At 48.9% G+C, this 57,671-nt stretch carries 43 protein-coding genes, 3 tRNA genes and 1 CRISPR repeat array (2 of these 47 only partly in view); of the genes, 30 read left to right on the top strand and 16 right to left on the bottom strand.

The window, feature by feature from the left end; translation table 11 throughout:
- On the top strand, nt 1-1,550 hold the 3' portion of the coding sequence (gene ilvD, locus EIH22_RS07345; RefSeq protein ID WP_407640835.1) for a dihydroxy-acid dehydratase. The gene continues 241 nt to the left of window position 1, outside the view; the window shows 1,550 of its 1,791 coding nt (coding positions 242-1,791); the start codon falls outside the window, past its left edge; the stop codon is at nt 1,548-1,550.
- A 110-nt stretch (nt 1,551-1,660) separates the two neighbouring features.
- Complete coding sequence (locus tag EIH22_RS07340; protein ID WP_124055132.1) at nt 1,661-3,289, top strand: aspartate:alanine exchanger family transporter; 1,629 nt, start codon at nt 1,661-1,663, stop codon at nt 3,287-3,289.
- 77 nt (nt 3,290-3,366) lie between these two features.
- On the opposite strand, the gene EIH22_RS07335 is transcribed toward EIH22_RS07340, so the two are convergent.
- The gene (locus EIH22_RS07335) at nt 3,367-4,713 is read right to left on the bottom strand and encodes a threonine/serine exporter family protein (RefSeq protein WP_268808223.1); all 1,347 of its coding nucleotides are present in this window, start codon (nt 4,711-4,713) and stop codon (nt 3,367-3,369) included.
- 426 nt (nt 4,714-5,139) lie between these two features.
- Here EIH22_RS07335 and EIH22_RS07330 point away from each other — a divergent pair, with 426 nt between their 5' ends.
- The 8 genes from EIH22_RS07330 to EIH22_RS07300 all read left to right on the top strand — a co-directional run bounded on the left by EIH22_RS07330 (nt 5,140) and on the right by EIH22_RS07300 (nt 13,417).
- Nucleotides 5,140-6,921 (top strand): acetolactate synthase large subunit, encoded by a 1,782-nt coding sequence (locus tag EIH22_RS07330; protein WP_268808224.1) that lies wholly within the window; start codon nt 5,140-5,142, stop codon nt 6,919-6,921.
- Nucleotides 6,922-6,929: 8 nt separating this feature from the next.
- Nucleotides 6,930-7,463, top strand: a complete 534-nt coding sequence (ilvN, locus tag EIH22_RS07325) for an acetolactate synthase small subunit (RefSeq protein WP_124055130.1) — start codon at nt 6,930-6,932, stop codon at nt 7,461-7,463.
- A 31-nt stretch (nt 7,464-7,494) separates the two neighbouring features.
- A complete protein-coding gene (gene ilvC, locus EIH22_RS07320; RefSeq protein WP_124055129.1) occupies nt 7,495-8,523 on the top strand; it encodes a ketol-acid reductoisomerase in 1,029 nt (342 codons plus the stop codon).
- A gap of 130 nt (nt 8,524-8,653) precedes the next feature.
- Complete coding sequence (locus tag EIH22_RS09060; RefSeq protein WP_268808222.1) at nt 8,654-8,782, top strand: hypothetical protein; 129 nt, start codon at nt 8,654-8,656, stop codon at nt 8,780-8,782.
- A gap of 190 nt (nt 8,783-8,972) precedes the next feature.
- On the top strand, nt 8,973-11,102 hold the full coding sequence (locus tag EIH22_RS07315; protein ID WP_124055128.1) for a beta-glucosidase family protein: 2,130 nt from the start codon (nt 8,973-8,975) through the stop codon (nt 11,100-11,102).
- A 170-nt stretch (nt 11,103-11,272) separates the two neighbouring features.
- A complete protein-coding gene (locus tag EIH22_RS07310; RefSeq protein ID WP_124055127.1) occupies nt 11,273-12,295 on the top strand; it encodes a lipase family alpha/beta hydrolase in 1,023 nt (340 codons plus the stop codon).
- A gap of 220 nt (nt 12,296-12,515) precedes the next feature.
- Entirely contained in the window at nt 12,516-13,100 is a 585-nt protein-coding gene (locus EIH22_RS07305; protein ID WP_124055126.1) for a type 1 glutamine amidotransferase domain-containing protein, read from the top strand.
- Between the two features lie 2 nt (nt 13,101-13,102).
- On the top strand, nt 13,103-13,417 hold the full coding sequence (locus tag EIH22_RS07300) for a hypothetical protein (protein WP_124055125.1): 315 nt from the start codon (nt 13,103-13,105) through the stop codon (nt 13,415-13,417).
- Between the two features lie 118 nt (nt 13,418-13,535).
- Nucleotides 13,536-15,492: a CRISPR direct-repeat array (repeat unit 36 nt; unit sequence GCTGGGAATCAGTTACCTAACTCCCTGATAGACTTC).
- A 50-nt stretch (nt 15,493-15,542) separates the two neighbouring features.
- Here the strand turns inward: EIH22_RS07300 and cas2 are convergent.
- From cas2 to cas9, 3 genes are read right to left on the bottom strand one after another with little or no spacing between them, the layout of a single operon-like run.
- Entirely contained in the window at nt 15,543-15,848 is a 306-nt protein-coding gene (gene cas2 / locus EIH22_RS07295; protein WP_327537497.1) for a CRISPR-associated endonuclease Cas2, read from the bottom strand.
- Between the two features lie 4 nt (nt 15,849-15,852).
- The gene (gene cas1 / locus EIH22_RS07290; protein WP_124055123.1) at nt 15,853-16,794 is read right to left on the bottom strand and encodes a type II CRISPR-associated endonuclease Cas1; all 942 of its coding nucleotides are present in this window, start codon (nt 16,792-16,794) and stop codon (nt 15,853-15,855) included.
- Nucleotides 16,782-20,057 (bottom strand): type II CRISPR RNA-guided endonuclease Cas9, encoded by a 3,276-nt coding sequence (gene cas9, locus EIH22_RS07285; protein WP_124055122.1) that lies wholly within the window; start codon nt 20,055-20,057, stop codon nt 16,782-16,784. Before cas9 ends, cas1 begins: the two co-directional genes overlap by 13 nt.
- Before the next feature lie 373 nt (nt 20,058-20,430).
- Between cas9 and EIH22_RS07280 the strand changes: the two genes are divergently transcribed.
- The 6 genes from EIH22_RS07280 to pflA all read left to right on the top strand — a co-directional run bounded on the left by EIH22_RS07280 (nt 20,431) and on the right by pflA (nt 28,141).
- On the top strand, nt 20,431-21,486 hold the full coding sequence (locus EIH22_RS07280; RefSeq protein ID WP_124055121.1) for a 3-isopropylmalate dehydrogenase: 1,056 nt from the start codon (nt 20,431-20,433) through the stop codon (nt 21,484-21,486).
- Nucleotides 21,487-21,591: 105 nt separating this feature from the next.
- Nucleotides 21,592-22,734: a branched-chain amino acid aminotransferase gene (locus EIH22_RS07275; protein ID WP_124055120.1), complete on the top strand. Its 1,143-nt coding sequence runs from the start codon at nt 21,592-21,594 to the stop codon at nt 22,732-22,734.
- A 3-nt stretch (nt 22,735-22,737) separates the two neighbouring features.
- Nucleotides 22,738-24,348 carry a citramalate synthase gene (cimA, locus tag EIH22_RS07270; RefSeq protein WP_124055119.1) on the top strand — a complete coding sequence of 537 codons (1,611 nt, stop codon included), beginning with the start codon at nt 22,738-22,740 and terminating at the stop codon, nt 24,346-24,348.
- A 389-nt stretch (nt 24,349-24,737) separates the two neighbouring features.
- Nucleotides 24,738-26,834, top strand: coding sequence for a formate C-acetyltransferase (pflB, locus tag EIH22_RS07265; RefSeq protein WP_124055178.1), 2,097 nt, complete (start codon nt 24,738-24,740; stop codon nt 26,832-26,834).
- A gap of 99 nt (nt 26,835-26,933) precedes the next feature.
- On the top strand, nt 26,934-27,185 hold the full coding sequence (gene grcA2, locus EIH22_RS07260) for an autonomous glycyl radical cofactor GrcA2 (RefSeq protein ID WP_124055118.1): 252 nt from the start codon (nt 26,934-26,936) through the stop codon (nt 27,183-27,185).
- 68 nt (nt 27,186-27,253) lie between these two features.
- On the top strand, nt 27,254-28,141 hold the full coding sequence (pflA, locus tag EIH22_RS07255) for a pyruvate formate-lyase-activating protein (RefSeq protein ID WP_124055117.1): 888 nt from the start codon (nt 27,254-27,256) through the stop codon (nt 28,139-28,141).
- A gap of 295 nt (nt 28,142-28,436) precedes the next feature.
- On the opposite strand, the gene EIH22_RS07250 is transcribed toward pflA, so the two are convergent.
- From EIH22_RS07250 to EIH22_RS07235, 4 genes are all read right to left on the bottom strand, one after another.
- Nucleotides 28,437-29,186, bottom strand: a complete 750-nt coding sequence (locus tag EIH22_RS07250; protein WP_124055116.1) for a YggS family pyridoxal phosphate-dependent enzyme — start codon at nt 29,184-29,186, stop codon at nt 28,437-28,439.
- Nucleotides 29,187-29,227: 41 nt separating this feature from the next.
- A complete protein-coding gene (locus tag EIH22_RS07245) occupies nt 29,228-31,942 on the bottom strand; it encodes a DEAD/DEAH box helicase (protein ID WP_124055115.1) in 2,715 nt (904 codons plus the stop codon).
- Nucleotides 31,943-32,100: 158 nt separating this feature from the next.
- Nucleotides 32,101-32,172 (bottom strand) — tRNA-His (locus tag EIH22_RS07240).
- A gap of 152 nt (nt 32,173-32,324) precedes the next feature.
- Nucleotides 32,325-33,254 (bottom strand): ATP-grasp domain-containing protein, encoded by a 930-nt coding sequence (locus tag EIH22_RS07235; protein ID WP_124055114.1) that lies wholly within the window; start codon nt 33,252-33,254, stop codon nt 32,325-32,327.
- Between the two features lie 204 nt (nt 33,255-33,458).
- On the opposite strand from EIH22_RS07235, the gene EIH22_RS07230 reads away from it, so the two are divergent.
- Nucleotides 33,459-33,531, top strand: a tRNA-Lys gene (locus tag EIH22_RS07230).
- 247 nt (nt 33,532-33,778) lie between these two features.
- Here the strand turns inward: EIH22_RS07230 and orn are convergent.
- A complete protein-coding gene (gene orn, locus EIH22_RS07225) occupies nt 33,779-34,447 on the bottom strand; it encodes an oligoribonuclease (protein WP_268808220.1) in 669 nt (222 codons plus the stop codon).
- Between the two features lie 75 nt (nt 34,448-34,522).
- Nucleotides 34,523-34,595, bottom strand: a tRNA-Arg gene (locus tag EIH22_RS07220).
- Between the two features lie 155 nt (nt 34,596-34,750).
- Here EIH22_RS07220 and EIH22_RS07215 point away from each other — a divergent pair.
- The 5 genes from EIH22_RS07215 to EIH22_RS08940 all read left to right on the top strand — a co-directional run bounded on the left by EIH22_RS07215 (nt 34,751) and on the right by EIH22_RS08940 (nt 40,521).
- Nucleotides 34,751-36,307: a GTPase gene (locus EIH22_RS07215; RefSeq protein WP_160149046.1), complete on the top strand. Its 1,557-nt coding sequence runs from the start codon at nt 34,751-34,753 to the stop codon at nt 36,305-36,307.
- Between the two features lie 7 nt (nt 36,308-36,314).
- Entirely contained in the window at nt 36,315-37,799 is a 1,485-nt protein-coding gene (locus EIH22_RS07210; RefSeq protein ID WP_235001812.1) for a GTPase, read from the top strand.
- 129 nt (nt 37,800-37,928) lie between these two features.
- Nucleotides 37,929-38,474 (top strand): single-stranded DNA-binding protein, encoded by a 546-nt coding sequence (locus EIH22_RS07205; RefSeq protein WP_124055111.1) that lies wholly within the window; start codon nt 37,929-37,931, stop codon nt 38,472-38,474.
- Nucleotides 38,475-38,663: 189 nt separating this feature from the next.
- Complete coding sequence (gene ettA, locus EIH22_RS07200) at nt 38,664-40,346, top strand: energy-dependent translational throttle protein EttA (RefSeq protein ID WP_124055110.1); 1,683 nt, start codon at nt 38,664-38,666, stop codon at nt 40,344-40,346.
- Between the two features lie 13 nt (nt 40,347-40,359).
- A complete protein-coding gene (locus tag EIH22_RS08940) occupies nt 40,360-40,521 on the top strand; it encodes a hypothetical protein (protein ID WP_160149045.1) in 162 nt (53 codons plus the stop codon).
- Between the two features lie 124 nt (nt 40,522-40,645).
- Here the strand turns inward: EIH22_RS08940 and EIH22_RS07195 are convergent, their stop codons facing one another.
- On the bottom strand, nt 40,646-41,542 hold the full coding sequence (locus tag EIH22_RS07195) for an acyl-CoA thioesterase (protein ID WP_235001811.1): 897 nt from the start codon (nt 41,540-41,542) through the stop codon (nt 40,646-40,648).
- Between the two features lie 261 nt (nt 41,543-41,803).
- Here EIH22_RS07195 and malQ point away from each other — a divergent pair, with 261 nt between their 5' ends.
- Nucleotides 41,804-43,945 carry a 4-alpha-glucanotransferase gene (gene malQ, locus EIH22_RS07190; RefSeq protein ID WP_124055108.1) on the top strand — a complete coding sequence of 714 codons (2,142 nt, stop codon included), beginning with the start codon at nt 41,804-41,806 and terminating at the stop codon, nt 43,943-43,945.
- 11 nt (nt 43,946-43,956) lie between these two features.
- The gene (locus EIH22_RS09160; protein WP_407640831.1) at nt 43,957-44,238 is read left to right on the top strand and encodes a PTS transporter subunit EIIB; all 282 of its coding nucleotides are present in this window, start codon (nt 43,957-43,959) and stop codon (nt 44,236-44,238) included.
- A gap of 185 nt (nt 44,239-44,423) precedes the next feature.
- Here the strand turns inward: EIH22_RS09160 and pepN are convergent, their stop codons facing one another.
- Complete coding sequence (gene pepN, locus EIH22_RS07180) at nt 44,424-46,982, bottom strand: aminopeptidase N (RefSeq protein WP_124055107.1); 2,559 nt, start codon at nt 46,980-46,982, stop codon at nt 44,424-44,426.
- A gap of 142 nt (nt 46,983-47,124) precedes the next feature.
- On the opposite strand from pepN, the gene EIH22_RS07175 reads away from it, so the two are divergent.
- Nucleotides 47,125-47,724 carry a mycothiol-dependent nitroreductase Rv2466c family protein gene (locus EIH22_RS07175; protein ID WP_124055106.1) on the top strand — a complete coding sequence of 200 codons (600 nt, stop codon included), beginning with the start codon at nt 47,125-47,127 and terminating at the stop codon, nt 47,722-47,724.
- A gap of 115 nt (nt 47,725-47,839) precedes the next feature.
- Here the strand turns inward: EIH22_RS07175 and EIH22_RS07170 are convergent, their stop codons facing one another.
- Nucleotides 47,840-49,843 (bottom strand): M13 family metallopeptidase, encoded by a 2,004-nt coding sequence (locus EIH22_RS07170; protein ID WP_124055105.1) that lies wholly within the window; start codon nt 49,841-49,843, stop codon nt 47,840-47,842.
- Nucleotides 49,844-49,906: 63 nt separating this feature from the next.
- Here EIH22_RS07170 and EIH22_RS07165 point away from each other — a divergent pair, with 63 nt between their 5' ends.
- Entirely contained in the window at nt 49,907-50,356 is a 450-nt protein-coding gene (locus EIH22_RS07165; RefSeq protein WP_124055104.1) for a ribose-5-phosphate isomerase, read from the top strand.
- 110 nt (nt 50,357-50,466) lie between these two features.
- Here the strand turns inward: EIH22_RS07165 and epsC are convergent, their stop codons facing one another.
- The 3 genes from epsC to EIH22_RS07150 all read right to left on the bottom strand — a co-directional run bounded on the left by epsC (nt 50,467) and on the right by EIH22_RS07150 (nt 53,018).
- Nucleotides 50,467-51,042, bottom strand: a complete 576-nt coding sequence (gene epsC / locus EIH22_RS07160; RefSeq protein ID WP_124055103.1) for a serine O-acetyltransferase EpsC — start codon at nt 51,040-51,042, stop codon at nt 50,467-50,469.
- 9 nt (nt 51,043-51,051) lie between these two features.
- Nucleotides 51,052-51,984 (bottom strand): cysteine synthase A, encoded by a 933-nt coding sequence (gene cysK / locus EIH22_RS07155; RefSeq protein ID WP_124055102.1) that lies wholly within the window; start codon nt 51,982-51,984, stop codon nt 51,052-51,054.
- A 377-nt stretch (nt 51,985-52,361) separates the two neighbouring features.
- The gene (locus tag EIH22_RS07150) at nt 52,362-53,018 is read right to left on the bottom strand and encodes a YigZ family protein (RefSeq protein WP_124055101.1); all 657 of its coding nucleotides are present in this window, start codon (nt 53,016-53,018) and stop codon (nt 52,362-52,364) included.
- Between the two features lie 216 nt (nt 53,019-53,234).
- Between EIH22_RS07150 and rpmF the strand changes: the two genes are divergently transcribed.
- The 4 genes from rpmF to EIH22_RS07130 all read left to right on the top strand — a co-directional run.
- A complete protein-coding gene (gene rpmF, locus EIH22_RS07145; RefSeq protein WP_124055100.1) occupies nt 53,235-53,396 on the top strand; it encodes a 50S ribosomal protein L32 in 162 nt (53 codons plus the stop codon).
- Between the two features lie 123 nt (nt 53,397-53,519).
- Complete coding sequence (locus EIH22_RS07140; protein WP_124055099.1) at nt 53,520-54,755, top strand: carboxylate--amine ligase; 1,236 nt, start codon at nt 53,520-53,522, stop codon at nt 54,753-54,755.
- A 127-nt stretch (nt 54,756-54,882) separates the two neighbouring features.
- Nucleotides 54,883-56,442: a sodium/proline symporter PutP gene (gene putP / locus EIH22_RS07135; RefSeq protein ID WP_124055098.1), complete on the top strand. Its 1,560-nt coding sequence runs from the start codon at nt 54,883-54,885 to the stop codon at nt 56,440-56,442.
- A gap of 132 nt (nt 56,443-56,574) precedes the next feature.
- Nucleotides 56,575-57,671: the 5' end (the start) of a proline dehydrogenase family protein gene (locus EIH22_RS07130; RefSeq protein ID WP_124055097.1), read on the top strand. It continues 2,368 nt past the right edge of the window; 1,097 of the gene's 3,465 nt are visible here — the first part of the coding sequence; its start codon is at nt 56,575-56,577; its stop codon lies off the right edge, out of view.

The following is a 57,671-nucleotide window of genomic DNA, read 5'->3' as shown; positions in this document are numbered from 1 at the left end:
CTTCGCGCGAGTTGATCGCCGATTCGGTGGAATACATGGTTAACGCCCACTGTGCAGACGCGCTCGTGTGTATCTCCAACTGTGACAAAATCACTCCGGGAATGTTGATGGCATCAATGCGCCTAAATATCCCAGTTATTTTTGTTTCGGGTGGCCCTATGGAAGCTGGAAAACCGGTGGCTGGGGTAGTGGATCATAAGATCGATTTGGTTGATGCTATTTCGCAGTCTGCAGATGAATATATTACGGATGCGGAGCTGGCACAGATCGAAGAAAGTGCCTGCCCAACCTGTGGATCATGCTCGGGGATGTTTACTGCGAATTCGATGAACTGTTTGACAGAGGCTTTGGGCCTTTCTCTGCCTGGAAATGGTTCCACACTTGCTACCTCGTTCCGACGCCGTGAGCTGTTTGTGGAAGCAGGTAAACGTATTGTGGATCTGTGCAAGCGCTACTACGATAACGACGACGATTCCGTTCTGCCTCGAAATATCGCAACTCGAGATGCATTTATGAATGCGATGGCTATGGATATCGCGATGGGTGGATCTACGAACACCATCTTGCATACTTTGGCTGCGGCGCAGGAAGGAGACGTTGATTTTTCACTCGGCGATATCGATGCGCTGTCCCGCAAGGTTCCATGCCTAGCTAAAGTCGCCCCGAACTCAACAAAGTTTCATATGGAAGATTTCCACCGAGCAGGTGGCATCCCTGCACTACTTGGGGAATTGTGGCGCGCTGGGCTGCTTAATGAAGGCGTTCATTCGGTTCATTCGGCAGATTTGGCTCATTGGCTGGAGAAATGGGATATTCGGGCTGAATCTGCCGGTGAAGAAGCACGTGCCTTGTATTCTGCGGCTCCGGGTGGGGTACGCACCACGGAGGCGTTTTCACAGCGCAGCGAGTGGGAGAGTCTTGACACCGACGACGAAGCAGGATGTATCCGAAGTATTGAACATGCATATACCGAAGACGGAGGTCTGTGTGTTCTATTCGGAAACATCGCACGTGATGGTGCAGTTATTAAAACTGCTGGTATTGACGAAGAATTATTCATTTTTGAAGGGCCCGTGCGAGTGGTTGACTCCCAAGAACAAGCCATTGAGTTGATACTTGGGAAAAACGTAAAACCGGGCGACGTCGTCGTCATTCGATACGAAGGTCCTCGAGGCGGACCGGGCATGCAAGAAATGCTTTACCCGACGTCGTTCCTTAAGGGACTAGGACTCGGAAAGAGCTGTGCGCTGATCACTGATGGGCGTTTTTCGGGTGGCACTTCGGGCTTGAGCATCGGTCATATTTCTCCAGAAGCCGCCGCGGGTGGTGAGATCGGTTTAATTGAAGACGGTGATTTGGTTTCGATTAATATCCCTGAGCGTCGCATTGAGCTCAAGATTGATGATGAGCAAATGGAACATAGACGCCGTGCAAAGGGTGAATTACCCTGGGAGGGTAATCGCGATCGAAAGGTTTCAAAGGCACTTCGTGCCTATGCATCAATGGCCACAAGTGCAGATAAAGGAGCGGTTCGCCGAGTTCTTAGTTAATTTCCTAGATCAAAAAAATTTCAGGGACTGTTGCCCTACTCACATTCGAACGTGATCGTGGATAATTGAAACGTCCACAAAAGTGGGTTTGACGTTGCAAAGGGGCATTCGTGACAACTGTTTTGCAGTATTTCGCCGATCACCACATTCTATTCACCTTTCTCTTGGTGGGTGTGGGAATGTATCTTGGTGAGATCAAAATTAAGGGCGTCAGCTTAGGAGCTGCCGCGGTCTTGTTCCTCGCCATTGGAATTTCCGCATGGGGAGTTTCCTTAGGGATTCCTACTAAATCAACAGCAGACCGAGGCGGAATGATCATCGCCGCTGATGTAGGGGTGTTAGGTCTTGCACTCTTCGCATTTGCGATTGGTAATAACTCTGGGAAGAACTTTTTCGCGGCGTTGAAGCGAGCAACTGGACCGATTATCGGTATGGTCGTGGTGCTTTCGCTTTCAGCAACGACGGCATATCTGGTTGGCCGTTACGTTTTCGACATGGACATCGCACTTATCGCGGGAACCTTTGCTGGTGGTATTACCAATACGCCTGCGCTCGCGGCAGCAGGAGAGGCATCAGGAAACGAAGGTCTTGCGACGGTTGGATATGCGGTTGCCTACCTATTTGGTGTGCTTGGAATGATTCTTGCCGCCGGACTCGCATTGCGTCACGGTAAGTATGATACCGATGCTCCAGAAAAGGTTACCCACCTAAATGTCCGTGTGGATCGCGATGATCTACCAACTATTAAGTCGGTCATTAGGCGCTTTGACGATGCCATCGAAGTATCTCGAATGCGGTTGGGAGAAACCGGAAAGATCTGGATTCCAGCTGACGACGATGTTCTTCACAAGGATGATCTTTTAACCATCGTTGGTACCTTGGATCGAGTTACGGCAGCTGCTGAGTATTTGGGGCACGAATCCAGTCATTCCTTGCGCTCAGATCGCCGCATGCTCGACTTCCGCCGGATCATTGTTTCGAATCATTCTTTGGCTGGTCGCACTGTTGCAGAACTTGACTCCATGCTTGGAGAAAAGTGGGGAGCGAAGATTTCTCGCGTTCGCCGTGGTGATACCGACTTCTTGGCCATTCCAAATCTTCAGGTAGAACTGGGTGATCGTATTCGCGTAGTTGGTCCGACCTATAAGCTCAAGGAAATTTCGAAGTGGTTTGGTGATTCTGCACGTGGCCTTTCCGATATTAACCCAGTGGCACTTGGCCTTGGACTGGCACTCGGCTATTTCATTGGAGAAATAGAAATTCCAATTTTCGGTGGTGGTCACTTTGCACTTGGCTATGCTGCGGGAATCCTTATTATCGGTCTTCTTATGGGCTATTTTGGCCGCATTGGAAAGCTCGTCACTGCACTTCCATTCTCAACGAACCAAGTAATTGCCGAGATTGGTCTCTTGATGTTCTTAGCTCGCGCTGGAACTAATGCTGGACCTCAGATCGAGCAGGCATTTACCGGCGGTGATTGGTGGAAGATCCTGATTCTTGGAGCAATTATTACCACCGTGGTAGGCATTGGACTTCACATAGTTGAGCGTGGATTGTTCAAGATGGGTGGGACTCAACTTTCTGGCTTCCTCGGTGGAGCCCAGACGCAGCCAGCTGTTCTTGGATTCGCCAATACTCGCACTGCTGCAGATCCACGTGTTGCAGTTGGATATGCTTTAGCGTATCCGGTGGCAATGATCGTCAAGATCTTGCTGGCACATATTCTGGGTGGGTTGTAAAGATCGTGATCCAGTAAAATCCTGATTTGAATGAGATGAGGGGTGATGAGAATTCATCACCCCTCAAATGCGCTTATTTAATTCAGCGGTTGGTGTCGAGTCGGATCAATGTAACTGAGAGATGGAACGGTTGGGATCTTTTCAACTCGCCAGTTGTGATCGGTAAGGATTCGAGCAGTAGCAAGTCCGAATCCAATACTCGTGATAATGAACAAAAGCGTGAGCATTGAGTCGAGTGCATTTGAGATGTCTTGACCATTGGTCATAACTGACATTGCACGGTAGAGCGGTACACCTGGGATCATGACAACCACAGCCGGAACAGAGAGCGTTACGCGCGAGTAGTGGGACTTACGTGATAGTACGTGAGCAATCAATCCCGCTACGAGCGCAGCTAAGCCAACCGCAGCGATTGGGTTCAATCCCATGTCTTTAACGGTAAGGCGGGCTACGTTAATGAATGCACCGTTGAACGCTGCTAAGAGGCAGGCAGTTGGAGCTGCGTTAAAGAGCATTGCGAATCCGTATGCCGCGATGAAGGTGGCAATCGTTCGACCAATCATGAGACCGGCGAAGGTTAGCGAATAGCCTGGGTGAACATCGAGGATTCCCCAGTCGGCGATTTCGGAAAACGCCCAGACTGCCGTTGAGGTAGAGATCAAAAGCATGACGACGTAGGCACCACGTGAGATACCTGCGCTGAAGTCTTGCCGAATGAGGTCAAGGATGGAGGTTACGAGTGGGAAGCCTGGAACCAAGAACAGAACGGCACAGACCATTCCGGCTTGGTGTGAAGAATCTACGAGGTTAAAAGCATGGAGAATGACAACGATTAAGGTGTAAACACCTGAAGCAACAAAACCACAGACCATCCAGACGAAAAAGTGGTTGTAGTGCTTGGCGAGTAACTTTTTCCGGCAGTATTGACCGATGAGAGCTGCGATAAAGACGCTGAAGCATTCAACGAGTCCGCCGAGGTTAAGGAAAGTGAATCCAGCACAGGCGAAGCCTGAGGCAAGAGCTGAAATCAGGTTTGAGTACAGCGGCTTACGACCGTGGATCTTTTCGATGTCCTTTTCAGCTTCTTCAACCATGAGTCCCGAAGTGGGCAGTGCCTGGATATAAGCGTTAAAACGGTCAATCTTGTCCGCATTTACGCCGTGGTTACGCTGTTCAACAACCTCGCTGCGGAAAGTTCCGTTTGCCCAAGCAGTCGCGGTAATCGAGGTGTAGTTTACCTGAACATGGAGTTTTTCAATTCCCACGGCGCGTGCGAGCTTCTGCATACCGTCTTGAACACGGTAGGCGGATGCGCCGGCGGTGAGCATATACTGCCCCAAACGCAAGACAACGTGAGTCTGATGAGCTAGGCGGTTATGCGCGGCGATTGATTCGGTGTAATCGTTTTGATCGTCAATATTCACGTTTGAACTCTAATTTCTCTTTACGCTGATTTCTGAGGCTAAACGACCCAAATCGGGCTGATGGTCACTGTGTTTTTAGAAACACCAATTGTCGGGGTGAAACTGTATCACGGAGGCTTTAACGATCCTCACTCATGGGTTGATGCTGAGATTGTCAACCACATTGTGAGATAAACCTGAATTAATTTGATGGCTTAAAACAAGCGAGCTTAAGATGAACGCATGCATAAACAACAGTCACTCATTAGTCAGCGCGCCGGTTGGTGAGCTGATATTGACTGGCGCGCTTCCCCTCGAGAGTCTTCGAGGGGTTTTTCTTACCCAAGCAACAATCATACGGAATGAATACCCTTTAACGAAGGTCAGTGATGCGAGATGACTCAGCCACCCAATCAGTCACAGATGCTGATGGATTATCCTGAATCAATGCGCGAAGCGATGGTGCGAGCCACGATTCGTGAACCGTCTACGGGAGCTCGCTCTATTGTCCGTTCGCTAGAAGAACTAGGCGTTACAGATATTTTTGGTCTACCAGGCGGAGCAATTCTCCCAACCTATGATCCGCTCTTTGATTCGGAAAAACTTCGCCACGTCCTAGTACGCCACGAACAAGGTGCAGGCCACGCCGCCGAAGGATACGCGGTATCCACCGGCAAAGTTGGTGTCTGCTTCGCAACCTCTGGTCCTGGTGCAACAAATGTGGTGACGGCGCTCCTTGATGCAAACCTAGATTCGGTACCGATCGTTGTCATCACTGGTCAAGTTGGCGCAAGTGCAATCGGAACTGATGCATTCCAAGAGGCAGATATCGTGGGTGCGTCGCTACCATTGACGAAGCATTCCTACCTGATTACGGATGCGAACGAGATCCCGCAGCGCATCGCTGAAGCTTTTTATTTAGCGCAGACGGGTCGCCCTGGTCCGGTTATTGTTGACGTTACTAAGTCTGCCCAAGTGCAAGAATGTGATTTTGTTTGGCCACCTAACATACAATTGCCCGGGTATCACCCATCACTAAAACCCTCGGTGAGTGTGATCGACGATGCCGCTGAAGCAATGTCTGCTGCGCGTCGGCCCGTTTTCTATGTCGGCGGTGGTATGGTTCGTTCTCAAGCAACCGAGCTACTCCTAGAGCTGGTAGAGAAAACTGGTTTCCCAGTCGTGACCACGCTGAACGCTCGTGGTGCGTTCCCAGATTCGGACGAGCGTTGCCTCGGTATGCCAGGTATGCACGGAACTGTTCCCGCCGTCGTCGCCATGCAGCGCTCCGATTTGTTGATTACGCTCGGTGCCCGTTTTGACGATCGTGTAACAGGGCATCTGGAGTCATTTGCTCCTCTTGCTAAGGTAATTCACGCGGATGTCGACCCTGCTGAAATCTCAAAGAATCGATTTGCGGATATTGCTTTGCTGGGCGACCTCAAAGAGACGCTTACAGATCTTTTAGCAGTGCTTGAACCCGCTTTCGAACAGTATGGACGTGCAGATATTAAGCCGTGGTGGAAATTCTTGAACTCGGTGAAGGAAACTTTTCCGGTTGGTTATCAAGATACGTCGGATAATCTTATGAGCCCGCAATATGTAATTGAGCGACTGGGGATGCTTGCTCCGGATTCGATTTTTTCAACGGGCGTTGGTCAGCATCAGATGTGGGCTCAGCAATACGTCAAATTTAATTTCCCCGGTCAGTTGGTAACCTCGTGTGGGGCTGGAACGATGGGATTCGGAATCCCGGCGGCGATGGGCGCAAAGGTGGGAAACCCACATAAAACTGTTTGGTGCATTGATGGTGATGGTTCGTTCCAGATGACGAATCAAGAGCTCGCCACCTGCCGTATCAATGACATCCCAATCAAGGTAGCATTGATCAACAACTCCTCACTTGGAATGGTCAGGCAGTGGCAAAACCTCTTCTACGAGAAGCGCTATTCGCACACTGAGTTGAATACTGGGCATGGTAGCCGGAGGATTCCAGATTTTATGAAGCTTGCAGATGCCTACGATTGTGCGGCAATCCGAGTGGAATGCCCCGAAGATGTTGACGCGGCAATCGAAGAGGCAATGGCTATTAACGATCGACCCGTTGTGGTTGAGTTCGTCGTTTCACCTGACGCGATGATCTGGCCGATGGTTCCGGCCGGACTTTCTAATGATGAAATCCAATACGCACGTGATGTGCGCCCAGACTTCAGCGGACTTGATGATTAAGAGGAAAAATGAGTAACCATACGCTTTCAGTATTAGTTGAGAATAAACCAGGTGTGTTGGCTCGGGTATCGGGGCTTTTTGCACGCCGTGCTTTCAACATTCATTCTTTGGCGGTTGGTCCGACCGAGAATCCGTCGCTATCGCGAATTACCTTGGTAGTAGTTGCTGATGAACACCCACTTGAGCAGATTCAGAAACAGCTCAACAAGCTAGTGAACGTCATTCACATCGAGGAGCTTCACGATGAGACAGCTGTGGAACGCCGGCTCATCCTAGTCAAAGTTGGTGCCAACGATGCTAACCGCACAAACGTCTTGCAGATAGTCGAGATGTTCCGCGGACGCGTGGTGGACGTCGTGCCTGATGCTATTACGATCGAGTCAACGGGATCGGAAGCGAAGATGAACGCTTTACTGACGGCGCTCGCACCATACGGCGTTAAGGAGATCGTCCAGACTGGAACCGTAGCAATCGGTCGTGGGGCACGTTCAATCAGTGAGCAAGTACTTCAAGAACTACAAAGTCCACAAAACGACAATTAAGAAAACATAAACTCAATTTAGGGAGTAAATCATGGCAGAAATCTTCTATGACTCAGATGCAGATCTTTCGTTAATCCAGTCCAAGCGTGTAGCTGTTATTGGATACGGCTCACAGGGCCATGCTCACGCACTTAACCTGCGTGATTCGGGTGTGAGTGTCGTCGTCGGTCTACGGGAGGGGTCGTCGTCGATTACTAAGGCTCAGGAACAGGGTCTTGAGGTGGCTACGGTAGCTGATGCTGTTGCACAGGCCGATGTAGTGATGATCCTTGCGCCTGACCAGCATCAGCGGACCATCTACGCGAATGATATTGAACCAAACCTGAAAGCTGACGCCGCACTATTCTTCGCCCACGGTTTCAATATCCGTTTCGGTTACATCAAGCCCGACGCCGGTCACGACGTTTGTATGGTGGCACCAAAGGGTCCTGGGCACATTGTTCGTCGTCAGTTCGAAGAAGGACGTGGCGTGCCAGATATCGTTGCAGTTGAAAGTGATGCCTCTGGCCAGGCTTGGGACCTTGCACTTTCCTATGCGAAGGCAATTGGTGGAACTCGTGCAGGTGCGATTAAGACGACCTTCACGGAGGAAACTGAAACTGATTTGTTCGGAGAACAGGCAGTTCTATGTGGCGGCGTTTCCCAGCTAATCCAGTACGGTTTCGAGACCTTGACCGAGGCCGGCTACCAGCCTGAGATCGCGTACTTTGAGGTGCTCCATGAACTAAAGCTTATCGTTGACCTCATTAACGAAGGCGGTCTTGCAAAGCAACGCTGGTCGATCTCTGATACGGCGGAGTTTGGAGACTACGTTTCTGGACCTCGTGTTATTACGCCGCAAGTCAAGGAAAACATGAAGGATGTTTTGGCGGATATCCAATCGGGAGCTTTCGCGAAGCGATTCATCGATGATCAAGATTCTGGAGCTCCGGAGTTTAAAGCGCTTCGCAGGAAAGCCGAAGATCATCCCATCGAAAAAGTTGGTGTTGAGTTACGTAAGATGTTTGCGTGGGAGAGCAAAGACTCTGACTATACGGATGGCAAAGCTGCACGTAATTAAACTGTGCTTACTGTGAGCTGTCTGGAATTTGAATGATAGCCACTGAAAAGTGAAACTATTGTGGGAGGAATTCCTTTACTATGTGGTGTGGAATTTCCTCCCACAATAGTTTCAAGCAAGGAGCGAAATTATGGCACCATCGCACGATGATTGGAAACCAAAAAAGCCTGGGCGGGGGCAAAAAGTTATTGCTTTAATTGTTATTTTTGCAATGCTGGCTTCCGGGGCTGCGGCTGCAATAGCAATTGTTCTGCAGTAATTCATAACGTTACCAAAATTTATTAATTTTTCTTTACCAAAGCCCAACTATGTTAAATCGTCAAAATACTCTTTTTTGTTAGGTGACATTTTGATGGAAACTCTTTAACTTAAGTCACATTTAAGATATATATAGATCTTGTAGTGCTAGATATCGATGAAGGTGTCTGATTTAAGTTAGGAGCTTTACTTTGAAGAAAAAATTTTTCTCAAAAGTAACTGGAGCAATTGCTGTACTCGCCCTTGTCACTATTCCAAATGTGGCAGTAGCAGACTCCGATATGCCGTGGCTAGATTCGAACAAAACGGCACAAGAGCGAGCGGATCTTCTTGTTAATGCCATGAACGAGGATCAGCTTATCCATATGTTGCATGGACAAGGTATGTTGACCGGCGGTCAAGCTCCGGGAGGCGGACCCCATTTTATAGGCTATATCCCTCCGATCCCAGAGTTAAAGGTACCAGCATTTGTGATGTCTGATGGCCCTTCGGGTTTACGTAATGGTGAGCCAGCAACGCAAATGCCAGCGCCGATTGTACAAGCATCCACTTGGGATACTGTGGCTGCTCACGATTACGGCCAGGCGATTGGTCAAGATGCAAAGGATCGAGGTCAAGATCTACTTTTCGGACCGGGCTTCAATCTTGCGCGTAATCCATTGGGCGGGCGAACGTTTGAATACTTTGGTGAAGATCCGTTACTTTCTGGGCGGTTAGCGAGTGCAAATGTCCAAGGAATGCAAGGTGTTGGAATTATGTCCACGCTCAAGCACTATGTTGCTAACAACCAAGATTTGAATCGTACGCTAGCAAGCATGGATATCGATGAACGTACGCTTCATGAAATTTATGAAAAGCCATTCCGTATCGCGATTCATGGTGCAGAACCTGCAACGGTAATGTGCTCATATAATAAAGTTAATGGAGATACTGCGTGTGGCTCCGATTCCACATTGATTAAGGATTTGCGTCAAACTCACGGTTTTAAGGGTCTTGTTCTTACCGATTATCCTGCGGCGTGGTCTCCAACAGATATTCGAGATGGTCTAAATATTGAGCTGCCTTGGTCGTTTTGGACTAGCCCAGAACGGATTCGATCTGCTATTGCGAACGGTGAGATGACGTGGGACGTTGTGCGCTTACGTGTTAAAGAAACCCTCGTCCAAATGTTCCGATTTGGTTTGTTTGATCATGACTGGGACTCAACGCGAGGGGATCGTGTACGTGATATGAAGGAAATTCCTGCCGCTCGCGGTAATGCCGTTGCTCTTAAGGTCGCCCAAGAAGGTGCTGTTCTGATGAAGAATGATGGCGCGCTTCCACTAGGTAAAGACCTCAAACACGTCTTAGTAGTGGGTAATGCTGCAAAGTCCCAAATGAGTGGAGGCGGATCGTCAAATACTAAGGCGATCGAATCAGTTTCAACTCTGGATGCGATAAAGAAGCGGTTGCCTGACAGTGAAGTTTCGTGGGTTTCAGAATGGAATCCAGCGGGAATTGCTATCAAGGCACCAAAAGCAGATGTAGTGATTGTGGTTGCAACTCAGCAATCTTCTGAACTTCTTGATCGTCTTAGCCTTGATTTCAACCTTGTTGAAAATAATGCAGTGAATATTGCTGCATCAAACAACAAGAACACCGTTGTGGTTACGCAAGTCGGTGGTCCTGTATTGATGCCATGGCTTAAAGACGTACGTGCTGTTTTGAATGTTTGGTATCCGGGGCAAGCCGGTGGCGAAGCAACAGCTGGATTACTATTTGGTGAAGTGAATCCTTCTGGGCGTTTGCCGTTGACTTTCCCGGCCGCTGGTCAAAAGGCTCTAGAAACCTCCGATCAATACCCTGGAGCCAATGGTGGATTTAACATGAAGTACACCGAAGGCGTGTTTATGGGATATCGATGGTTCAACGAAAAGAACGTTGAGCCTGCTTTCACCTTTGGATCAGGTCTTTCATATACCACGTTCCACTACAGTAATGTTGCTATTTCGCAGGATTCAGGATCTCGTTCAGACTCTTTCAAGGTCTCGGTCGATGTAACAAATACTGGTTCACGTGCTGGAGCGGTTACTCCACAGTTCTACGTGGGGAAGCCAAAGTCTCCGGGTCTTCAAACTCCTCCAAAGGAACTTGTTGGATTTGACAAGGTAACGTTGCAGCCCGGTGAAACAAAAACGGTAACCGTGACAGTGGGGCCTGAAGAACTCAACGTCTGGGATGTGAATACTCATTCATATATCGTTCTTCCTGGCGCATACAAGGTGTTTGTAGCTGATTCCGTCAATGACATTAAGGGGACAGCTGAATATACCGTGAAGTAACCCGGAGGGTATCTACCTAGTATTGAGGTGGGATTGGAAATGCTTTAAGTAGTGTTGTCCAACCCACCTCAATTCTGATTTATCTCAGTTTTGTGAGCAGAATGATTGAATGTTCGATAAACTGTTTATCGTCTCGAATCAACAGCAATTCGTGACGATAGGAGAAAACAATGAAGTTTTACGTAAAGCTATCTGCTGCTGTTTCTGCACTGGTACTTAGCCTTGGAATAGGCACAGTAGCTCAAGCAGCTGAACCAACGATCGATAACCCGGGTGGTGTTGAAGCGATTACGAGCCCTGGGGGAGTACCATCCCAAGGGGTCGGCCCAGACCGCCACACTTTTGTTGGGGCGATTTCACTTGCATTGAAGACGCCCGGTCTCAACCCCCTGGGTGCAAACGATTTCACCTGTAAGCCTGCTCCGGGAACCAACCCAATTATTCTTATCCCGGGAACTGGAAATGATGCTTACACCGCTTGGGCATTCTTTTCACCTCACTTGAAGCAAGCTGGTTACTGTGTTTTTACCTTTAACTACAACCCAGCAACGAACCCGCAGCGAGACGCAATGTCATTCATGGGTGATATCAAGCAAAGTGCGGCATTTATGGCCGGCTACATTAATCGAATCTTGGTAGCTACAGGTTCTCAGAAGATTGATATTATCGGCCATTCCCAAGGTGGTGGTGCACTCCCAAGGGCATATATCAAGTGGTTTGGTGGAGATAAGAAAGTGGATAAACTTATCGGTCTTGTCCCATCTAATAGTGGTACCACTATGATGGGGACTGACCAGCTTCTTAGGCAGTTGCTTGAGCGTTACCCGAATTTAGAAACGAACGTGCTTAATGGGCATAACTCGCAGGCTCTGCTCCAGCAGCTCATCGGTTCGCAGTTCATGGCTGATCTCAATTCTGGGCAAATAGTTTATCCAGATATTAAGTACACGGTTATTTCAACTACGCTCGATACGATCATTACTCCGCATACGCGGTCTTTCCTGCCGGATGCCCCGAATGTAACCAATATGAATGTTCAAGATGTATGCCCAGCTGATAGTCATGGGCATCCGAACATGACGTACGACGAAGTTGCACTTCAGCTTTCTTTAAATGCTCTTAATCCTCCTGCTGCTAAGCCGATTAATTGTGTTTGGATTCCGAAGTATCTGACCGCCAACGATATTAAGTGATTGAGTTTTAGATCATTGGCGAGGGGCAGAGGTGGAGCAGTTGCTAGAAGAATGCAACTGCTCCACCTCTATGTTCGCTACCAAAATAATATTTTTACACCGATCAGTTCAAAAACTAAAGTGAATAGATATCGATCCGTAGAAATGTTTACCGCTTGTTGGTTGAACAAACAAGGTGGCGTGCAAACAATGGAGTGTTAAGCGCATTAATGGAGGAATCATGACGGGACTTAATGGAAAGAAGATTGCTTTTCTGGCGAAGCGTGGCTTTGAAGAAGCTGAGCTAACCGAACCTTGGAAAGCTGTCAAAGAAGCTGGTGGCGAGCCCGTTCTTGTTTCAGAGGAGCTAGGGAACATCACGGGCTTAGTGGGTGACTGGGATCGTGGCGTTGATTTCCCAGTGGATATCACGTTGGATGATGCTGATCCGAACGATTACCTTGCTCTGGTTTTGCCAGGTGGAACTCTGAACTCAGATAAGATCCGCACTAATGAAAAGGCACAGAGTTTTGTTAAGGCATTCATGGACGCAGGTAAACCAGTTGCGCCGATCTGCCATGGTGCTTGGATCTTGATTGAAACCGGGACGTTGGAGGGCCGTACGTTGACGTCGACGACGCGTATCCGCACTGATCTTCGTAACGCCGGTGCAACATGGATTGATTCGGAATTTCATAGAGATGGAAACTTGCTGAGTTCGCGTAGCCCACGCGATATTGAAGCATTTAATAAAGGCATTATCGAGGTGTTCGAAGAAGCCGTGGCTGGTAGCGACGTTGACGCTGAAAAGAGAGCAGGAGAGTGACGATGAAAGAATTGACATTTCCCCGTGAATCGGACGGTGAAAGTAATGCTTGGAACTGGGAAGGTGAGAGATTCACCCCTGGTTATGAGCGCCGTCTGGAGAAGATATTTGAGGCTGTACATGTGTGTGGTTGGGAGCCTGCTATTGAACATCAGGGGTCTGAAGACGGCGAAGCGGTAGTTGCCTACAAGGGTGGCGAAGAATCTACGTGGCGTTACTTGTTCCAGATTGAAAATCCTGCGGTTCAGGAAGAAGTGGATAATGCGATCGATGGAGGATCACTGGAAACATACATCCGCTACTTGTTGACTGAGTGAATGTGGATTGACGGATTCCATGAGTAGCTAAGTGTGCCGGGAATTCGGTCCGAGTTAAGGACCAGATTCCCGGTTCGTATAGAAAGACTTCTAATCTCATGGAGTGCCGTCGCTCAATGTTGGGAATCAGTTACCTAACTCCCTGATAGACTTCTGACGCTATGACAAGCGAAATCGCGGTAGCTGGGAATCAGTTACCTAACTCCCTGATAGACTTCGATCTTATTATCGTGGATCGCTAGCTCGGCTGGGAATCAGTTACCTAACTCCCTGATAGACTTCAGTTTGCGATTTCCTTGTTTACGTTGGTGCTGGGAATCAGTTACCTAACTCCCTGATAGACTTCAAAGTTCTAGGCCTATCTTAATTTGGAGGCTGGGAATCAGTTACCTAACTCCCTGATAGACTTCGTTCCGTCGGCAACGAAATCAAATATTGGCTGGGAATCAGTTACCTAACTCCCTGATAGACTTCCGTTAAGCGACCAGTCATGCGTTGCGAGGCTGGGAATCAGTTACCTAACTCCCTGATAGACTTCTGTTTTACCTCCTTATCAAATTACTCATGCTGGGAATCAGTTACCTAACTCCCTGATAGACTTCCGCCCGCGGACTCGGTAAAACATACGGAGCTGGGAATCAGTTACCTAACTCCCTGATAGACTTCATGGGTGGCGGTAAGGTAGATTTTTACAGCTGGGAATCAGTTACCTAACTCCCTGATAGACTTCACGACAGTCTTTAGGATCCGTCGTCGTCGCTGGGAATCAGTTACCTAACTCCCTGATAGACTTCCGAAGCAGTATGCTGAGCTGATGACCAGGCTGGGAATCAGTTACCTAACTCCCTGATAGACTTCCCGATTTGGAAGGAAACAAGAAAATGGAGCTGGGAATCAGTTACCTAACTCCCTGATAGACTTCCAACCAAATAATTGTATTTATTTGCCTGGCTGGGAATCAGTTACCTAACTCCCTGATAGACTTCCCCTTAAAGAATTTAAACGTGCGTCAATGCTGGGAATCAGTTACCTAACTCCCTGATAGACTTCTCTACCTGCGGCGATACAAGACAGAACTGCTGGGAATCAGTTACCTAACTCCCTGATAGACTTCTCTGCCACAATAAAGAAATCCCGTGTTGGCTGGGAATCAGTTACCTAACTCCCTGATAGACTTCGTCAATCGAATCAGGCATATTCACCCATGCTGGGAATCAGTTACCTAACTCCCTGATAGACTTCCGCGGTCTTGCCACCTGTCTACGGTTGCGGCTGGGAATCAGTTACCTAACTCCCTGATAGACTTCAACTTCGCTCGCGAACTGATCAGAATCGGCTGGGAATCAGTTACCTAACTCCCTGATAGACTTCGAATCAACTATTACTAGTTCTTCTTGTCGCTGGGAATCAGTTACCTAACTCCCTGATAGACTTCGGAATCACTGTGATAGAAACGATACCCTGCTGGGAATCAGTTACCTAACTCCCTGATAGACTTCGAATCAACTATCACACGTTCTTCTTGCCGCTGGGAATCAGTTACCTAACTCCCTGATAGACTTCGGCTGTTCACGACGCTATTCGTGAAACTGCTGGGAATCAGTTACCTAACTCCCTGATAGACTTCCTACTAGTGAACTCCACCAAAAAGGAAAGCTGGGAATCAGTTACCTAACTCCCTGATAGACTTCGGGTACGCTGTTACTGTTCCGTTGGCTGGCTGGGAATCAGTTACCTAACTCCCTGATAGACTTCATATTCTTACCGGTAACCGGTGCGGTTAGCTGGGAATCAGTTACCTAACTCCCTGATAGACTTCCAGAAACCAAACACTCACCAACTTCTTCGCTGGGAATCAGTTACCTAACTCCCTGATAGACTTCCAGAGAAACATGTGCACTTTGTTGCCCAGCTGGGAATCAGTTACCTAACTCCCTGATAGACTTCCAGAGAAACATGTGCACTTTGTTGCCCAGCTGGGAATCAGTTACCTAACTCCCTGATAGACTTCGGATACGCTGTTACTGTTCCGTTGGTTGGCTGGGAATCAGTTACCTAACTCCCTGATAGACTTCAGGAGAGTTAGAAAAGGGCGCCAGAAAGCCATTTTCTGGCGCCCTTTTGATTAAAAAATCATAAGTTGCTCGGGTTCTGGATCAGGAATTTCCTCGTGATGATTGGAAAAACGAATGGCTTTTGCCCATTGCTTATCCGTTAGATGGTAGATCCGTACTTCTCCGCCAATGGGCAGATTTGCTTTAATTGCTTTAACCAGCCGAGTACCAATCAGTCCAGTGGGAGAGTAGTGAGCATAAACGCTGTATTGAACCCTTGAAAACCCAATATCCAATAAAGAATTTCTAAACCGTGAATATTCACGTTTATCTTGTGCCGTCTTGGTAGGTAGATCAAACATGACGACGCACCACATTGGTTCACTCGCCATCATCGAGTCCAAGAGCGAGAGTAGGATTCCACACGCTGACTGGGAGTTTGGGGAGATCTCCTTCGAGATACTGCCCATAATGCTGGGCAAGATTCACCATTTCTGAAGGGATTGAATTCCCGGTTTCTCCAAAGCAATCACCTGCAACTTGCACTAGTTCTTTCCGAACATTAGGAGAATTAATTGTTTTATCCGCAAGGACTGAAGCAACACAGGCATCAATTGCAGGGCGAAAAGGCTCAATTAAATCGTCTGCAAGATTAAAATTATTCGACCGACCTTTATGAAACATTCCAAGGGCTGGGGAAAGACCAGCCGACAAAACTGCGCGCATGGCATGACCACGGAGCACGGTGTATCCATAATCTAAAAGAGCGTTTGGTGCGTGGACTTCATCACGGATACCTGGATTGCGACGAAATCCATCCTCTCCCCATAAGGAGCTCCAGTAGACTTTGGCCGCTAACCCTTCACGATTTGATACGTCGCCAGATCGAAGTTCTTTTGCAAATGACCGCAACAGATTAGCACTAGGTTTTCCACAGTAATCAAGCACATTTGCTTGACCGTTTATTTTTGCTTTGATAATACTTGCCCAGGCAGACTTCCTACGTGGAAGGCTTGCTTCCATTTGAGCAATATGGCGTGCTCCAACCCTGCTATGATCACTCCAACTGTAGGCGCCCCCAAGCGGTACACCTTTCCAATCACAAAATATAACCGAAACGTCATCGCCAAAAAGCCGATGCATTGAGCCGGCTGAGAATCTAGTGTTAACGCCAATAAACACTGTTCCTACGTCCGCTGTAGGAACTGTAATTGGTTCTCCCTTATCAGGAGTCACAAGGAGAGATCCTCGACTCGCTGAGATTTTCCCTTGAAAACCAGTGAAATCGAGGACTCTCCATTGCTCAGCATTTAGGCGTGCCATGATATCGGAAGACTATTCCTGGAATTGTTTCGTTGAACGCCCAATGAGTTTCTTCGAATAATTAATGGATTCCCATATGTAAAAATAACGTTCAGTGCTGGGAACCACCCGCCACCGTTGATTATCTTTTGTGAACCGTCGGAACAATCTACGTTCAGACCTTCTGCTGCTAATAATAATGGGCGGAGTCGTAACTTGGAATTAGAGTAGAACCCAGCCACCCTAAACCGCGTCTGCCCGGGGAAGTCATCAAGCATTTCTTTGACCTGCCCCGAAATCAGCTTTGGATTAGAAATATCAATTTCTATTTCGTCGCCAGCAACCATCCAGCCCAAATACTCAGCGGTTCCTTCAGCGATCGCCTTTCTAATCTTCGGCTCGGCAGTTCGCATCGAAATTGTTTGTGGCTTGAGTTCCACTGTAAACAAATCTTCGTCTCTGTGTGAGATCAGATCACACATGAACACTCGAACCATTGCGAATACAGGCTTCTTTCCATTGATTCGATAAACGCGAACGTGGTGAATTGTGTTTCCAATTTCCGCATAGCCACCTCGCACAGCAATTGCGGCGGCTCCCGTTCCGAAAATTCCTACAGTATCCTCAGCTGTAAAGAACTGGTTCTTTACACGGATTTGGCGGGTATCGTCTTCTGGTAATCCTGTTTTCTCATCGAAATCAGCACACCGCGTTAAGGCCACCCACAACTGCTCACTAGAGGCTCGGTCGATTTCCGCCACGGTCCATACCGATCCAATAGTTTTATAAGTAAGTTTCCGGATTCCGTCGTCGTGAGCTTTACCGTTACCCAAACGAAGGCGCAGATTTTCCATAACAGGAATCGAATCGGTTGCTAATGCTTCGTTGAACAAGAAAGATAGCCTATCCATCTTATTCATCCATTCGCCAAAACTTTGTTTCGCACCGTCTGAACGGCCACGATACTCTTTCCACGTAGGTGCTTTCCGTAGTAGCTGCTCAGTATCCCGCAGGTTAATTCGTTCGGCTAGGGTTTTGGAAATACCGGGGGACATTAGCGCAATTGTGGCTGCGTCCATCGCGTGATGACGTCGATCTAGACGGGTCTTTCCGCCGCCTCCGATCATTTCAACCCTGTCCTCGAAACCAGAGGCCTTACGAGCTTGAGCGGTAATTTTTCCTTGATAGACACCAACTCGTGAATCAGGGTTTTGCTGTTGTAAGAAGTACTCCACACGGTGGCGCAGTTCATTCGCCATCCAAGCAACTGACTCCATAGATCGGTTATCTAGCTCAGGGTCTTCCGTGCTTCTTGCAAGCCGATCAATAACGTCTTTCTTGAAGTTGTACCACTGCTTTGTACTGAATCCTTCTTCGTACTGCCAGTGCTTAACTCGGTCAATTGCCTTTTCGAGCGAGATATCTGGATTTGGATTCTTCCCAGCCCAAACTCTAAATGGGATATTTCCCTTTGAACGGTTGCAGGAGATACAAACGGCAACAAGATTGTTACGCTTATTAGTTGACCCTACTCCTTTTCGTGGAACGATATGATCGAGTTCGCAGTCTGTCAGTGTGATTGGGGTACCGCAGTATGCACACTGGCAGTTTTGACGTTTAACGGCAAGATACCGGGTAACGTCTGCGTACCGAACGCGCCCTGTGAAGCCTTGATCGGCATGAATTTGGTCTACTACTTGCTGATTTCTTTCGGCACGTTTTCCAGATTCTCGTTCATACTCGCGAGCTTGTTGCTCGGAGCCAAAACCATTACGTACGTGTTCGATATTTACAACAGTAGGGTAGCCGTATTCTTTAACAATTCCCATCAACCAGCGGTTGACGATCTTTAGTACGCGGTCAACAGCGGGATTGCCTACTGGTGCTCCGATCGGTTCAGCAGCAGGTTTCCATGAATCCTCAACCCCAAATTCGATTTTTCGAGCAGAATGAAGATCAATTCCATCGTTCATCATCCGATTGGTGAGCCTGGTTAGAGAATCAACCGAATATGCTGCGCGACCAGAAGGAAGATTAATCCCGTCGATTTCCTCGAGTTCCTTATCTGATAATCCAGCTAAAAATGTTTGGGCGCTAGCTGCACCAGGCGCGTCGTCTTCAAGAATTTCGGCGTTAGAAAGCATACTGATCATCGCGGCTTGTTCATCATCTGAAGCCTCCTTCCACCATGAAACCAAAGACTTTGGCTTGGAAACTAAAATCCTTTGATTTGTGGTGTTTACAGGCGGTTTCGCAAATGGACGTTCGCCGTCAGGACCTTCCTTGGCGGTCCCTTCCAAGTGATCACGTACGATCCCAAGTACTTCAGCGACGTCAGTCCATGTAACTGCGTCGTCACTAGTGGCTTCCATCAAAAACGCCACCACTTTGTTACGCTCTTCCTCCGTTAGGATGCGCGATGTGCCGTCGTCGTCCTTAATACGTAAGTTTGCAACAACCGAAACGATTCGATACTTCTGGAATGCAGGATGTGCTTTCTCGGCTCGTGGAAGATGGCCTTGACCAGGCAGTTCATCTCTACCGGTTCGTGAAGCAGCGCTACCCTTCGGTGACTCTGCCTTGAACACCGTATCAATAATTGCATTTACTTGATCCGCCGATAAACCTTGAACTTCCCCGATTTTGCGAAGTTCGTTAGCATTGTCTGACTGACGTAGCTTTCCGCCCAGGATTCCATCATTTCCACGGATCTTGGTGTAGTCGCTGATCATGTCTGCTATAACCTCGGCGGGTGTTGCATCTTCGTACGGGACCACTCCGTTATATTCGACCAATCGCTTTTTGAGATTTGTGAATTCCTGAGAATCGGGAGCTTCGGAGTGTAGTGATTCGACCCGAGCATAGGGGCTACGCCATCCGCGGTGGCGTGCCATATGGCGAATTGCAATGGAAAGTGCGGTGGGAAGTTCCGATTCACTTACCTTTTCACGTGCCAACTTTGCGCGAATATGCCAAGGGGTGTGTGGGTCTGGGAATTGATCTAAATCGACTATCGGGTAACCGTTTTCTTTCAAGAAGGTATCAAGAGCGCGTAGTCGCTGCTTACGACGCCGGTATAAACGGCGCGTTCTTCTTGCAACGCCACTGGTTGCGAGCCTTGTAATCGCTTTTTTGCGCTGCTCAGGATCCACACCCGAATCGTGTACATAAACCATAGAGTTCAGAATGCGAGTAGGGAGACCGTTGTCCCCAATCTCGAGTGCGCAAAGTCCAACAGAATTAGTACCTACGTCAACGCCGACGTTGAAATTGAATTCTTTCATAGGATTATTATTCCTAAAAATCGCAGTAAATGTGCGAGTTTGGGAAAGTATTTCTTTAATGATTATGGCGAGAAATAGGTACTTATAAGCGACGGAAAATAAAATCGGGTGCCAATTGGCACCCGATTAAGCAAATGCTTGGAGCATTCAACCACACAAACTTGGTGTGGCTTACTGAGAATCAGTTATGGAGATAGCTTAAGCTCGTTCCATTCCAACTGTCAATCACTTTTGTAAACATAAAATATCGTTAAGTTACTCTACCTATTCCAATTGCACTGCCGCCGTGCTTCGAGTTGCGGCACTATTAATCGAAGAGTTCAAATATTGATACAAATGTTTCAGTAATTGAACAGCGTCCTAAGATTTATTCATGGTGAAGAGCGTTGAACTTGCGGTAATTCCTGGTGACGGTATCGGTCCCGAAGTTGTGGCTGAGGGCTTGAAAGTCCTACATCACGCGGCTGAAGGCAGTGACGTTGTCTTTAACGAAACCCACTACGACTTTGGCGCCTCGAGATTTCATCGAACCGGAGAGATCGTTACCGAAACTGAATGTGAAAGCATTAAGTCGAAGGATGCTATTTTACTCGGTGCTGTGGGGGATCCATCTATGCCGTCGGGCGTATTGGAACGTGGCTTGCTCCTCAAACTTCGCTTTGATTTAGATCATTATGTTAATTTGCGTCCATCAAAGTATTACGAAGGCCTGCCGAGTCCTTTGGTTCGCCCTGAAGGTGTGGATTTCGTCGTCGTCCGTGAAGGAACGGAAGGTCTGTACTGCGGAAACGGTGGCGCAATCCGAGTCGGTACTCCAGCAGAAATTGCTACCGAAGTCTCGGTGAACACTGCCTTCGGTGTTGAACGGGTGGTTCGTTTCGCGTTTGAAAAAGCAGCGTCACGGCGCAACAAACTCACCTTGGTCCATAAACACAACGTTTTGGTTAATGCGGGACACCTGTGGAGCAGAATCGTCACCGAGGTTGGTAAAGAGTATCCACAGGTAGAAGTGGACTACACCCACGTCGATGCTGCAACGATTTACCTGGTCACAGATCCGCAACGGTTTGACGTAATCGTGACAGACAATCTGTTCGGAGATATTTTGACCGACGAAGCTGGGGCAATCACAGGCGGAATCGGGCTCGCTGCCTCTGGAAACATTAATCCGGACCGTACTTATCCATCGATGTTCGAACCCGTCCATGGCTCAGCACCGGACATTGCAGGTAAGGGAATCGCAGATCCAACCGCCACAATCCTCTCCGTGGCGATGATGGTGGAATTTTTAGAGTTTCCTGAGCTGGCCGCGAAAATTACAGCTGCGGTAGAAAGCGATATGAAAGCGCGTGCCGCAGCAATTGCCAATGGCGAGGAACTTATTCGATCCACCTCTTGCATCGGTGACGACATTTGCTCGAAGCTCTAATAGCCGATTTGTTGCGTGCACAGCAGCTTCGATTTTTGGCACGAACACTAATTTACAATTAAGACGACGGTAGCCCCAGCTCGTTTATTAGGGAAAGGTATTCTCATGGCGCACCAACAGACGGAACTTGAACTCCAAGCTGCACAAATGATTCCAACGGCGGATGAGGTTGCTGGAATTTTTGCCGTCCAAACGCACGACCATAAGAAATCCGATGCCCAATACGCCCATGTAATGGATAACCTCGGTTTCGGCATAGATTTTACTGATTATATGGCTCATGCTACGTGGACTGAGCCTGAAGGCTGGCATAACAAGGTTATCGAACCGTATGGGCCGCTCAGCCTTGATCCGGGTTCGTCGGTGCTTCACTATGGGCAAGAAGTGTTCGAAGGGCTGAAAGCCTACCGCCACGCAGATGGGTCGATTTGGACTTTTAGACCGTCTTATAACGCGGTTCGCCTCAACTATTCTAGTGGGCGATTAGCGATTCCGGAGCTCCCTGTAGATGATTTCTTAGCATCGATCGTCGATCTTATTCGAATGGATCAACGTTGGGTTCCAGAAGGGGAGGGTACCTCGCTCTACCTGCGTCCATTTATTATCGCCTCGGAATCCTTCCTCGGCGTACGAGCCGCTTCGCGCTACGAATATGTAGTGATAGCTTCTCCTTCAGGCCCATATTTTGCACATGGTTTCCAGCCGATCGACGTGTGGGTGGATCAAAAGTATCATCGCGCGGGTCCTGGAGGCATGGGCGATGCCAAGACCGGCGGAAACTATGCCGCATCCTTGCTCCCTAAGATTGAAGCACATCACCACGGCTTTGACGAAGTGATGTTCCTTGACGCTCAAACTAACTCAAACGTCGATGAGTTGGGAGGGATGAACGTATTCATCGTCATGGCCGACGGAAGTGTAAAGACACCGAAGCTCACCGGTAACATTCTGCCGGGTGGTACGCGTTCATCAATTATTCAGTTCCTTGAAGATGAAAGGATCGCGGTTGAAGAAGCTACCATCAATATCGATTGGCTGGTTGATGGGCTTCGAAGCGGCGAAGTGAAGGAGGTTTTTGCCTGTGGAACTGCGGCTGTGGTCACGGCCATCGGTCGCATTGCTGGTGAGAACTTTGATATAACTATTCCAACCGGCGATATGACGCGCCACGTCTATGACGAGCTCACGTCGATTCAGCTTGGAAAAGCAGAAGATCGATTTGGGTGGCTGTACAAGATTTCGGAGTGAAAAATGACCGAAAAGGTATTCGTCTACGACACCACTATGCGCGATGGTGCTCAGCAAGAAGGTATTAACTTGTCTGTAGCCGATAAAATCGCGATGCTTCCGATCATCGAATCAATGGGTGCTGACTTTATAGAGGGTGGTTGGCCCGGTGCGATTCCACGCGATACAGAGTTCTTCGATCAGGTTCGGCTTTATAATCCCCTTAAGACCGCGAAATTAGTGGCGTTCGGTGCAACCCGAAAAGTTGGAATCGGTGCGCAAGATGATCCTCAGCTCCAGGCGCTCATTGACTCTGGAGCCCCAGCTCTGTGCCTTGTTGCGAAATCAGATATTCGCCACGTTGAGCAGGCATTACGCACATCAGGTGAAGAAAACCTGGCAATGATTTCTGAGTCTGTTCAGTACCTACGTTCCCTCGGACGCGAAGTGATGATTGACCTCGAGCACTTTTTCGACGGATTTACATATGATCCTGACTATGCTTCTGCGGCTGCGATGGCTGCCCTCAATGCGGGTGCGACGTGGGTGATTCTATGTGATACCAATGGTGGATGCTTGCCATCGCAAATCACCGAAATCGTAACTCAGCTTCGAGCCGTTTTAGGTGCGAACGGTATTTCTGATCCACAGCTAGGCATCCATACCCATGACGACGGTGGATGTGCGGTTGCGAATACCATTGCTGCTGTTGAAGCTGGATGCCGCCAGATCCAAGGAACGATTAACGGCTATGGGGAGCGCACAGGAAACGCTAACCTCATTACTTGTGTGGCAAATCTTCAGATGAAGGCGAACTATTCGTTGGTCACGGCTGAAGAACTATCGAATTTCGCCCGTGTTGCGTTCGCGGTGTCCGAGATAACCAATATCTCGCCGGCATCGCGTCAGCCGTATATTGGTATTTCCGCTTTCGCGCACAAAGCTGGACTCCACGCCTCGGCAATCCGAGTAAATCCAGATCTCTATCAACATATTGATCCAATGGCAGTTGGTAATGGTATGCGGATGTTGGTATCGGATATGGCTGGCCGAGCCTCCGTCGAGTTAAAAGCCAAAGAATTCGGAATCGATCTAAAATTCAACCCAGAGGCAGTTGTACGGATTACTGACCACGTAAAAGCCGCTGAGGCGCAAGGTTATACTTTTGACGCTGCTGATGCTTCATTCGAGTTGCTGACTCGCGAAATCGTAGAAGGGAAGCGACCGAAGTTCTTCGAAATCGAATCTTGGTCTACCCATGTGGCAACGACTCGCCACGATGTATCTGAAACTTATTCTGAAGCGAACGTAAAAATCCACGCTGGTGGACGGCGTATTATGCGTATCGGAGAAGGTGTTGGTCCAGTTAACGCTCTTGATTCGGCATTGAAGACGGCCTTGAAAAACGTCTACCCTCTACTGAAAACCTTCGAGTTGATCGACTTCAAAGTACGTATTTTGGACTCAAAGAGTGGTACTGGGGCAACCACCCGGGTCCTGATCACATTGAAAGATGGATCAGGTACGTGGACCACGGTTGGAGTTGGGGTTGACGTTATTGAAGCTTCGTTGGAAGCGCTAACTGATGGCTACATCTTTGGACTGTTACGTAACCACGTAAAGCCACAAATTTGAGAATGGCGAATTAGGCTCGGGCAACGTTCACATATTGCTGGTATATCGGCGCTATGGACAGTATTGACGACTCTGATATGCCTTATTCTTTATTCGAGTAGTAAAAGTTGAGCGAATTCACAAAAGGTCCCAGATAATTCGTTCAGCTTGGATTTTGCGAAAAAATGCGAGTTTTAGTGGGGAAAGTGCGTTTCTTTGTGATCAGCATCAACGCATGTTAGGGCCGATAGTCCTGTTAAAACTAAATGGAAAATATAGCTCTGTCCGAAAAGTCGGAAATGTACTAAATGGAGAATGTGATCTGCGTCTGAGCTTTAGAACCTTTGAACTGGTGTTCTTAGGATGGGATTGAAGGTAAAACTTTATCTAAGGAGAGAAGCGCTGTGAGCGTGAATGCAGGTCTAAACTCAGCTGAAGAGGCACAGTTTGCTGGATGGGAAGGTTTCGCCGGAGAAACCTGGAAATCAGAAATTGATGTCCGTGACTTCATCCAAGAAAACTACACACCTTATGAAGGTGATGATTCCTTCTTGGCTGGACCAACAGACAAGACACTTAATCTATGGAAGACTCTCGATGAGAAGTACCTTTCGGTTGAGCGTGAAAAGCGTGTCTACGACGTTGACGTAGACACCCCCGCCGATGTCGACGCGTTCGGCCCCGGATACATCTGTGAAGAAGACGACGTCGTCGTTGGTCTTCAAACCGATGTTCCATTGAAGCGTGCGATGATGCCTAACGGCGGATGGCGCATGGTTGAGGCGGCTATTAACGAAGCTGGCAAAGAGGTTAACCCACGCGTGAAGGAAATCTTCACGAAGTACCGTAAGACCCACAACGAAGGCGTGTTTGATATCTACACTCCACGCATTCGTGCAGCTCGTTCTTCGCACATCATCACCGGTTTGCCAGACGCATACGGCCGTGGCCGCATCATCGGCGATTACCGCCGTGTTGCACTTTACGGTGTTGACTATCTAATCAACGAGAAAGCTGCTGCTCGCGACGCCGTTGCTGATCAGCCTTTCTCAGAGCACTGGGCTCGTTATCGCGAAGAGCACTCAGAGCAGATCAAGGCACTCAAGAAACTCAAGCGTATGGCTGAATCATACGGTTTTGATATTTCTGAACCAGCAACCACTGCTAAAGAAGCAGTACAGTGGACCTATTTCGGTTATCTCGCTTCTGTGAAGTCCCAAGACGGAGCAGCGATGAGCTTTGGTCGTCTCTCCGGCTTCTTTGATGTTTACTTCGAGCGTGACTTCAAGCGTGGAATCCTTACAGAGTCTGAAGCTCAGGAAATTATCGATGCACTTGTTATTAAGCTCCGAATTGTTCGTTTCCTTCGTACCGAAGCTTACGACCAGATCTTCTCCGGTGATCCTTACTGGGCGACTTGGTCGGACGGTGGCTTCTCAGAAGACGGTCGTACCCTCGTTACCAAGACTTCTTTCCGCTTGCTCCAGACTCTGATGAACCTCGGCCCAGCACCAGAGCCAAACATCACGATTTTCTGGTCCGCTCAGCTCCCAGTTGGATACAAGAACTTCTGTGCACGCGTTTCGATCGAAACCTCGTCGATTCAGTACGAAGCGGACGAGCAAATTCGTTGTCACTGGGGTGACGACGCCGCGATCGCTTGCTGTGTTTCCCCAATGCGTGTGGGAAAGCAGATGCAGTTCTTCGGTGCTCGTGTGAATGCCGCTAAGGCTCTTCTCTACGCTATGAACGGTGGACGCGATGAAATGTCCGGTAAGCAAATCGTTACCGGATATGACCCAGTTGAGGGCGATGCTCCACTCGACTTCGACCAGGTTTGGGAGAAGTATGAAGACATGCTTGATTGGGTAGTTGGAACCTACGTTGAGGCACTCAACATCATCCACTACAGCCATGACAAGTACGCCTACGAAGCAATGGAAATGGCTCTTCATGATTCTGACATCGTTCGCACGATGGGTTGTGGAATCGCTGGCCTATCCATCGTTGCCGATTCGCTTTCCGCAATTAAGTATGCAAAGGTAACTCCGATTCGTGACGAGTCCGGTCTAATCGTTGACTACAAGACCGAAGGCGACTTCCCGCGTTACGGAAATGACGACGATCGTGCAGATGATATCGCTGCAACCATCGTTCACACCGTAATGAGCAAGATCAAGTCCATTCCGATGTATCGCGATGCAATTCCAACCCAGTCCGTTTTGACGATTACTTCGAACGTCGTCTACGGCAAGGCAACGGGTAACTTCCCATCGGGTCATCGTGCAGGTACTCCATTCGCTCCAGGTGCAAACCCAGAAAATGGTGCAGATACCCACGGAATGCTTGCTTCGATGCTTTCGGTCGGCAAACTCGACTACGACGATGCTCTCGATGGCATCTCATTGACGAACACAATTGTTCCTTCCTCGCTCGGTCGTACCCAGCAGGAGCAAATCGAAAACCTTGTCGGCATCATGGATGCAGGCTTCATTAAGCAAGACTGAGTCAGAGAACACGTTGGTTGGTGGCATTTAGATGCTGCCAACCAGCTAGACTCGGTTATAGGAAAAACGTAAAAAATAAAGATTGTTGAGGAGAATCCAATGGCAACAAAATCATACGCAGAGCGCGAAGCTTCGATGAAGGCTAGCCGCGAAGTTAAGGGCGGTATCCAAGGTCTTTATCACGCAAACATTAACGTTCTTAACCGCGACACCCTTGAGGATGCTATGGAACATCCAGAGAAATACCCACAGCTTACTGTGCGCGTCTCGGGTTACGCAGTGAACTTCGTTCGTTTGACCCGCGAGCAGCAACTCGACGTCATCTCTCGTACCTTCCACCAAGGTATGTGAGATTTACCTACGCAACTCTTGTAGCTGTGTAGTGACCTATAATCATTCATTTCAAGGATCGGGGCGGTATGACTATGTTAAAGACTCGGGCAACTGAGGGTTCAACAGGGGAGTACCGTCCCGAGCCTCTTGATATCGAAGTTCCTCGACTTGGAGGAGCTGGGCTTTCAGGTGTTACTTTCGCCGGGCAGATGAGTCATTCCGAACAGATGATGGCAGTTCGTGCCGGAGAAGTTGGATCGGTTCATTCTTGGGAGCTCGTTACCGCAGTGGATGGGCCAGGAACTCGTATGACGACGTTCTTCGCCGGTTGCCCACTTCGCTGCCTCTACTGCCATAATCCAGATACGATGAAGATGCGTGACGGTACAGCGGTCCGTACTGAAGACTTGCTGAATCGAATCAAGCGCTATCGCTCTGTGTTCAAGGCCACCGACGGTGGAGTCACCTTCTCAGGTGGTGAGCCATTGTTTCAACCAGCGTTCTTGGCGAAATTATTGCGTGGTTGTAAAGAAATGGGTATTCATACGGCAATTGATACCTCTGGATTCCTCGGCTCAGCGCTTACCGATGACATGATGGACAACATTGATTTAGTGTTACTCGATGTCAAGAGCGGAATTCCCGAAATTTATAAGAAGACGACGGGTCGTGAGCTAGAGCCAACACTTCGATTTGGTGATCGCCTAGCTGCTGCAGGAAAGAAGATCTGGATTCGTTTCGTTTTAGTACCAACTTTGACTGATTCACCAGAAAACGTTAATGCTGTTGCTGACATTGTTAGCAAGTGGTCAACGGTTGAGCGTGTTGAGGTTTTGCCATTTCACCAAATGGGGCGCGATAAGTGGGAGACCCTTGGAATGGAATATGAATTAGACGATGTGACGCCGCCTTCTAACGAAGAAACAGAAGCTGTGCGCGAAATCTTCCGTTCACGAGGATTGTCCGTTCACTGATTTCAAGATGTTTAAGTGATAGCTCTTCGAAAACAATCGAAGAGCTATCACTTTTATCTTTTCTTATTGCTCTTGCACTAAATCAACTTCTTGTTATCTTACATGGCGTACTAACAACTGAAATATCGTTACAATTTCGGCGCACCATTTCTCAAAGGGCATTGCTAATTTGTGATATAAGTCAAAGGCGGTTAGGCTGAAAGTAACATGTTAGCCCGGACAACGGAGTCCGGGCCCTTTTAGTTTTATGTCACTAATGGTTGCCTCTTCTCTTATAGAGGTAACTCATACACTGTTAATTAGCGGTGGTCTGCCTAGGACCGAAAATTGCTGTTCCTACGCGCACAACGGTTGAACCGTATTTAATTGCGTTCTCGACGTCGTTCGTCATGCCCATAGACAGCTCAGACGCATTTTCGAGCCCAGCGATTTTCTTCATCTCGGTAAGCAGGCTCTGAGTAATCTCGAAGCTGCGATCAACAACCATGGGATCAGAGGAGTTCGCACCGATTGTCATTAACCCTTCGACGGAGACGAATGGCAAGCTTGCTACATGAGCCGCAAGCTCCAAAAGGTCTTTTGGATCGCATCCGAACTGAGTCTGTGCACCTGATGAATTAACTTGGAGCAGAATTGGATAAGGTAGGCTCGTTTCTCCTGATTCGACCTTGGCTTCCTGCCTACGGTTAATTCGTTTGGCATTTTTGAGTGAATCAACCGTGTCAATTCGCTGCGCATACTCCATAGCAGTGCTCAGTTTATTGGACTGTACGTGACCGATAACTGTGGTGCGGTGGCTTAGATCAGAAGGCATTTTGGTAGCCGCAAAACGCAATGCCGATTCCGAATCCTCAAGCTGGTTAATGAGATTGTGGCCAAACAAAGTTTCGCCACATTCGATGGCACGGATAAGATTTTCCAGTGGCTGATACTTGGCCGCCAGCATGAGCTTTACGCTATGAGGATCACGGTCGTTATTCACGGCAGCTTCTGCCATCCGCTCACGCAAAGCCGCGATATTTCCTTCGATGTCGATCGTAGTCATTGGACATCCTCTTTTTCTTTACTTGCTATCCTCTACAGAATCTATCGAGCTCCCACATTGATGATACTCAATGCTAGTGAATCAGTTTCGTCAGATTTATCGAGGTCAATTGTTGCCCATAGTGCCCAGGCAAGGTCGTCTTCACCGTCGTCGATAATCTGAATCGCGAGCCAGAGGCGTTCGGGCTGATGCGTCTCGAGCAAGGTGGTTGCGGCGTCGTCATCCAAACCTGCTTGGATAAGATCGGCAAGAGAAGGATCGGTGAGGATCTGGAAATACTTAGCGGAACGGGCATTCGTGTCTGTTCCAACGTATTCGTACTCGTCGTAGTAGTCATCTCCGGCATCTGCCCAGCGGTCACTATTCCATCCGGAAGAGGCATCCCACTCGCCCAGGAGATCATAGTCCTCACGATCAAAGGCGATGATTCTATCAAACAGAGCATTTCTAATAATGGTTCGAAGTGCGTGTTTATTTCGACTGAAAACTACGTTGCCGTTCTCGTCGGCACCGAATGCCGCCTCCTCACCCGTGCTGGCATCGTCGTCTCCAAGTGCGTCGAGCTCGTCGAGCGTCACTCGTCCATCTGCGAGTGCCTCCCACTCGTCTAGAAGCGAGGAATCAACGGATCGAACCAGTCTGCCGAGCCAAGAAATTATGTTATCGACTTCCTCGGTTCGTGCATCCAGTGGAATTATTTGCTTCAACGCGCGATACGTATCGGTTAAATAGCGCAACAAAATCCCCTCAGAACGGGCAAGATCGTAGCGTGAAATGAACTCAGAAAAAGTCATTGCCTCTTCGATCATTGCACGGACGATAGATTTCGGTGACAGCTCATAACCCTTCACCCACGGATTCGTTTGGGCATAGATCTCCAAGGCAGGTTGGAGAAGCTCGGCTAGTGGCATCGGCCAAGTGACTTCGTCAGCGAGCTGCATCCGCTCGGTGTAGTCCATTCCCTGTGCCTTGAGACGATTAATGAGTTCACCCTTGAGTGCTTTCTTCTGAGCAACTAGAACCGTGGTGGGATCTTCTTGAACCGACTCAATGACAGATAAAAGATCAAGAGCATAGCTAGGCGATTCCGGTTCAAGAAGGTCCAGTGCAGACAGCGCAAACGGTGAAAGTGGGGCGTTAAGTGCGAAGTCTGATGGAACTTCTTTGGCGAAGTGAATAGCTGGTTGCTGCGGATGTTCGCGTCTCCACACCCTGTCCTCATGAACGATGACGCCTGCCAATCGTAGCGAAGAATAAATATCGATTGCTTCGCGAACTAGGCGGTTTCGCTCTGACTGCGGTTCGTGGTTCTTAGTAAGGAGGTGAACCGCGGCTTCAACCGGATCAGGACGTTGCAATAGGTTGAGTATTGTTGCGTGATTGATACGAAGCTGAGATTTTAAGGTTTCAGGTTCGCGGTCCTTGAGTTGCTCAAACGTCTTTTCTGACCATTGAAGTTTGCCCTCCTCGGGCTTTACCTTTTGCACGCGTTTTTGCTTAACTGGATCATCTCCAGCTTTGCGTATTCTGCGTGCATTTTCGATCTCGTGTTCAGGAGCTTGGACCACGACGTATCCCACAGTGTCGAAGCCAGCCCTTCCCGCACGACCGGCAATTTGATGGAATTCGCGTGCGGTAAGGTGACGCATTTTGCTGCCGTCAAACTTGGTGAGTGAAGTGATAAGTACCGTTCGAATCGGAACGTTAATTCCGACGCCGAGGGTGTCTGTACCGCAGATGACACTGAGGAGACCCTGTTGCGTTAGTTTCTCGACAAGGCGCCGATACCGTGGCAAAAGACCAGCGTGGTGAACGGCGATACCTGAGCGTAGCAACTTGGAAAGTAGTGCGCCGAATCCTGGTCCGAACTTAAAACTACCTAGTGCTTTGGTAATCTTTTCTTTCTGTTCTTTAGAAATCAGTGACAGTGGAAGGAGGGACTGAGCTTGACTCACTGCTTCGCGCTGTGAGAAATGGACAACGTAAACCGGTGCCATATGTGTTGCAACCAGGTCCTGGATCACCTCATGGATAGGATAGGTGGACCATGAAAAGTGCAGTGGAACTGGGCGAACCGCGTCGTCAATGACGCTAACTGACCTGCCCGTGCGTTCGGTGAGGTCCTTTTCAAGGAAGGTGGTGTCTCCCAAAGTTGCGGATAGAAGGATGTGTTGTGCTTGAGGAAGTTCCAGAAGCGGAACCTGCCAAGCCCAGCCACGCTGTGGATCAGCGTAGAAGTGGAATTCGTCCATGATCACGACGCCGACGTCGGCTCTATCACCTTCCCGCAGAGCAATATTGGCAAGAATCTCCGCAGTGGCACAGATTATTGGGGCATCGGCGTTGATTGATGAATCTCCCGTAACCATGCCGACGTTGTGAGCCCCGAAGAGCCGGATGAGTTCGAAGAACTTTTCAGAGACAAGTGCTTTAAGAGGAGCTGTGTAGTAGGCGGTTCTGCCGGTGGCTAGTGCGGTGAAAAGAGCCTGCATCGCGATCAAGGATTTGCCCGATCCGGTGGGGGTGGCAACAATGACGTGATCGCTGGAGACGATTGCAAGCAGCGCTTCCTCTTGGTGAGGGTACATCGTTTTCCCAGTTGAAGACATCCACTCGGTGAACGCGTCAACAATCGCTTCTGGAGAAGGGGACAGGCCGAAGGAATCTTCTAGAGCATCAAGTGCAAGGTTGAGTGCCGGTTGCGGTGCAATCTCGTTAGAGGATGAAGACGGCGCAGGACTAGTTTGATCGTTCACCCTTTAAGGTTACCCGTAATTATGGAGGTAATCGACCAGCGGCGATCCTGACGCTGAGGGATCGGAACACCTGCCCCTAGATTCGAGAATACGTTGATGAGTCCGTAAGCAAATTATGGAAAAGAAAAACCAGCGATGACTATCGCTGGTTTTATTTGGGTGGCTAACGGGGATTGAACCCGCGACCCCCTGGACCACAACCAGGTGCTCTACCGCTGAGCTATAGCCACCATATATTGCTTTCGCAACGATTAGAAACTATATCAAGGATTTGCGTCAAGGGATAAATTTCCGATCAGTGATCACCGTCACCAACTGGTAAAATCTTCAGATTGTTGATGTTGGTGACGGTCACAATGTTATTAACGAAGAATGTAGTGCCTTACCACGTGACCCGAGTCTGGATGGCATCTGCAAAACGCCCTACGAAGTCGTCGTCTGCTCCAAGGTAAAGGGAGCCGTCAATGAGCGATACTTCCATCACGTAGAACTCTGAATCGGATTCTTCATCGCCACGAACGATGTCTACTCGGTTGAAAAGCAACAGCTCATCGCGTCCGGTGACATCCTTGATGTAGCCGTGCAGAGCCTTACGGATTTCCTCACCCCAACGCCACGTCTCTTCAGAAGCGTCGGCAAGGCGTGCCACTTCGTCCACAACATGCGAATCCTGAGCGGAGCGGAACCGTGGGTGAAGCATTGGCTCCTTTTCAACCTGGTATGATGCCAAGCCGTTTAAGTAAATCAACGAAGTTTCGCCCTGGCGATCGATAACGTCGAGGTAGCGCTGCACCATTACTGCACGCCCCTCGGAGAGTTCGTACATGGCGTGCTCAATTGCTTCAGAGCGTGAGGCGGCATCGGTTGAGGTGTAACGACCTGTTCCACGACCACCTGAGGAAATCGTTGGCTTGACGACGAAATCGCCAGAAGCGGGGAAGCGAGAGTGGATCTGCTGCTTGGATAGATTCTGTTCAGGTTCCAGCCAGGTAGTTGGGATGGTTGGAAGTCCGCGCTTCGCTAGGTTCTGGAGGTAATGTTTGTCCGTATTCCATGCCATTGTCTCAGCAGAGTTGAGGATGCGTGGTACAGATTGTGCCCACGAAATGAACTTCTGTGGGTCGCGTGCATAGTCGCGAACGGAACGAACGACAACAACACCGGCGTCGTCCCAATTTACGTCTGGATCATCCCAGATCGCAATACGTGGTTCAATTCCTCGTTCACGCAGTGCGTCGGGGAGCCCCTGCTCGTCAGGATCTAGTTGTGGGAACTGTGAGCTCGTTGCGAGCGTAACAATAGGTGTAGACACGCTTTTCCTCGTCAAAATAGCATCTGAATGTCGAATTCGAACTAAGTTTATCGGTCTGGGGTACAAAATGCGACGTGACACCGTAAAGTCCGGAAAATGGTTATATATATTGCATTCATGGAGGTTGTGCGTGAGGTCACAGGCTTGAAGTTGGTCCCAAACTTGCATAATTTAATTTCCTTTCGCTAAGCTATAACTCGTTGCGCACCGCTAGCTCAACTGGCAGAGCATCTGACTCTTAATCAGAGGGTTCTGGGTTCAAGTCCCAGGCGGTGTACGAAACAAAAAGCTCGTCTTCGGACGGGCTTTTTGCATATTCGTTACCGGGGTAGCGGCTTGGCATTTAACGCTTTGTTATTGGGGTCGTGACTAGTGGAAGTGTTGCTTAAAGTGGCCAAACGCAATCGGAGGCATGCATCTTGCAAAAACAAAGCTGATGTGGGTGGGGGCTAAACCCATTTGGGTTTAGCCCCCACCCACATCAGCGCCTACACGGTGATTTAATTAAGGATAACCTGCGACAGTTACGCTTTCGAGGCTTCCAATGCCTCGTGTGCACGTTCCGCACGATCAACGGTTAGATCGGTTAAGATCTTTGCCGCTATAGCACGGGATTCGTCCGAAGTTGGACCATCGCCACTGGGGAAAAGCACGCTACGGTAATAGCGAAGTTCATCGATAGAGTCGTAGATATCGCCCAGAGCTCGGTGATTGCCAGTCTTTTCTGGGGCAGCGAAATAGGTTCGTGGGAACCAGCGCTTAGCCAATTCTTTTACCGACGACACATCAACGACTCGGTAATGTAAGTGCTCGACTAGCTCAGGCATATCGCGAGCTAAGAAGGTGCGGTCGGTCCCAACTGAATTCCCACCTAAAGGAGCCTTCCCGGCGTCGGGAATAAAACGCTTGATGTAGGCGAGCGTCTGTGCTTGGGCTTCTTCCATCGTTAAACCGTCGTCCCATTCATTAATTAAATTGGTGACGGTATGCATATTGCGCACAAATGAATTCATATTTGCAACTGCGGATTCGGAAGGACGAATCACTAGGTCAAGTCCGGTATCAAGCGGATTAAGTTCCGCGTCGGTGATCACTACTGCGATCTCAACGAGATCGTCCTTCTCAAGGTCAAGACCTGTCATTTCACAGTCGATCCAAACGATCGGCGTATTCTGTGCTGGAAAATTACTCACCTATCAAGAATAGCAAATCAGACAAGCAGATTCTCCCACCAAAACATTACTTTGGTGGGAGAATCCTGAGATTTGCGCCCCCAGCGGGACTCGAACCCACAACCTACAGATTAGAAGTCTGGTGCTCTATCCATTGAGCTATGGAGGCAAGCGGAAATCCACCACTAATTTACCGCCTTTACAGGAAAACCGCTAACCAACAGGTTAGGGGAATGGTGTGAGCTTGTGCGGATCTTCATGGATTTATGTGGGTTTCCATAGCGAATGAAAACATATTTTCGAAAAATGCGTAAGAATAGAGGGGTGAATACCTCAGTGAATAATCGTGCTGAACTTGCAAACCTTGTGCGTAGGACGCTTGATGTCTTGCGCAAAACTGACTTGCCGTTGGATTTGCCGGGAACTCACGAAATTAAAGCTGCGCAGCAAAAATTGATCACCCAACTTGAAGCTCGCATCTTGCCTCACCTAGAGGTTACAAACCTGCCTGCGATTATTGTGTTGGGAGGGTCCTCAGGCGCAGGTAAATCTACCTTGGTCAACTCGCTAGTTGGTGAGGAAGTAACCGAGGCATCAGTGCTGAGGCCCACTACTCGTACTCCGGTTGCCGTGTTGCATCCGTCAGACCTTTCCTCGATGAGCTCCCATGTCTTGAAAACTTTTAGTTCTTATGTAGTTAGTGAGTATGCACTTCCTGGCATTGTAATTGTTGATGCGCCGGATCTCGATTCAGTTGAGGATACCAACCGTGAGCTATCGAATCGTCTCCTTGATTCCGCCGACCTTTGGTTATTCGTTACGACGGCGGCGCGCTACGGAGATGCCTTAGCTTGGACTGTTCTTGACCTCGCCCAGAGTCGTGGTCTGACTTGCGGTGTGGTACTGAACAGAGTCTCTGAACGGGCGTTGAAACCAGTGCGTGCTGATCTCACTCGACGGATGTATTCAGTTGGTTTAGCCAATAACCCACTCTTCATCGTGCCGGATCAAGGGCCGATGAATGGTTTACTTCCGGACGTAACTGTTACGGAAATCCGCGCATGGCTCAAAGCGATTGCTCAATCACGGATGGGAAATACGTTGGTTGATCGAACCACTGCTGCCACTCTGCCGATTCTGCGCTCAGATCTTCTCAACCTTGCCGATGCGGTTGAACTCCAAGAAAATGCGATTGTGGATCTTAAAGACAAAGCTTATGAAGGTGCGCAGGCTCCAATCGAAAAGCTGGCAACTAATATTTCGGCCGGAAGATTTGGGCAAGGTGCCCCGACTACTGCCTGGCTGTCTTTGGCCTCCACAGGTGGTCCCTTAGCATCGTTAGTTTCCGGTAAAAAGCCAAATCTATTCCAAAAACGTACCGAAGGGCGCGATAATGCCGCCACCTTGCTTTTTGACTCGGTTCTAACCTCAGCGCAAGTTGCACTTACGCAAGGGCTCGTTGCCTCAGAAAACGAAATAAGCGATACATGGAAAAGTGATATCGTCGATACCGAACAGTTTTTAGAACAAGCTAGGACCAGCGTCGATAGGGAAGCGATTGTTCAGGGTGCACTTTCTGAATGGAAACAAGAATTATCAAGGCTAGGGAAAACTGTTCCTGAAAATCCGTGGTTTGGGCATGCCGGAAACGCTGCACTTATTGGCTCCGCCGCAGGGGGAATTGCCGGCGCCATGAAAGCGGCCGCTGCGCTCGGAATGGAAAAGAGTGTCTGGGATGCTCGAGCTCACCTTGCGAAAGTGGTGAGAAACGCGATGGATTCTTTGGTTCAAGCATATTATGAGCCGCTAGCTAAACTTGATATCGGTGATAGCTTTATCCTGAGGTTACGAGCTAGCGAATTTTCAGACTATGCAAAGTGAGTCAACAATGAAGGAAATGGGCATGGGTGAAGCTGGTAGGTATTCAGTGTCTTCACATGTTGAGATTGATGACGCCTATGTTCGCCAGCGGGTGGAGGAATTGAACCAAGCCCTGCAATCGATGGAGCCGTTCATTAACACCGCCTTGGTTCAGCGCTCGCGGATAGACGTTGCCAAGGTCAGTGAACGCACGCGCTTTGGTGCTGGTAATACCGTCGTCGCACTGGTGGGTGGCACAGGTTCAGGTAAGTCAACGTTATTTAACGCCCTCACAGGGTTTGAATTTGCCGATGCCGGTGAGTTACGCCCGACTACGGAACGTGCCACGGCTTGCACGTGGGGAGATTCGGCTTCGGATCTCTTGGACTACCTTGAGGTTGATGAACACCGCAGAATCAACCATTCATCGATTTTGGTTGATGACTCCGATCTTCAGGGACTCGTGCTCTTAGATCTTCCCGATCATGATTCAATCCAGGTGGCGCATTCAGTGCTGGTCAGCCGTCTGATTCCAATGATTGACGTATTAGTGTGGGTATTAGATCCACAAAAGTATGCAGATCAAGTTCTCCATCAGCAGTACTTGGAAAATCTGCGTCAACGTAGTGAATCCATGATTGTTGTGCTAAACCATATTGACACAGTCCCACCCGAACACGTCGATGAGTTAATTGCGGATTTGGCGAATCTTATGGCAAAGGATGGTTTGGGCCAAGTTCCTATTTTCCCCATTTCTGCTCTTCACAAGATCGGTCTGACGCCGGTTTACACCGTCCTTAAGTCGGCTGTTCAGGCAAGCGCCACAACCGCCCGAACGGCAGTAGCCGAACTCGAAGCAATTGCATCGCGTCTTTCCCAGCATTTAGCCTTGCGAGAACCTGATTTCAGCGGAGAAAAGTTCAATGAAATGACGGACCAGGTTATGAGGGCATCGGGTGTGCCCGCGGTTGTCACTTCGATTAACGACGCCGGTGGGAAACTATCGAAAACTGCGCTTACTATGCCTGATCAACCGTCAAACACGATGGTCGTAGCGATCAGAGATGCTTGGCTGAACTATCTCCGTGAAACGATGCCTGATGATTGGAAGAACCCGGTAGTTGAAAATGTTTCTTCTGCTGATCGAATTAGGCGAGTGATTGGAACGGCGCTGAAGTCCACACCTCTTCCTCGGATCTCGCGTACGCCGCTTTGGTTGGGGTTAGTTCTAGCTTTGTTGATATTCGCAGGGGGAGTAACACTTGCCGTGCTCGGTATTCCAGCAGCGAGCGTTGCTAGCAGAGCCGGTATTGCCGCCGTGGCATTTGTTTTAGCTCTGGCTTTGTTCTTTGGAATCAGCCTTCATCACAAGAAGTCTGTGCGTCGCCTCGCACATGAATATGACGACGACGTTCGTGCGGCTCTTCAAACAACCTTGCGTGAGCACTTGGTTCAGGGGCCAAATGAAGTTGTGCAGAAGCATCGACGTGCTCGGGAGCTACTCCGAAGCTAAAGAATATGAAGTGATTGTCCACATCCACGCAAACGGAGCACTGTTTCCACAGTTTGTTTTTGGTGTGTACGGAACCATTTGCATTCAGATAACACTAAGACATGTCAAGCAACTATCAAAGGAGACGACATGTCTAATGAAACAACGATTTCGGTTCGGGGATGGGCTGGAAACGAACCAGTTGTCTATTCGAATTCCGATGCTACGCATGACGAACGCGCTAAAATCTCTACCGCCGTCGTCAACGTAGGGGTGACTCCGCGGGTGTTTAACAAGAAGACCGGGCAATTTGAGGACGGAAACACCATGTGGTACTCCGTACGTTGCTATGGAGCCCTAGCGCGTCATGTATCGATGTGTGTTCACAAAGGTACTCCGCTTTTAGTTCGTGGGCGCTTAGTGACCCGAACTTATGTAGATAAAGAAAACGTTTCTCGCATCTCCCATATTATCATGGCGGATTCGGTAGGGATTGATCTCAACAATGGAATCGCATCCTACGCAAAGATCTCTCAAAGCCAACTTCTGCCGGTTCCGGGTGAACCTAATCATTGGGAAGTGGGACGCGACTCCATACTTCCTGAGGGAGAAAATGAATCCGAACTCGAAGATGAAAATCCTGAGGAAGAAAACGTAGATTCTCTAGATCCCACAGGTGCTTTGATGGGGGTCTAGTATAAACCGATAAACGGTATTTCGCCGCGAAACGTGATTCGGATGCGCATAGGGTTGAAGCTCATTGGACTAAGCTAACGCGGATGTGAGCCTTTGTTCGATGAGCTTTGATTCGTAGCGTATTTTCGTTAGGCTTGAACACGGAAAATTCTGCAATTCGCAGTGCATATCAAGAGATGATGAGGAAACGTGGCTGAATATATTTACTCCATGGTTCGAGCTCGTAAAACCGTAGGGGACAAGGTCATTTTGAACGATGTGACCATGGCATTCTTGCCTGGTGCAAAGATCGGTATGGTCGGTCCTAACGGTGCTGGTAAGTCGACGATTTTGAAGATCATGGCTGGTTTGGACGAAGCTTCTAATGGTGAGGCTCGACTTTCACCAGGATACTCAGTTGGCATTTTGCTCCAAGAACCACCGTTGAATGAATCCAAAACGGTTTTGGAAAACGTCCAAGAAGCTGCTGGTGATATGTTTGCCAAGGTTGAGCGTTTCAACCAAATCGGACTTGAAATGGCTGAGCCAGACGCTGATTTTGATGCCCTTATGGAAGAAATGGGTAAGTTACAAACTGAGATCGATGCAGCTAATGCATGGGACTTGGATGCTCAGCTTGCTCAAGCTATGGACGCGCTTCGTTGCCCACCACCTGATACACCGGTCAAAGTCCTTTCCGGTGGTGAACGTCGCCGCGTAGCGCTTTGTAAATTGCTACTTGAAGCACCGGATCTTCTTCTTCTTGACGAGCCTACCAACCACTTGGATGCCGAATCAGTTGAATGGCTCGAACAGCATTTGGCAAAGTATCCGGGTGCCGTTATCGCGGTTACCCACGACCGTTACTTCCTAGATCATGTTGCAGAGTGGATTGCGGAAGTAGACCGCGGTCAGCTTTACCCATACGAGGGCAACTACTCAACTTACTTGGAGAAGAAGCAGGATCGCTTGCAGGTTCAAGGTAAGAAAGATGCCAAGCTGCAAAAGCGTCTCAAGGAAGAACTTGAGTGGGTTCGTAGCTCCGCAAAGGGCCGGCAAGCAAAGTCGAAGGCTCGTCTGGCTCGCTATGAGGAAATGGCTGCAGAGGCTGAGCGTACGCGCAAGCTCGATTTTGAAGAGATTCAGATTCCACCAGGACCACGTCTTGGGAATGTTGTGATCGAAGCTAAAGACCTTCTCAAAGGCTTCGGTGATCGTACTCTGATAAAGGACTTATCATTCTCCTTGCCGCGTAACGGCATTGTGGGAATTATCGGTCCGAACGGCGTTGGAAAAACGACTCTGTTCAAGACGATTGTTGGTTTAGAGCCGCTTGACGGTGGCGACCTCAAGATCGGTGAAACCGTAAAGATTTCCTACGTTGATCAGAACCGTGCTGGTATTGATCCGAACAAGAACCTATGGGAAGTCGTTTCCGACGGGCTTGACTTTATCAAGGTTGGGAACGTAGAGATGCCATCTCGCGCATATGTTTCCGCTTTTGGATTTAAAGGTGCTGATCAGCAAAAACCTGCTGGGGTACTCTCAGGTGGAGAACGCAACCGATTGAATCTTGCACTTACCCTTAAGCAGGGTGGAAACCTGATCCTGCTTGACGAACCAACCAACGACCTTGACGTTGAAACTCTGGGATCGCTGGAAAACGCGCTTCTTGAATTTCCTGGATGCGCCGTCGTCATTACCCATGATCGCTGGTTCCTTGACCGTGTTGCCACGCATATCCTTGCGTGGGAAGGCACTGAAGAAGAGCCTTATAACTGGTACTGGTTCGAAGGAAACTTTGAATCATATGAGAAGAACAAGATTGAGCGTCTTGGAGCAGATGCTGCACGTCCAAGTGCGATGGCTTACCGCAAGCTCACTCGCGACTAAGGAATCCGCATCCATGGCTAATCTCTATTTGTTCACGTCAATTCTCCTTATCGGAGCGGGAATCATCATTACAGTTGCGGTTGTTGTGGCAATCGTTCATATGATTCGCAATCGGCACTCCGAGTATGTTCAAGACTTAGAGGCTCCGATCCGAATATATCTTGACAATGAATAGGGGCTAACTCTGGTTTGACTCAAAGGTGGGGTGCAATCGCAATGATCGCACCCCACTTCCTTTTGGTTCGATATTTCTATTTCATGGTGATGGGATCTCCTGCAAAAACGAATACGAACTAGTACTATTGCAGGTGGCGAGCGCGAACCATTCCTTCTTGAGCCATGGTTGCAATGTGTTCACCGTTTTGGAAGAACTTTGCGATTGAAAGGCCACGACCACCTTGCGCGGAGGGAGACTTCAATTCTGTGAGGATCCAATCAGACATATTTACGTTACGATGCCACCAAATAGTGTGATCAAGTGTTGCGAGTGAGAGATCCGGATTTAACCACGACATATTGTGCATTCGCAAAATTGGTTCGAGCATAAACTGGTCGGTGGCATAGGCAAGGATTGCGCGATGCAACAACTGATTTGACTCTTCGGGCATCGGGTTGCGCAACTTGAACCAAATCAGTGTGGAATCAGATGCTTCTTTTTGTGGTTTTGCCCAGATAGCTCCGTGAACATGCCGCATATCGATGGCATTTGTAGAGCTCATGAAACGGGCAATCGGAAGATCGAGGGAAGCAAAGAAATCAACCGAGGATTCTAATTCATCAGGATTAGGAGCACTGGGTACTGCGGATTGATGTGATACGCCAGGCTGGTCTTCTTGGAAGGACGCCCGCGCACTTAAGATCGTCTGTCCGAACTGAGAAGCGTAAATTCTGCGCGTTGAAAACGATCGGCCATCGAGTACATCTTCGACGTCAAATACGATCGGTTCATCGAGTACCCCTGGGCGCAGAAAAGCTGCGGTAATCGAATGGATGTTCCGGTTAGGGTGCCCAGCATCGGCTAAGCTCGTGCCTGCTGCGATCACAGCTTGGGCGAAAACTTGCCCGCCATAGACCCTGCCGGAGAACTGCGGAAGATTTGTTCCCTCGAAAGAGTCGTTTTCTTTCACATGCATTCGTAGCGTGCTAAGGATAGACGCTAGTGGTTCATCATTCGTCGTTGGTACCGAAATTTTCATCTTCATCTCCTGCTTGGCAATGCACACCTAACTTTACAGATTTCTTAAAGAGCAATGAAAATATTCCGATATTGGTGAACGAAGCTGACGCATCGATACTCGAAATGCGAAATTTAGAAAAATCATTGAGAAATTTGCGTTTCCAACTAGGTTTATGCCAGATGATTGAGTAGAGTGAACTGCAGTTGTTGCAAAATTTTTCATAGTCTTGCAAAGCTTTCTTTAATCGAAAACCTTACCCATGCAGCGAGGAAGCTTTTGATGGTTACTTACGTTCAAGATCGCGAATTATTGGTTCAACTCGCCCAGGCCTACGGTATCTCCACTGAATTCTGGGGATACGATGGTAACTTACGTCAAGTTGAAGACCATACCCTCGTTGCTGTGCTTGAATCGATGGGACTCCACATAGATTCGGAAGAAGCGATCGCGACACAATTGCAGCGTCGTCTTCATCAAGAATGGTATTCTGTCCTTCCTAAGTGCCCAGTTGTGCGAAATAATTGTGCAACGCCGATCCATGTTCATGTACCGCACGGTGCGCGAGTTCGTTTGGAACTGTTGTTGGAAGACGGCGGTCGGTTAGCGCTCAACCAAGGCGATGATTACACTGAGCCGCGCATGATCGATGGAGTCCTCACTGGTCAAGCAACTTTTTATATCGGCGAAGGCACGCAACTTGGATATCACAAGCTTCGCGCTGTAGTGGAAACCCAAGCGGGTGAATCCGAAGAATATGAAGAAACGCTGGTCGTAGCTCCACACCGACTCCCAGATGGTAAGAGAGCTTGGGGGCGATCATGGGGAATGATGGCTCAGTTGTACTCGGTGCGTTCGCGTAATTCGTGGGGAATTGGTGATCTGGACGATCTGGCTGAAATGGGCTCAATATTCGGTAACCTAGGCGCTGATTTTCTTTTGATTAATCCACTTCATGCGGCCGAAGTCGTGGGGGCTATGTCCCCTTCGCCGTATCTTCCAGTTACTAGACGTTTTTTCAATCCAATCTATATCCGTCCAGAAAACATCCGCGAAGTAGCTTATATGACGGCGCCTCAGCGTTCACTAGTGCTCTGGGCAGGTGAAGACGTAAAGAAAGCTTCGCTGGAAAACACTTTAATCGATCGCGATCGATCTTGGGAATCCAAGCGTGAGGCACTTGAAGTGATTTTTCAAGTGGAACGTTCGGAAGGCCGTCAACGAGCCTTTGATCGTTTCCGTGAGATCGAGGGAGAAGGCCTTGAAGATTTCGCACTCTGGTGCGCTATCAATGAAGCATATGATGGAAAGATCCCTTCTCATTTGCGGGATATCCAATCTCCGTTCGTTGCACAGGAGCGTTTGCGTCTAGCTGATCGAATAGATTTTTGGGCGTGGTTGCAGTGGATTATGGACGAACAGCTACGCGATGCTCAGCGTATTGCCAAGGCTGCGGGGATGGAATACGGTATCTGCCATGATCTTGCCGTTGGCGTTCATCCGATGGGTGCCGATACGTGGACGATTCCGCATGCCTTTGCTCCGAATATGGGGGTGGGTGCACCACCAGATATGTACAACCAGATTGGACAGAACTGGCACCAGCCACCTTGGAAGCCAAATGAACTGGAAGACCTCGATTACGCACCTTTGCGAGACATGGTTAGGACCGTTTTGCGCCATGCTGGGGCTTTGCGTATTGATCATGTGATGGGTCTATTCCGGTTGTGGTGGATTCCTACTGGATGTATGCCAGTGGAAGGAACATACGTCCGGTTTAACCACGAAGCAATGGTGGGAATTCTCTTGCTTGAAGCCTATCGTTCGGGCGCTGTGATCATTGGCGAAGATTTGGGAACAGTTGAACCTTGGGTACGCGACTACCTGGGCGAGCGTGGTATCTTGGGGACCTCGGTGTTCTGGTTTGAGAAAGACGATGATGGGCACCCCAAGCACGGGCGCGATTTCCGACGCAATGTGTTGGTCACAGTCGATACGCATGATCTACCTCCAGCCGCAGGGTACTTGGCTGAAGAACATGTTGATCTGCGTGCTCGCCTTGGTTTGCTTGAAGACTCAGAGGAAAAAACCAGGCAAAATGCGCGCCATGAACGCGCACTTGTGTTCGAGCGACTACGCGAGTACGGCTTTATGAAGGAAGATGCTTCTGAGCGCGAGATTATCGAAGCCTTGCACGCTTATATTACGACGACGCCGTCCGACTTACTCGGAATTTCACTTACCGACGCCGTTGGCGAGCGGCGTAGCCAAAATCAACCTGGCACTGACCAAGAGTATCCAAACTGGAAGATTCCACTTGCTGACGGCACTGAAAAGGTTGTGCTTGTGGAAGACCTTTCCACCAATCCAAGGTTGATATCCTTGATCCAGACTTTCAAAAACAATCTAGAAAACCGGGAATAGGTGGCTTATTTGTGATTCAAGGAGCTGAAACAACAGAACATATCACTCGAGATAAAATTATAAATTTGTGTGGTGGATCCGAGAACATTATCAAAGTTGATGGAGCCATCTCAAGAATTGAACTCACGGTAAACGATACTAGTGCAGTAGACGTATCTCGGTTGAGAGCTGAAGGAATTCTCAGCGTAGTCATTCAACGTGGCCGAGTTCAACTAATTATTGGAGCCCAAGCGCAGTCGTTACTAAACGATTTGGCTCTTGAACTTAACACTGAGCCGATGGACGAATACTAGTCCTGTTACTAGTCCTGTGACGACCGAAGGATCTTCGTGGTTTGATCGTTCGTCACTTCGACTCACAACAATGGGTACGTTTATGGGCTTGTCTCACGATCTATCTGTATCGTGAGACAAGCCCATAAACTAAGTTCTTTCACTGCTCAACGTCAAAGAAGAATTAAGCGATGAAAGGCTTTTACTTAAGCTTTAGCTCCTTGAGCATCACATTCTTGAGCAGCAATTGCACGTCGCGCTCCGTCAAGAGCTTCCGAAACTAGTCGGAGCATGGCAGGTGCCGCATTGCTATGATTAGAAATCCACTCTTTGCCATAAGTAACGATGTCGATGCCAAGGTCGGTTCGTCCAGCCAGCTTAGTGGGGAATGAATAGGAAATCATATTTGAGGCAATTTCCTTCGTGCGCTCGGCCCACTGCTGTTCCACAGTTGCGAAATACTTTTCGACGAATGGAACGAGAAGCGCGGCATCTCCACCAGAGAAGCCTAAAGCCAACCCACGCTGAACTGAGTTTGGAACTTCACCACCGGTCAGATCTCGCCATGCGCGTTCTTTAGCCGCCGAATTGGCAATCGATGCACGTGCTCGCGCTGCTGCTACCGCGCCCGATGCGGTGTTGTCGCGTTCTAAGCGTTCGGCTTCGACATCATCTTCAGTAACGCGACCAGCGATAGCTAGACGCTGAATAACAGACCAGCGCATTGCATTGTCCATGACTAATCCATCTGGGACTGCGATGCCGTCGAGCCAGCCTGCGATAAAATCGAGTTGCTCATCAGTATAAGCGAGGGTAACCGCAGAAGTCGCGATCTGGAGTTGGCGATCTGAACCGGGCTCGGTCGTCTGGGCAATTTTAGCTAGATGATTTCCGACTTCAAGCTGCAAGCTTTCGCGATTGGTTGGCGCCGAATACAGATTCGTTGCCGTTGTAAGCTGGTTAAGGATCGTGCGTAAAACGGTTCCGTGATCTTCGGTTTCAACTGCTTTCAAAATAAGGTGAGCGAAATCTGTTGCCGGCATTTCGCCATCGCGGCACATATCCCAAGCAGAGAACAGAACGAGGGTGCGGGCAAGACGATCGGTAAACGAGTTAATATTCTCAACTGCATTTGCCAAGGAAACCTCATCTAATCGAACCTTAGCGTAAGCGAGGTCGCCATCGTTGATCAGGATCAGATCGGGCCGCTTGATTCCTTCGAATTCTTTTACTCCGGTTAGCTCACCAGCAATATCGAGTTCAGTGTGAGCAACCCGCTCATACTTTCCATCGACCAAGCTGTATCCGCCTATGCCAATTCGATGATGGCGTAGCGAAGACCTTCCGTCAGATTCCTGACGGATAGAAAGCGAGGTTATTATACCGGCTTCTTCCTCAATTTCAGGTTTGAGGATATTGATTCCAGATTCTTCGAGCCAAAGCTTTGACCATTCTTTAAGATCGCGCCCCGACGCCGCCTCGAGCTCAACTAAGAGGTCATTGAGCGTTGCATTTCCCCAAGCTTTCTTTGCCAGGTACTTTTGAACACCGGTGATAAAGCCTTTCCAGCCAACGTATGCAACGAGTTGCTGGAATACTGAAGCGCCTTTTCCGTAGGTGATTCCATCAAAGTTGACCATTACGTCTTCAAGATCGCGGATATCTGCGGCAATTGGGTGGGTGGAAGGAAGCTGATCTTGAGCTTGTGCCCAAGACTTCTCCGAAGAGTTAAACGTTACCCAAGCATCAGTCCAGCGAGTTGTTTCAGCGGTAGCAACATGACTCATATACTCAGCAAAGGATTCGTTAAGCCACAGGTCATCCCACCATTTCATGGTGACTAGATCGCCGAACCACATGTGAGCAAGCTCGTGTAGAACTGTGATCGCTCGGCGTTCAATGATGGCCTCCGAAGGGCGTGAACGGAAGATATAATCGTCAAGGATGGTGACGCAGCCGGGGTGTTCCATTGCTCCGGCGTTATACTCGGGCACAAAGATCTGATCGTATTTGCGGAATGGATATGGCTGATCGAAGGCTTTCTCAAAGAACGGCATTCCTGCCTTGGTAATTTCGATGATTTCTTCACCATCAAGGTACTCATGCAACGACTCACGCACGTAAACACCCATTGGGATGGTGCGGCCATCAACCGAAGTATAGCTTCCCTCAACTCCTTGATAAGGACCGGCAACGATGCAGGTGAGGTAGGAAGAAATTGTTTCAGTGGGAGTAAACTCCCAGCGCGCGATACCATCGCCCAGTAACTCTGGTTCCGGCGTTGGGGATACAGAGAACACGTTCCAGTGATCTGGCGTGGTTACCACGAAGGTGAAGTTTGCCTTGAGGTCAGGCTGTTCAAAAACGGCGTACATACGTCGTGAATCCGGCACTTCGAACTGAGAGTATAGATATGCCTGGCCGTCAGCGGGATCGATCGCACGATGTAATCCTTCACCGGTATGGGAGTACTCACAAACCGCTTCAACAACCAATTCGTTTTCGTCGGCAAGCTCTGAAAGTACAATGCGAGAACCTTGGTAGTTTTCAACGGAAACCTCTCTCCCATTGAGGGAAATCTTTTCCACAGATTTAGCGATGAGATCAACAAACGTTGATGCCCCCTCTTTAGCGGAGAACTTAATTGTTGATCGGGAAGTGAATGTTTCTGTTCCGGTTAGATCAAGCTCTACTCGATAAGAATGCGTGGTTACCAGTGCAGCGCGTTCAGCGGCTTCGACCCTGGATAAGTTTTCTCCTGGCACGTGTTTCCTCTCTTCAAGGGGGATTATTCTTCTTAAGCCTACGCTTAAAGTTGGCGCCTAGCGAAGTTTAAGCTCGGTAAATACTAAATATGAAATACTGAAACTACTGATCAAAGTTTTAGAATTTATTTGGGAGGCACAGATGGCACAGAAAGTGGAATTTTGGTTCGACCCATCCTGCCCGTGGACGTGGATAACGTCTAGATGGCTGGTAGAGGTTTCGCAACTGCGTGATTTTGACATCGTTTGGAATCCATTTAGACTCTGGCATCTCAACGAAGATAAAGATATTCCTCAGGAATATCGCACCCACCTTGAAGAAGCAATGATCGGAGCCCAAGTTGCCTCCGGTGTATTCGCGTTGTTCCCGCAAAAACTCGGGGAATTCTATAGCGAGCTTGGGAAACTCCATTTTGATGAGGGGATGCCAAAGGATGCAGCTACCTGTGCAGCGGCGCTAGCGGCTGTGGAGCTCGATACCTCAATCCTTGACCAGGCAGCTACCGGTGAATTTGACGGGCTTGGAAACGAATCGACGAAACGTGGTTTAGCGCTGGTAGGGGAAGACGTCGGAGTACCGATCATCGCTGTTGGTGACGTTGCCTTCTTTGGTCCGGTCCTTTCTCCCGCACCTCATGGCGACGACGCTATCAAGCTATGGGACGGCACTCTTGCGCTTGCTCAGATACCAGGTTTCTTTGAGCTGAAACGAACTCGAGATACTGACCCGATTTTTAGCTGAAACGTATCTAAGGCACATTGTGGGTGGTATGAAATCGATAATTAGATCGAATCCATACCACCCGCAATATGTTGAACACGAGTTTTGATCACGTGAAAAGGTAGTATCCGTTAGCTCACCAAATACGCACTCGTTCTTCTGGAGCTAGGTAAAGATCGTCTCCTTCACAAACATTAAATTCTTCGGCAAAAGCATCAACGTTCTTAACAACGCCATTGCATCGGAATTCAGCAGGGGAGTGTGGATCCGTTGCTACACGCTGGATCATTAACTCATCGCGACGCTTTTCTTGCCAGATTCGAGCAAAGGATAGAAGCACTCGTTGTACGCCGTTAAAACTTTCAATTTCTGGAACATCTAACGAAGACGCAAAACCTTCACGCTTCATGGCAATGTTGTATGCCTTCAGCGCGATAGTTAGTCCACCAAGATCCCCGATATTTTCGCCAAGCGTAAGCGCACCTTGAACGTGGTGTGGAGAATCAGCGTTAAACTGGGCAGGAACATAGGATTCGTATTGGTCAACAAGAGCTTTTGTTCTCTTTTCGAACTCTTGGCGATCGGTTTCGGTCCACCAGTTATTGAGCTTTCCTTCGCCGTCGTACTTCGAACCCTGATCGTCGAATCCGTGACCAATTTCGTGACCGATTACGGCACCAATGCCTCCGTAGTTCCATGCGGCATCGGCGTCGGGATCAAAGAAAGGTGGCTGTAAAATAGCCGCCGGGAATACGATCTCGTTCGCTACCGGATTGTAGTAGGCATTGACCGTCTGAGGGTACATATGCCATTCATTGCGGTCAACCTCGGTGCCGAGCTTCTTGATTTCTTTATTAAGCTCGAAGCGTGCGGAATGGCGAACGTTGCCAACTAGATCTTCCGGATCGATGACTAATTCGCTGTAATCTTTCCAGGTCTCTGGATACCCGATCTTCGTTACGAAGGTCGATAATTTCTCAAGAGCTTTTTTCTTCGTCTCCTCAGTCATCCAATCGAGGTCCGTGATCGATTCGCGATAAGCCTCCAGAAGATCAGCAACGAGCTGCTCCATCTTGGCCTTGTAAGCGGGAGGGAAGTGGCGTGCAACGTATTCCTTTCCCACTGCTTCGCCAAGAACTCCGTCAACTAGGCCGACGCCGCGCTTCCATCGGTCGCGCATCTCCTCTTGACCGTTGAGAGTGCGTCCATAGAAGTTGAAATTCGCCTGCACAATCGGGCTGGACAAATATGGGGCACGTGCACGAATTACCAGCCAACGTAAATATTCACGCAACTCTTCTAGATCGGCGTCTTCCCACACCTGAGCAAAACCTGTCAGTGCACGAGGGGTATAAACAAGAAGTTCAGACGCGTTTTCTTGGGTGATACCCAATACTTGGAGAGCCGGAATCCAATCGAATCCAGGAGCTGAAGTAACGAAGTCCTCGAAGGCCATGATGTTATTCGTCTTCTCAGCATCGCGTGATTCAACTACTGAGAAGTGCGAGGATGCAATCTTGGTTTCGAAAGCAATGATCTTCGCAGCAGCGTCGTGTGCGTGCTCTGATTCATGGGACATTGCAAGGGAATAAAGCGTAGGAACGAAGGTTTTATATGCCTCAAATATCTGTGCGTATTCAGGGGCGCGGTAAAACGCTTCGTCAGGCATACCAATTCCAGATTGGAAAATCCAGGTGATGTACTCGCGTGGATTATTACGGTTTGCCTCAACTGTGATGCTAAATGGCATATCTACGCCGGTGGCGCCTAGCTGTGCGAGTGCTAGGGCCAGCTGTGCCTTATCTTTCGCTTCATCGATAACCGCGAGATCTTCTGCGAGTGGCCCAGCGCCGAGGCCCTCAATGCGGTCCGCATCCATGAAAGAGGTGAAGAGGTCACCAATTTTCTGAGCCTCGTCATTGCTTCCGCCATTTTCAGAGAGTTCATGGATAATTTCTTGAACATGTTTTTCTGAAGCGTTTCGTAAATCAATAAAGGAACCTGCTGATGCTTGATCTGCAGGGATTTCTGTCTTGGAAATCCACGTTCCGTTTACGTAACGGAATAGGTCATCTTGTGGGCGAACTGATGTGTCAAAATGCGACACAACTTCTTGTGTAGTGCGATCTAATTGAGTCATACAGATAATTGTATCTTTTCAGATTATTCGAATCTTCATCCATTTCTTAGTTATGCTGAGAGCATGCGAGTACATATAGCAACAGACCACGCTGGTTTCGAATTAAAAAATCATCTTGTTGAGCACTTGACCAATCTTGGTTTCGAGGTGGTGGACCACGGCTACCGAGTTTATGACAAACTCGACGCATATCCGCCGGTGTGCTTCGAGTGTGCACAGGCAGTCGTTGAAGACGCCGGTTCGCTTGGAATCGTCATCGGAGGTTCAGGTAACGGTGAGCAGATTGCGGCGAACAAGGTTCCAGGCATACGTGCGGCATTGGCATGGAATGAATCCACTGCTGAGCTTGCTCGTGAGCACAACAACGCTAACGTCATTTCCATTGGTGCTCGTCAGCACACGATTGACGAGGCAACGCATCTAGTTGAGATCTTCCTTAACACGGGCTATGACGTAGAGTCACGCCACCAATCGCGTATCGACATGATTGCAGACTTCGAATCACAGCGATAGTAACTTAAACAAATACCAGTGCATAAATGCATGGGTGGGTGTGAACGAGGTTTTCCTTTGTTCATACCCACCCATTAACAATTAACGAGATGATTTCAGTTTTTGACAGCTTAGATATAGATCGCTGGGTCGATGTTAATATCCATGCCCGCAGCATTTCGATTCTTAGCTGGAATACCTACAGCAACCATTCCGTCTGGCACATCTTTAACGACTACTGCATTCGCGCCGATTTGCACGTCATCTCCGACGACGATCGGTCCCAAAACCTTCGCACCCGAACCGATCGTAACTCGGTTGCCAATCGTTGGGTGACGCTTCCCTTTTTTCATCGAGGTACCTCCAAGAGTGGTGCCATGAAAAATTGTAACGTCTTCGCCGACTTCCGCGGTTTCACCGATGACGACTCCCATCCCATGGTCGATAAAGAGTCTTCGACCAAGCTGAGCTCCTGGATGAATCTCGATTCCCGTCACAGATCGCACTATTTGCGAAAGAAGGCGTGCTGGGAGCTTGAGGAGAATGCTTTTCGTCCACATGATATGGGATAAACGATACGCCCAAAGAGCGTGAACTCCTGGGTAAACTAGCGCAACTTCGAAGGTGCTCCGTGCCGCTGGGTCATGATTAACAGCGGCTTGAAGATCTTCTTTCAGTTGCTCCGTAAAGCTAATTCTGTTGTGCATGATCCGAGTTTACTCAGCCAATCCCTCGAATAACGCAGTGGAGACGTAGCGCTCACCAAAATCTGGAAGCACGGTAACGATTGTCTTGTTCGTGAATTCAGGTCGTTTAGCGATTTCCATCGCTGCCCACAATGCGGCACCTCCTGAAAGACCAGCAAGGATTCCTTCTTTGTGCGCTACTTGACGAGCGGTATTCAATGCGTCGTCGAACTCGACTGCAATTACTTCGTCATATATGTTCGTGTCCAATACCTCAGGAACGAAGTTTGCTCCGATTCCTTGAATCTTATGCGAACCAGCTTTTCCTTCAGATAGTAGTGGGGAGTCGGAGGGCTCAACCGCAACGATCTTGATATCGGGGTTTTGCGACCGCAAGTATCGTCCAACGCCGGTCAGTGTTCCACCGGTGCCAATTCCTGCTACAAATACATCGATGTTTCCCTCGGTGTCATTCCAGATTTCTGGACCGGTGGAATTTTCGTGGATTTGTGGATTAGCTTCATTGGCGAACTGTGAGGCCAAAACCGAACCAGGATTCTCAGCAACGATTTCTTTTGCGCGATCTACAGCTCCTTGCATCCCCTGAGACGGTTCAGTCAAGACGAGTTCGGCACCAAATCCGCGGAGGAGGGCTCGACGCTCTTTAGACATCGATGCAGGCATCGTTAACACAACTTTGTAGCCACGAGCAGCGCCTACCCACGCTAGTGCAATACCGGTATTTCCTGAAGTTGCTTCAACAATCATCCCGCCAGGTTTAAGCGCTCCGGCTTTCTCTGCGGCGTCAACGATGGCAACCCCGATACGGTCCTTAACTGAATTTGCCGGATTATAGAATTCAAGCTTCGCAAGAACCGTTCCCTGCTCTTTGGAAACGAGTTGATTGATCTTAACGAGTGGAGTCTTACCGGTGATTTCGGTGATGGAATTGTAAATAGTCATGACTTCTTTTCTTTCTTTGGAAAATAAATTGGCTCGAGAAGAATAAAGGGATTTCCCAGAACTAAAAACCGATGAGCGACAGGCATGCAGTAAGTGTGCACAACTAAAGCCTGGCGCTCTAGCGACAGGTACAAAGCGTAAAAGTGCGCAATGAAGGAGCAGTGCCGGTGTTCGTATTTGTGAACGTCACGAGCCTCTCCTAAATTCATTGAATTATTAACTTTAAAAATTTTCTCGCATTACCTTATTTTTCTCAAATAAAGATGGCGCTTTGAGCCAGATATTCTCGTTCAGTGAACGCGCTGAGTTGTGGCAGGGTTATAACGTCCACGGCTTTGGTGACTTCCTCGGATACTACGATTCCTCGCCGCCGGTACTCAGCGTGCCATACCTAGCTCCCCACAGATTTGTTCACGATTGATCGTGTTACGAAGTTCAAGCCTCACATTTCCAGCGGTAAGTTCCGCGAGATCGTTTTGGCATTGATCGATGTTAAGGACAGCCAGCGAGAGAATTGCGTTTCGAGCTTGGTATTCAACGCCAACGACATCATACCCGCGTACTCTTAGATCGGCTTCGATTTTCCCCGCGGTAGCATGGGGAAGTGCAACGTTTACTAACTGCAGTTCCGATCGGAGAGAAATTTCTGTGCCAAGTAGACATTCTCGCACCGAGTCACCGTACGCACGTACCAAACCTCCGGTGCCGAGTAACGTGCCCCCGAAGTAGCGTACGACGACGGCGACGACGTCGGTGAGTTCGAAGCCGGTGAGGATGTCGAGCATTGGGCGTCCAGCTGTTCCGGAGGGCTCGCCGTCGTCGGACGAATGAAGAATATCGTTGGCGCCAGGAACTGAAACAACGAATGCGCTACAGTGATGGCGAGCATCCGGGAACTGAGCTCTGATTTCGGTGATGAAGGAGCGTGCGTCGTCGACACTTTCTACACGTCGGGCACACGTAATAAAACGAGATTTCTTCACTTCGATCTCGTGAACTATTGGAGTAAAGTGAGCAAGGCGCAGAGCAGGCATGGAATTATTATCGCAGGTCCTGTAATAAAGTCGATATGTGGATGCTCCGCGCGGTGAAATGTGTGGTGTTCCTCAGCACAAATAGCACCTGTGAAGTAGATAATCACATGCAAACTGGGCTAAAGTAGACGTTTGTCTGCTCAAGTGTTAACACGCTGAGCCCTCAGGTCTCAAATGGGTTCGAATGAACCCCCAATTATGGAAGGAGCGGTTGGAATGGCAGTTCCAAAGCGCAAGATGTCTCGCAGCAACACCCGCTCTCGCCGCTCCCAGTGGAAGGCTGAGCTTACCGAGCTTCAGACCGTTCGCTTCGGTGGTCGCGAGGTGCGAATCCCACGCCGTTTGGCTAAGGCTGCACAGAAGGGTCTGCTCGACTGAGCTTTCTCTCCTAAACTTTTTCTGGCTCCGTCTATTGATGGGGCCAGATTTTTATTTTCGTGATCGTTTTCCTTACGCTGATAAACTAGACGTAATTCTAATTCTGGATTCAGGAGTGAGACTATGACTCAAATAACGCCAGTTCTCCTAGGCGGAGATATCGGTGTTTATGCAATTGCACGAGAGTTTTTCGAGGCATTTGGTACGACGTCGATCTGCTTAACGAGTAACCCGATCCCGGCGATCACTCAGTCTGCGATCTGTGAGGTTCGACCTCTTGCTAATACTCATGATCCACAAATGGTTAAACGTGCGTTTGTTGACCTTGAAAACGAGGTTAGCGACGGTGTTTTCGTGACGATGGCTAATTTCGATGCCACGGCGCATACTCTTGCGACCCTTGCTCCTGAACTCTCTGATCGTTGGGTGGTACCCTTCCCAGACCTCACCACGATGAACAGGGTGAGTGATAAACAAAAATTCTATGAAGACTGTGCGGAGTTAGGGATCGATATCCCTCGTACCCAAGTTGTTGACTTTGCCAATGCGGACAGTGATGAATGGCAGGTCCCGCAAACCTCGATTCCATTTCCTCTGGTGGCAAAGACCTCATCAAGCGCCGCTTACGCGGAGACGAAATTCGCTGGGAAGAAGAAGATCTACTTTATTGAGGATCAGGCAGAATTAGATCGGCTTTGGGGGGCATTGAAGCACGCTGGGTTTAGGTCGACTTTCCTATTACAAGAGCTGATTCCAGGTGGTAATACTGCAATGCGGTCAGTTACGGCTTATGTTGACTCAAATGGTGAAGTTACTATGCTCGCTTCAGCGCACGTGCTCTTGGAAGATCATCTTCCAACCATGATTGGAAATCCGGTTGCGATGATCACCCAGCCTTTTAATGATCTTTTCGAAAGCGCTCGTAAATACTTACAACATGTTGGCTATCGTGGATTCGCTAATTTTGATGTCAAGGTTGATCCTCGCACGGGTAGGGAAGTATTCTTCGAAGTTAATCCTCGAATAGGTAGAAACTCGTACTACGTTGCTGCGGGTGGTGTGAATCCGATGGAAATCATGGTTCGTGATCATGTGTTCGGTGAGTCGTTGCCGCTACGAGTAATGGATCGTGAAATTCTCTATTCGCTGGTTCCGTTCCGCCTTCTAACGAAGTATGTTCAAGAATCAGATCTATCGGAGCGGATCCACGTCTTAAAACGTGAGAAAAAAATCTTCGATCCACTTTTCAGCACATTTGAAAAGTCGGTACGCCGAAACATGATGGTTCGCTTGCAGAAACTCAATCATTTCCGCAAATTTGCGCAATATTATCCAAAGCCGACAGATACGTCTTACTAAGTAAAAAGGGATTTATTTTATCTCAATATTGAGATATTTTCCTGATTCGCTTGTGACTTAGGGCCTAAGCGTATATTCTTCCGAGAAATGGTACTTTTGTGGTGCCTCACTCGGAGAGGAGATTGCTTTGGATCAAACAACTGGTCAAGCAATTGCAATGATCATCTATTTTGTAGCGATGGTGATTATTGGAATATGGGCGTATACACGCACGAAAAACCTAGATGATTACATGCTCGGCGGACGTGACCTCAACCCGACCGTTGCTGCGCTCTCTGCAGGAGCATCAGATATGTCTGGTTGGCTTCTCATGGGCTTGCCAGGAGCTCTTTATGTCAGTGGGCTTGTTGAGGCTTGGATCGCAGTCGGCTTGACCGTTGGCGCATGGGTGAACTGGAAAGTTGTTGCTCCGCGTCTGCGCTCCTACACCCAAATCGCAGGAAACTCAATCACGGTTCCTTCCTTCCTGGGAAATCGCCTTCGGGACTCCAGTCGATCAGTTCGCATCGTTGCGGGTCTGATCATCTTCGTATTCTTCACGTTCTACGTTTCATCTGGCATGGTCGCTGGTGGCGTTTTCTTTGAATCGGCATTCCACATGGATTACCACCTTGGAATGACGATCGTGGCGGGTGTTGTTGTTCTCTACACACTGGTTGGCGGGTTCTTGGCAGTATCGTGGACCGACATGGTCCAGGGCCTCATGATGTTGGCTGCTCTAGTGGCTGTGCCGGTCGCAGGTGTTATTGCGCTTGGTGGATTTGGCAATGTTGCTGAAGGTATCGCCGCGGAAAATCCTCACTTCCTTTCTCCTTTCGGTGGGGCGACAGTTGTTGGCGTTATTTCAGCTCTAGCGTGGGGTTTAGGGTATTTTGGACAACCACACATCATCGTTCGATTCATGGCGTTGCGTAGTCCGGCCGAAGCTCAACAGGCTCGTCGCATTGGAATCGGCTGGATGCTTCTTTCCGTTATCGGGGCTGGCGGTACTGCAATGATTGGTATCGCTGCAGACAGTAGTGGATTATTCAAGGTTGGAAAAGACAAAGCTGAATCCGTCTTCATCATTGCTGGCCAGCACATGTTCCCTTCGATCATTGCAGGCTTCATGCTTGCTGCGATCTTGGCGGCAATCATGTCCACGATTTCTTCTCAGTTACTCGTAACATCGTCTGCAGTGGTCGAAGATATCTTCAACGCGAAAGGTAACCGTAAGCACGATGCGTCTTATGGTCTTACCATCAGCCGAATCACCGTTTTGGCAGTTTCGGTTTTGGCGGCACTGTTTGCATGGTTCAAGACTGACTCGATCCTTAACCTGGTTGCATTTGCTTGGGCGGGCTTCGGAGCGGCCTTCGGACCGATCGTTCTCCTGGCACTTTACTGGCGTAAGCTCACGTGGCAAGGCGCGCTAGCGGGAATGCTCACTGGTGCGGTAACGGTAGGAGTATGGGGAACCTTCAAACTCTTCGGTCTCTACGAAATCGTCCCAGGCTTCATTTTTGCAATGCTGATTGCTTATCTCGTATCGAACTTAACGTACAAATTTGATCCTGAAATCGATGCCGAATTTACCGCTGCTGTTAGGCTTTCGCGCGCATCCGGCGAGGAAATCGATGCCGAATATGGGCTTGGTGCTGAATATGATGCAATCAAGTTGAATCCAGATGGTCAGATTGCCCGCTAAATTTCTGCTAACGTAAAGCCAAATTCCCCGTTTTGTCCGCAAGGGTAGGGCGGGGAATTTGGTGCGCTGTGGATTTATTTCAATTTGTAACAACGAAGCTATATTCAAAAATCAAAGAAAAGAGTGCTAACAATGAACTTTGAAGAAATTGGTCGTAGAGCCGAAGCCAGGGCGAAGAATTGGCTTGAAGACTCTAAAAACTACCCGGACGATCGGGCAGCTCTTCTTCTTGCCAAAACTTTGCAAGATCCCAACGGTCTTGATTTTACGGTTGAATTCGTTGACGGTGTGATCCGCCCAGAAGACCGCAAAGTCGCGGCCCACACGATTGCTAAACTTGCCTCGCAAGGACCGAGCTTCCTACCGAATTACTTGCGTGCTCCGTTGAAACTTGGTGGAGCAGTGGCGCCGGTGTTGCCCGACGTCGTCGTTCCAGCTGCAACAAAGGTATTCCAGCAGCTTGTGGGTGATCTTGTGCTTGATGCTAAGGGGAAGGGACTCACGAAATCGATTGCGCGCCTCAAAGCAAAGGGCGCACGGCTGAATATGAACCTCCTCGGTGAAGCTGTGCTCGGAAATAAGGAAGCCGAGAAGCGCATGGCCGATACTATCAAGCTTCTTGAGCGTGACGACGTCGACTACGTCTCGATGAAGGTTTCGGCTGTTATTGGCCCACACAATCCGTGGGCATATGAAGAGGCAGTTGAAAATGCCGTAAATGCTTTGCTCCCACTGTATGAGCGAGCCAATTCATATTCTCCAAAGAAGTTCGTCAACCTGGACATGGAGGAGTATCACGACCTCCATATGACTATCGACGTTTTTAAACGTATCCTTGAGCGCCCCGAGTTTCACGAGCTACGTGCTGGAATTGTTCTCCAGGCTTACCTTCCAGACGCTTTGCCTGCGATGGAAGGACTTCAAAAGTGGGCTTCCAAGCGAGTTAGCAGCGGTGGAGCACCAATCAAGGTTCGTGTGGTTAAGGGTGCAAACCTTTCAATGGAACGCGTTGCATCGGCAATTCACGGCTGGGAACTTGTTACTCAACCAAGCAAAGAGAATACGGATGCGAACTACATTCGCGTACTCGAATATGCGCTTCGCCCTGAACACATTAAGAACGTTAACATTGGTGTTGCAGGAATGAACCTCTTCACGGCGGCTTTCGCTTTTGAACTTGCTAAAGAGCGTGGAATTCTCAATGGGAATGACGTTGAATTTGAAATGCT

Origin of the sequence: Arcanobacterium ihumii, from assembly GCF_900604515.1 — a bacterium.
In the GTDB taxonomy this organism is placed as follows: Bacteria; Actinomycetota; Actinomycetes; order Actinomycetales; family Actinomycetaceae; genus Arcanobacterium_A; species Arcanobacterium_A ihumii.
This window is presented reverse-complemented; position numbering and strand designations above follow the sequence as displayed.

Coding starts and splice junctions, on each gene's coding strand:
- EIH22_RS07275 (WP_124055120.1), top strand. CDS start 21,592: ATGGCGCACCAACAGACGGAACTTGAACTCCAAGCTGCACAAATGATT.
- EIH22_RS07310 (WP_124055127.1), top strand. CDS start 11,273: ATGAAGTTTTACGTAAAGCTATCTGCTGCTGTTTCTGCACTGGTACTT.
- pflA (WP_124055117.1), top strand. CDS start 27,254: ATGACTATGTTAAAGACTCGGGCAACTGAGGGTTCAACAGGGGAGTAC.
- EIH22_RS07140 (WP_124055099.1), top strand. CDS start 53,520: ATGACTCAAATAACGCCAGTTCTCCTAGGCGGAGATATCGGTGTTTAT.
- cas9 (WP_124055122.1), bottom strand. CDS start 20,057: ATGAAAGAATTCAATTTCAACGTCGGCGTTGACGTAGGTACTAATTCT.
- cysK (WP_124055102.1), bottom strand. CDS start 51,984: ATGACTATTTACAATTCCATCACCGAAATCACCGGTAAGACTCCACTC.
- ilvC (WP_124055129.1), top strand. CDS start 7,495: ATGGCAGAAATCTTCTATGACTCAGATGCAGATCTTTCGTTAATCCAG.
- EIH22_RS07330 (WP_268808224.1), top strand. CDS start 5,140: ATGCGCGAAGCGATGGTGCGAGCCACGATTCGTGAACCGTCTACGGGA.
- EIH22_RS07205 (WP_124055111.1), top strand. CDS start 37,929: ATGTCTAATGAAACAACGATTTCGGTTCGGGGATGGGCTGGAAACGAA.
- EIH22_RS07210 (WP_235001812.1), top strand. CDS start 36,315: ATGAAGGAAATGGGCATGGGTGAAGCTGGTAGGTATTCAGTGTCTTCA.
- malQ (WP_124055108.1), top strand. CDS start 41,804: ATGGTTACTTACGTTCAAGATCGCGAATTATTGGTTCAACTCGCCCAG.
- EIH22_RS07170 (WP_124055105.1), bottom strand. CDS start 49,843: ATGACTCAATTAGATCGCACTACACAAGAAGTTGTGTCGCATTTTGAC.
- grcA2 (WP_124055118.1), top strand. CDS start 26,934: ATGGCAACAAAATCATACGCAGAGCGCGAAGCTTCGATGAAGGCTAGC.
- EIH22_RS07175 (WP_124055106.1), top strand. CDS start 47,125: ATGGCACAGAAAGTGGAATTTTGGTTCGACCCATCCTGCCCGTGGACG.
- EIH22_RS07165 (WP_124055104.1), top strand. CDS start 49,907: ATGCGAGTACATATAGCAACAGACCACGCTGGTTTCGAATTAAAAAAT.
- rpmF (WP_124055100.1), top strand. CDS start 53,235: ATGGCAGTTCCAAAGCGCAAGATGTCTCGCAGCAACACCCGCTCTCGC.
- EIH22_RS07305 (WP_124055126.1), top strand. CDS start 12,516: ATGACGGGACTTAATGGAAAGAAGATTGCTTTTCTGGCGAAGCGTGGC.
- EIH22_RS07250 (WP_124055116.1), bottom strand. CDS start 29,186: ATGACTACGATCGACATCGAAGGAAATATCGCGGCTTTGCGTGAGCGG.
- EIH22_RS07150 (WP_124055101.1), bottom strand. CDS start 53,018: ATGCCTGCTCTGCGCCTTGCTCACTTTACTCCAATAGTTCACGAGATC.
- ilvN (WP_124055130.1), top strand. CDS start 6,930: ATGAGTAACCATACGCTTTCAGTATTAGTTGAGAATAAACCAGGTGTG.
- cas2 (WP_327537497.1), bottom strand. CDS start 15,848: ATGTGGTGCGTCGTCATGTTTGATCTACCTACCAAGACGGCACAAGAT.
- cimA (WP_124055119.1), top strand. CDS start 22,738: ATGACCGAAAAGGTATTCGTCTACGACACCACTATGCGCGATGGTGCT.
- EIH22_RS07195 (WP_235001811.1), bottom strand. CDS start 41,542: ATGAAAATTTCGGTACCAACGACGAATGATGAACCACTAGCGTCTATC.
- epsC (WP_124055103.1), bottom strand. CDS start 51,042: ATGCACAACAGAATTAGCTTTACGGAGCAACTGAAAGAAGATCTTCAA.
- cas1 (WP_124055123.1), bottom strand. CDS start 16,794: ATGGCACGCCTAAATGCTGAGCAATGGAGAGTCCTCGATTTCACTGGT.
- EIH22_RS07280 (WP_124055121.1), top strand. CDS start 20,431: ATGGTGAAGAGCGTTGAACTTGCGGTAATTCCTGGTGACGGTATCGGT.
- EIH22_RS08940 (WP_160149045.1), top strand. CDS start 40,360: ATGGCTAATCTCTATTTGTTCACGTCAATTCTCCTTATCGGAGCGGGA.
- EIH22_RS07300 (WP_124055125.1), top strand. CDS start 13,103: ATGAAAGAATTGACATTTCCCCGTGAATCGGACGGTGAAAGTAATGCT.
- EIH22_RS09060 (WP_268808222.1), top strand. CDS start 8,654: ATGGCACCATCGCACGATGATTGGAAACCAAAAAAGCCTGGGCGGGGG.